The sequence below is a fragment of the Amycolatopsis sp. NPDC003676 genome (assembly GCF_053587275.1).
The window spans coordinates 30,295-71,343 of record NZ_JBSFNS010000040.1 but is presented as its reverse complement, the minus strand read 5'-3'; the positions used below and the strand labels follow the sequence as shown (position 1 = coordinate 71,343).

Here is a 41,049-nt window from a genome sequence, read left to right as displayed (position 1 = left end):
CCCGCCGACCAGTTCGACCACGACGTCGACGTCGTCCCGCGCCACCAGCGCGGCGGCGTCGTCAGTGAGCAGTTCGGCGGGCAGCTCCGGGTGCTCTAACCGGCATCGCCACTCACGACCGCCTCCACCCGAAACACCGCGATCCTCGCCGCAGCCGCCGCCACCCCGTCCGGCGTCGGCGACTCCGCCAACCCCGTCGTGACGTAACGCTTCCCCACACTCGCCGGCCCGCCAGCCACCACCTCGCGCAACACCGGCCCCCGCTCCGCGACCGGCAGTTCCGCGAACCGCACCCGCCGCGACCGTCGCCCGCGAGACAGCGTGCCCGCCCCGGCCGCGCGCACGTTCGCCACCCAGGCCGCCTTCGGGAACGCCTGGATCAGGTACTCCTCCCCCTGAACTTTCAATACTGCCAACGGAAACGTCCGAGGCTCGCCGCTGCGCCGCCCGGGGACGGTGAGCAGCTCCATCGGCCCGAACGCGAGCCCCGCGCGCTGCAGGGCGGTGATGAACCGGTTGATCGTGTTGACCTTGCGCCGGTATCCGGCCGCCTTGGTGTCCATGGCTCCGAGCGTACGCCATCTTGTATGAGTTTCATACTTTCTGGTACTCGTATATATACCTTCCGGTTATGCCCGGGGTACCGGAAAGGCAGTGGCGGGGCACCGGCCGGACCAAGTTGACTGGTTGACAAACATCCGAGGAGGGCTGGAGTGCACTACGACGTCGTCGTAGTCGGAGGCGGTGCTGGGGGTATCGCCTCCGCGGCCGGGGCGGCGCGGACCGGGGCGCGGGTGCTGCTGGTCGAGCAGTACCCGTACCTTGGCGGCGCGGCGACGATCAGCTCCGTGCTGACCCTGTGCGGTTTCTTCGACCAGACCGGCGAGCAGGTCGTCGCGGGCGTCGGCGACGAGGTGCTGCGGCGGCTGCGCCAGCGCGGCGCCTACGAAGAAAAGACGATGGGCTGGACCGGCAACAAGATCGTCCTGCTCGATCTCGAAACCACCAAACTCGTCTATGACCAGCTGGCCGCCGACGCCGGCGTGGACGTCCTCCTGCACACCAAACTCGTCGGCGCGAAACGGACGCACGGAGTCGTCACCGAGGTCGAACTGCACCATCGCGGCGGCCGGGAACAGGTCACCGCCGGCGCGTTCATCGACGCCAGCGGCGACGGCGCGCTCCTGGCCGACGCCGGAGCCGCCGTCCGCGTCTCGCCGCCCGGCGACCGGCAAACCAGCACGCTCGTCTGCCGATTCTCCGGCGTCCCAGAAGACGCTGACCTCTCGCGCGAGGGCCTGCGGGCCGCAGTCGCGGCGTACCAACGGGAAACCGGCGTCCAGCTGGCCCGCGACTACGGCATCGCCGTGCATCTTCCCTTGACCCGCAACGTAATCGCGCTCTTGGTGGACGAACAAACCGACGTCCTGAACGCCGCCGCGCTAAGCCGCGACGAAGCCAACGCGCGCCGGCAGGCGTGGCAATACCTCGACGCCCTGCGCAAACACCTGCCTGGTTGGTCCTCCGCCCGCCTAGAGGAAACCGGCCCACAGCTAGGCATCCGCGAAGGACGGCACCTGGTCGGCCGCGAACAACTCACCGGCCGCGACGTCCTGACCGCGCGCAAGCGCCCCGACGCGTCCATCGGCCGCTGCGGCTGGCCGATCGAAGACCACGCAGGCCCAGGCGTCACCCGCTACGAACCGATCGCCGACCGGGGCTGGTACGACCTGCCTTACGGCGCGATCTGCTCCGCCGACACCGCGAACCTCTGGGCCGTCGGCCGCCTGACCAGCTCCGACGACGACGCGTACGCATCAGTCAGAGTCATGGGCACCGCTTTCGCGACCGGCCACGCCGCGGGGGTCGCCGCCGCACAGTACGTCGACGGCCGCGCCCACGACGTCCGCGCGATCCGCGCCGAGTTACACCGCCAAGACGCACTGGCTTGACCCGCCGCGCCCGGTGACGGGAACCTTCCCTGATCATCCTCAGGCCGAAGGAGCCCTCATGCCGAGCCGCTATCGCTGGGTCGTCCTGCTGCTCTGCTGGGCAGTGTTCACGATGACCTCAGTCGACCGGTCGACGTGGGGCCCGGCGTCGTCGGCGGTCAGCGATTCACTCGGCGTCCCACTGGCCGCGCTCGGGATCTTCGCCACCTGCTACTACATCGGCTACGTCATCTCCAACACCGCGGGCGGTTTCCTCTCGGATTGGTTGGGCAGCCGCGCCGTCCTAGGCATCAGCTCCCTGGTCGCAGGCGTCCTGATGGTGGGGTTCGGCTCCACGACCTCCATCGCCTGGGGCCTGGTCCTGCAAGCCCTGCTCGGCCTATTCGCCGGAGTCGACTTCTCCGCCGGGCTCAAGCTCATCACCACGTGGTTCCGCCCGGAGGAGCACGGCCTGGCGAGCGGCATCTTCATGACCGCGACGTCGCTAGGAACCGTCGTAGCCAACGCCGTCGTCCCGACCCTGGTGAAGAACAGCGGCTGGCCAGTGTCGTACCACCTCTTCGGCGGAGTCACCGTCGTACTCGGCCTGCTGTGCCTGATCTTCATCCGCAACGGCACCCCCTCAGCTGGCCCCCGCACCCTGCCGAACCCGCGCCCGCTCTTCCGCAACCGCGACCTGCTGCTGCTCGGCCTGGCCGGTTTCGGCGGCCTATGGGGCACTTACGGTTTCGTCACGTGGTCCAACACCCTGATGATCCGAGGCGAACACATCGACCCCGTGCGCGCGGGCGTGGTCCTGGTGATCTTCTCCGGGACCGCAGTCGTCATCAAACCGCTGATCGGCTGGCTCACCGACAAAATCGGCCTGGGCAGGCGAATCCCCATCATCGCCGTCCTCATCCTCTTCGGCGCGGCGCTACTGGTCTTCGGTTCCTTGAACAGCTACAGCGCTTTCCTAGTAGTAGCCCCAATTCTCGGCATCGGCGCCTACGCCTACAGCCCACTGACCGCCGCCATGATCCCCGCCCTGACCGGCCCCCGCCTAGCCGGTTCCGCCGCCGGTGCCGTGAACGCCTTCTGGCAGCTGGGCAGCGTAATCGTGCCTGCCGTGGTCGGCCCGGTCTTCCACGCGAGCGGCTCGTTCTACGCGGCTTTCCTCACCTTGGCCGCCGGACCGCTCGTGGGAGCGGCGGTTCTGCTTTTCATGCGCGACGACCGTCCAGCGAGGGTTTCCCCGCAAGCGGCGACGATGTGAGAACGGCCTCCTGATTAGTCCGGGACAGTCTTCCTCACCTGCGGCCGAAGATCAGCGTTGGCCGAATACCGGGAAGACCTTCTCGATCGAGGACAGGCCGTCGAGGATCGCCGGAAGGTGGGTCTGGTCAAGCTCGCCGATGCGGAAGGACAGCTTGTTCCCCGTCCCGTGTCCGTCGATGGCCACGCCCTCGACCTCGACCGCGCCGGATTTAGCCACGGTGACCGTCAGGTCGAGCCACTTCTCCATCGACGTCAGCTGGGCGACTCCGCCGAAGCCGTCATAGGCCTTCGCCAGCTGCTCCCGGAAGCTTTGCAGTTCGTCGGCCCGCAACCCCGCGGGCACCCGGGCGGTGAACCCGCCGGCGACGAGGTCAACCGGACTGAAAAGCCAGTTGCCGTCCCAGGAATCAGTCGCACCGGCGTGCATCCGCCCCAGGACAGTGATCACCAACCGATCACCAGCCTTCGCGCCGATGGTCACCGAAGGGTTGTCTTCGCTTTCACCGAGATCGCTCAACGCATGATCACCGTCATCCCGTCGGCCGAGTCCTCGAGAAGCACCTTAATGCGACCGGCCTGGCGATCGCGGTCTCCACGCGAAATCAATTTCCGCGCAGCCCGTCGCTCAGGGAGACTGAGCGGCATGCAGATCCGCCAGTCGACCTCCGACGACGCACCCGCGATCCACGCCGTGCACACCGCCGCCTTCCGCGCCCACAACAAGGACGTCACCGGCGAAATGCCCGAAGCGAAGCTAGTCACCGAACTAACCGCGGACGGCGATCTGCTCCCCGCCCTGTCGTTCGTCGCCCACCGCGACGGCGAACTGATCGGCCACGCCTGCTCCAGCCCAGGCCACCTAGGCGACGACTCAGAATCCGCCATCGGTTTCGGCCCGCTAGGCGTCCTCCCCGAACACCAACGCAGCGGCGCGGGCTCGGCCTTGGTCCACGCGACGATCGGTGCCGCCAACGCCCTTGGTTACGGCCTGATCATCCTGCTGGGCGACCCGGGCTATTACTCCCGGTTCGGCTTCGTGCTGGCCGAAACGCTTGGCATCACGCCGCCGGTGCCGGAATGGGGCCCGCACTTCCAGGCCCTCCGGTTGGCTGCGTATGCACCGGAAAACCGGGGAGCGTTCCGCTACGCTGCGGCCTTTGACCGGCTTTGAGCAATGACCGAGGAAGAATACCTCGGACACCTCGAAGACGGACGCCGTCGCTTCGCCTGGGTCATGCAGCACCACGGCGACCTGACCCCAGCCGAAGCCGAAGCAGCCGCCTTAAAGCAATACCCCCACCAACCGCCCGAAGCCCCGTATCGCTGGCTGATCTTCCACGACCATGCCTGGGGCATTGGGCGATGCTGCAGATCCACGGCGAGCTCTACTGGACCAAGCACCCAGAGCTACTCAGCCCACCACCCGAATACACTGCGCTCGGCTAAGACTTCAACCCATTCCGCTGCAAAAACTCCTCAGCAACATCCTTGGCATTCCGCTTCTCATCCGTGTACTGCACATTCAGCTCAGTCAACTGCTCAGTAGTCAACGCCGCGGAAACCCGATTCAACGCAGCCGTCTCGGCATCGTTCAGCGTCCCCCGCGCCACCAACGGCACGATGTTCTGCGCCGGGAACATGTGCTTGTCATCCTCCAACGGCACGAACCCGTTCGACGCGATAGTCGCTGACGTACTGAACAGGTCCGCCACCTGCACTTCACCAGACTTCAGAGCCGCCACCGTCACTGGGCCGCCGGTGTCCGTGGTGCGGATTTCCTTGAATTCGCATCCGTACAGCTGCTTGATCCGGTCCTTCCACCGACTGCTCCACTGACCTGGCCCGCCCATTACCAGGTCCTTGCAACGTGGTCCGAGATCGGAGAACGTCTTGACCCCGGTGGCCGCAAGTTCCTTGCCCACCACGAGCAGATCCTTGTCCTGCGCGGGCGACTGAGCGAGAACTTCAAACCCAGCCGGGATTTTCTGCTTCAGCTGCGCATAGACATCTTCCGAAGTGGTCGCCGGGGTGTTCTTGTCGAAGTATCGCAGCAAGTTCCCTGAGTAATCCGGCACCACGGACAAAGACTTGTCCTGCAACGCTTTCACGACAACCTCGCGACTGCCGACCGGCGGCCGGACTGTCACGTTGTGCGCGCCGACATTGCGCAGAGCCCCGGCATAAATCTGGGCCAGCAAAGAGCTTTCCCCGACATCGGAAGCACCGATGATGATATCGCCGGTGCTGCCGCCCTCACCGCCGCCGGACAGCGGATTTCCGCACGCTGAAGCCACCAGCGCCAGCCCGGCAACCAGGATCCCCCACCGTTTCACGCTGCTCCTCCCGCAGCCACTGCCCGGCCGGACGCCGCTTGTGCGGCCAGCCGGACCCCCTTGGGCACCAAAGCCCGCTGCGCGGCGGCGAGCAGCAGGTCGACCACGATCGCCAGCAGGGCGGTGAGAATCGCGCCCGCGACGACCTCGGTGTAGTCCAAAATGGCCAGTCCGTCGAGCAGGAACCGGCCCAGGCCGCCGAGGCCGACATACGCGGCCACGGCGGCGGTCGCGATCAGCTGCAGCACGGCGTTGCGGATTCCGCCCAGTACCAGGGGAAGCGCGATCGGCACCTCCACCTGCCACAGCCGCTGCCAGCCGGTCATTCCGATGCCCTGCGCGGCGTCGACGACATCGTGTTCGGCCGCCTGCAGGCCGGCGTACGTTCCGGCCAGCACCGGCGGGATTGCCAGCACCACGAGGCCGATGATCGTCGCCGTCGTGCTTTCGGTGAAGAGCAGGAACAGGAACGTGACGAGCCCGAGCGTCGGCAGTGCGCGGATCGCGTTGCCGACGCCGACCAGCACGACGCCGCCGCGGCCGGTGTGGCCTACGAACAGTCCGATCGGGATCGCGATCACCAACGCGATGACCAGCGCCAATGCGATGTAGCCGACGTGCTGGGCCAGCCTGGCGAGAATGCCGCCCGAGCCCTGCCAGTTCGCGGCGGTGGTGAACCAGGTGAAAACGTCGCCGATCATCCCGCCACCTCCGCGGCCGGCGCGCGACCCGCTCTCTCCCAAGGCGTCAACAGATTGCGCAGCACCACCAGCAGCAGGTCGACGATCAGCGCGAGCAGCATCGTCAGCACGATTCCGACCACGATCGGCGAGAAGTATTCCCGCTGGAATCCGTCGGTGAACAGCACGCCCAGCGCGCCGGTTCCGATCAGCGCACCGACGCTGACCAGGCTGATATTGCTCACCGACGCCACCCGGACCCCAGCGGCGAGCACCGGCACCGAGAGCGGCAGTTCGACGCTGAAGAACCGGCGCGGCTCGCGATACCCGATCGCCGTGGCGGCCGCGACGATGTGCGGCGGGACGGCTTCCAGCGCGTCGAGCACCGGACGCACCAGCAGCGCGGTGGTGTAGATCGTCAGCGCGACGATCACGTTGACGCTGTCGAGAATCTTCGTGCCGATAATGCCGGGGATCACTACGAAAAGCGCCAATGATGGAATCGTGTACAGCAGATTCCCCACCACCAGCAGCACACTGCGCGCGGGCCGCCAGCGATGCCCGAGCCAGCCGAGCAGGATCGCCAGCACGATGCCCGCGACCAGCGGCACCAGCGCGAGATAGATGTTCTCGAGGAGGTTGGAGAGGATTTCGTCGCGGTTGTTGGCGCTCGAAAGGTACCGGCCGAGTTCGCCGAAGAAGTCGCCCATCAGGACGCCTGTGGGGAGGCCTCGATTACATCCAAGACCTGGTGCGCGACCACCGTCCCGAGCACGCGGTTCTCCTCGTCCACGACCACGCCGAGGCTGGCGGGCGACGACAGGGCCGCGTCGAGCGCCCCGCGGATCGGCGTGCCCTGCACGTACAGCGATCCGCCTGCCACGAGGTCGGTTTCGGCCAACGGACCGTCCACTGTGGATCCTGGCGGCAGCCATCCGCGCGGCTGCTTCTCATCGTTCACCGCGAGCAGCCAGCCCTCCGACGGACCGTCGACCTTGCTACCGAGATCGATCGTCCGGGCCGGCGACACCTCGACGCCGCTCGCCGGAAGGAACGAAAGCCCGCGATATCCACGATCGCGGCCGACGAACGAGGCGACGAAGTCGTCCACCGGATGCCGCAGCACCTCGGCCGGAGTGCCGTACTGCGCGAGCTTCCCGCCGACACGCATCACCGCGACCTTGTCGCCGAGCCGCACGGCCTCGTCGATGTCGTGCGTGACGAACACGATTGTCTTGCCCAGCTGGGATTGCAGCCGCAGCAGCTCGTCCTGCAGCCCTTCGCGGACCACCGGGTCGACCGCCGAAAACGGCTCGTCCATCAACAACACCGGCGAATCGGCCGCGAGCGCCCGAGCCACGCCGACGCGCTGCTGCTGCCCGCCGGACAGCTGCGCCGGATACCGCTTCCCGAGTTCCGTCGGGAGCCCGACTGTCTCCAGCAGTTCGGCCGCACGGGCGCGCGCCTTGCGTTTGTCCCATCCGGACAGCAGCGGCACGGTAGCGATGTTGTCGAGCACTGTCCGGTGTGGAAAGAGACCGGCGTGCTGGATCACGTAACCGATGCCGCGGCGCAGCACCGCCGGGTCGCCTTCGCTGACGTCCTTGCCGTCCAGCAGCACCGCGCCCGAGGTCGGCTCGACCATCCGGTTGATCATCCGCAGCGAGGTGGTCTTGCCGCAGCCGGACGGGCCGACGAACACCGTGATCGTGCCGTCTTCCACGGTCAGCGAGAGGCCGTCGACCGCGACCGTGCCGTCCGGATAGCGTTTGACGACGTCTCGGAATTCGATGGTCACAGACTTCTCCCCACGTCCGGTGCAGAGTCCGACGGTAGCCCACTCGCGCGGCCTTGGCAGCCCGTCCCGGAGGGTGGCCGACTAGTCTGGGACCCCGTGACCGCCCTAGACGACGTCCTCGCCGCACACGGTGCCGCCGTCCGCCCGCTCTACGAGGTACTAGGCCTGCTGCGCAGCGGCTCCTACGAACTGCCCGACCTAGTGCGGCTCACCGCGGCCCCGCGCCGAAGCGTCGAAGACCTTCTCGCGGCGCTGGAACCGGACCTGGAACGCTCTCCCGCTGGCGTCCGAATCGCCCCTGACTCGCGCCCCGCCTACGCCGCTTACTCCCTGCCTCCTCTGCCCGATCCCCTCGACGCCGCAGTCGCAGACCAGCCCGCCCTGCTCACCATGCTGGCCGAACGCATCGCCGCCGTCCCGCCGCCGCTGGCCGCCCTGGACCACGTGCAAGCCACGCCGGAGACGGTGCTGCGCCGCGCATTGTGGCTGAACTCTCGCTACGACCTCCGCCGCAGCAAGGTCCTCTTCCTAGGCGACCACGACCTGACTTCGCTTGCTGTGCGCGCAGTGTGCCCGGAGGCCGAACTGTCCGTAGTGGACCTGGACGAACGCGTCCTGTCCTACCTGGACACCACCGGCGAACGCAGCATCTTCACCGCCCACGCCGATTTGCGCGTCGGCCTGCCTCCCGCGCTGACTGGCAAAGCAGACCTGGTCTTCAGCGATCCGCCCTACACGCCCGAAGGCATGGGCCTCTTCGCCGCCCGCGCAGTGCAAGCTTTGCGCGAACCCACCGAAGGCCGAATCCTCCTGGCTTACGGCTACAGCCCGCGCCACCCCGCCCTAGGCGCACAGGTACAGCGTTCGCTAGCCACCCTGGGCCTCACCTTCGAGGCAATCCTCCCCGACTTCAACCGCTACACCGGCGCACAAGCCATCGGCAGCGCAGCGGACCTTTACGTCTGCCAGCCAACCGCGAAGGCCAAGAAATCGTTCGCCCGCAAGGGAAGCTCCGCGATCTACACGCACGGCCCGCAATCAGTGGAAGCGGCCGCCACCAAACCGGGACTGCTGGCCGCCGCCCGGGAAATCGCCTCCGAAGGCGGCCTAGCCCTGGAAACCCGCCCCGTCGGCTGGGCCACGTCCGGCCCCGAGGGCGACGCCGTCGCCATGGACCTCTCGGCCGATCCAGGCCCATGGCTCCTGCGCACCCTGCTGGGCACCAACGCCCGCCGCCTGGCGCTGCTGGTGCCGAACAACCACCCCGACCTCGCGGACGCCGCCGCACAAGCAGCCCTGACCTCGCTGGTAGCGGACAAGTATCGGCTGCGCCTGCTCCGCAGCACCCCGGACAACCGCCACGCCATCGTCGCGGCAGACGTAGTGGACCACCCGTCCGACCTGCTGACCCGCGCCCACGCGAGGCTGGCGAACGCCGCACTGAACGTCCCTGCGGACCTTGCGGACCTACGACTGGTGGATGTCCCCCGACACCGCTTGGCGGAGCTGCTCCCCGGCTAACCCTCGCGCGTCGCTGAGCGGCCAGATTGAAGCGGGCAGAGCGGCTGGATTGAAGATCCAGCCGCGGCCAGATTGCAGGCACCCTAGCGGCCAGATTGCGGAGCCCTCCACGCCAGCGCACTCACCTTCGCCGGGGCTCGCGCACGCGGCCCATCTCTGCCCGCCCGAAAGCTGCCGTGAGGGGAACCCTGAGGGAATCTGATTCCCTCAGGGTTCCCCTCACGACCCTCGACGGTCCACCGCCGCGATGCGCCCAACGAAACCAGGCACCCACAACCACCCCCGCACCCCGATACGAAACCAGAAATGCAGTCTGCGGGGGCTTGTCAAGACATCTTTCCCGCCTTGACAAGCCCCCGCAGACTGTCATCACAATCAGCTTCGGGGTGCCCCGCGCAACCAAGGCAGCAATGTCGCCGCCAGGCGACGAGCCACCCCTAAAACAACCCTTCAGCCAACTCCCGATAAACCCCCAGCACCTCGTCGTCATAAACCTGCAACCGCACCCCAGGCAACCCCGGATGCATCTGGTACTTCTCCGTAATCACCTGCACCACAACATGATCCGCCCCCGCCGCCCGATGCTCCCCCAGCCGCCGAGCAACCGACGAAACATCCCCCACCGCCACGAGATCGTCAATCAACCGATCAGACCCAGCCACATCCTCTTCCGAATACCCCAACCGCCGCAAATTGCTCACATAATTAACCAACCCCAAATAAGGATGCTCCACCCGAGGCCGAGCCACCCCTCGACCCCGAACCGCATCCGAATCCACCACGACCTTCTGCTCAGGAGCCACGAACCCGGAAGACCCCACCGCCTCCCGAGCCATCCGCGTATGCGCGGGCGGAACCAAATACGGCACCACCCCGCCAGCCCGCTCAGCAGCCAACTCCAACATCCTCGGCCCTAACGCGGCGAGCACCCGCCCAGAAACCGGCACCCCACCCTCGTCCAGCACATCGAGAAACCGCCGAACCGCGTCCATCGGGCGCTCGTACCCCGCCGACTGCTCCCGATGCCCAACCCCGACCCCGAGCACAAACCGCCCAGGAAACCGCTCGCTGACCCGGTGATACGAGGCCGCCAACACAGCCGGATCCCCCGACCAGACATTGACGATGCTCGACCCCACCACCAACGACTCGGTAGCCGCCAGCAGCTCGTCGATCCCGGCCAGATCCACCCCAGGACCACCGAGCCACAACGCCGAATACCCCAGCTGCTCGATCTCGGAAGCCATCGCCGGAGTCGTCAACGCCCCGGCCTGCCAAACGCCGTACCCGCGCAATCCGATCTTCATGAGACCCACCGTGCCGACCAAAAAATGGACCAGCAAGTCCAAAATGACGGCAAAAAGAAAGACCCCCGGCAACCAGCACCAGAGGGCCTTCCCACAAGAAGATCAGCCAGTCACGCCGTCCTGCTCAGCAGCCTTGGCCACCGCAGCAGCGACCTCCGGCGCAACCCGCGGATCCAACGGACTAGGCACAATCCGATCCCGCCCGAGATCATCCGAAGCCACGGCCACGATCGCGTCCGCGGCAGCCAGCTTCATGTTCTCCGTAATCGCCCGCGCCCCAGCGTCCAGCGCCCCGCGGAACACCCCAGGGAACGCCAGCACGTTGTTGATCTGGTTCGGGAAATCGCTGCGCCCAGTGGCAACAATCGCCGCGTGCTGCGCGGCGACCGCCGGGTGCACCTCCGGGTCCGGATTGGACAGCGCGAACACGATCGAGTCGTCCGCCATCGTCGACAGCAGTGAAGGATCGATAGTCGCCCCGGACAAGCCGAGGAACACGTCGGCCCCGCGCAGCGCCTCGGCGAGACCGCCGGTCAGCCCGGCCTTGTTCGTGGTCTCCACCAGCTGCCGCTTGATCGGGTTCAGGTCCTCGCGTCCCGCGTGCACGATGCCGCGCGAGTCGAGCACCGTCACGTCCGCGACGCCGGCCGCGAGCAGGATCTTCGCGCAGGCCACCCCAGCCGCGCCCGCCCCGGACACCACGACGCGCTCGCCGGCGATGTCGCGGTCGAGCACCAGGTTCGCGCCGCGCAGGGCGGCGAGGGTGACGATCGCGGTGCCGTGCTGGTCGTCGTGCATGACCGGGCAGTCCAGCGCTTCCTTGAGCTTGTCCTCCAGCTCGAAGCAGCGCGGCGCGGAGATGTCCTCGAGGTTGACCGCGCCGAACGACGGGCGCAGCCGGACCAGGGTCTCGACGATCTCGTCGACGTCGGTGGTGTCGAGCACCAGCGGGATCGAGTCCAGCCCGCCGAAGGTCTTGAAGAGGACCGACTTGCCCTCCATGACCGGCAGCGACGCGCTCGCGCCGATGTCCCCGAGGCCGAGCACCGCGGTGCCGTCGCTGACCACTGCCACAAGCCGGTCCGCCCAGGTGTACCGCTTCGCCTTGGCCGCGTCCTCGGCGATCGCGCGGCTCACCTTCGCCACGCCGGGCGTGTAGGCGATCGAGAGGTCGCGCGGGTCGGAGATCGGCCGGGTCGCCGCCACGGAGAGCTTGCCGCCCTCGTGCCCGGTGAAGATCTCGGCGTCGGTCACGGCCGCGACGGTGCTGGCCTGGTCGGTCATCGGGGTTCCTGTCGTGGGAATGACGGAAGCGGGCGGATGGGTCTGGGTCATCGAACGTACTCCTGGGACTGCGAGCGGGGGACCACCTGGTCGACGGGCGAACACGCCCGTCGCGTGTGGGAACTCGTCCTCCGGACGGCAGCCCAGCGCGGTAGCGCCGGCCTGTCGGCGAGGCGTCTGCACGGCCATCCGATCCGTGGGGTGTGGCGATGGCCGCCGACGCTGCGGTTCGTCAATCATGACAGGCCCCCGGTCGGACCCGACCCCTCGGTGCGGCTCATGTCACAGATTCGCGATTCCCAAGACGTCCGTCCGGTTTCGGAAGCAGTTCCGTTCCGGTGCCGGAAATCGCACTCGATATGGTGACGGCCATGGAGTTCCGCCCGCTCAAGGTCCCCGACGCTTTCGAGTTCGTCCCGCGCGTGTTCCCCGACGAGCGCGGGTTGTTCGCCGCGCCGCTCCAGGAGGAAGCGATCGTTCGCGCGACCGGGCACCCGCTGCGCGTCGCGCAGACGAACCACAGCGTTTCCCGCGCGGGCTCGATCCGCGGCGTGCACTTCGCCGACACCCCGCCGGGACAGGCGAAGTACGTCTACTGCCCGGTCGGTTCGCTGCTGGACGTGGTGGTGGACCTGCGCGTCGGCTCGCCGACGTTCGGCGAATGGGATTCGGTGCGGCTCGATTCGTCCGAATTCCACGCCGTGTACGTGGCCGAAGGGATCGGGCACGCCTTCATCGCGCTGGAAGACAACACCGCGATGTCGTATCTCTGCTCGGAGCCGTACAACCCGGCGGGCGAGCATGGGATCAACCCGCTCGACCCGGCGCTGGACCTGCCGTGGCCCGCCGAACTGGCGCCTATTGTGTCCGAAAAGGACAAAGCAGCGCCGACCCTGGCCGAAGCGCTCGACCAGGGCCTGCTGCCGTCGTATGCGGATTGCGTGGCGTACTACGAAAAGCTGCGCTCAGCGCACCGCTAGGCGCGCACGCCGTCCTCGGCGATGACCCGTTCGATATTGCGCTCGGCCAGCGCGGTGATCGTCACGAACGGGTTCACGCCGGTGCTGCCCGGAATCAGCGAACCGTCCGTCACATACAGGTTCCGGTAGCCCTTCACGCGCCCGTAGTTGTCGGTCGCGTCGCCGAGCACCAATCCGCCGAGCGGGTGGTAGGTGAAGCGGTTCTCGAACGCCCGAGTGTCGCCGAAGAGGTCGTAGCGGTAGATCGTGGAGTTCGCCTTGTTGATCCGGTCGAACAACGATTTCGCCGCGTCGATCGACGGCTGCCCCTGGTCCGGCGTCCACTGCAGTTTCACCGAATCGCTGGCGGAGTCGTAGGTGAAGTGGCCGCGCTCGGGGTTCTTGGTGATCGCCAGGTACAGGCTCGCCCACGTCTCGAGCCCGGCGGGCACCGGCGCGATCTCGGCGAACACCGGATGCGTCGGGTTGTCCCAGTCGTCGATGCCGAGCGCGGGCATCCCGGCTTCCAGGCTGCCGGTCGTGTCCCACACGTGGTTGGCGCGGCCGAGCATCACGTTGCCGTTGGTACCCCAGCCCTGCCCGACGGCCTCGGACAGCCGCGGCAGCCGACCGGTGTCGCGGGCGCGCACCAGCAGTTCGGTCGAGCCGAGGCTGCCCGCGCCGAGGAACAGGTACTTCGTGGACAGGTGCTTGGTGGAGAGCACGTTGCCGAGCGCGTCGGATTCGCGCACGACGAGCGTGTACGTGCCGTCCTGCTGCTGAATGATCTCGCGGACCTCGCTCAGCGTCTGGATCGTCACGTGCCCGGTGCCGAGCGCGGCGGCGAGATACGTCTTGTCCAGCGAGCGTTTGCCGTGGTTGTTGCCGTAGATGACCTCGGACGCGAGCGCCGAACGCTCGACAGTGCCAGCCTCTTCCTGCTTCATGTAGTCGAAGTCGTAGACGCTCGGCACGAACGTGGTCTTCAAGCCGGTTTTCTGCGCGGCTTTCCGGGAAACGCGTGCGAACTGGTACGACTTGCAGGTCTCGAACCAGTCCTCGTCGATGTGGTTCACGCCGAGTCCTGCGTTGGCGCGCGGGTAGTACTTGCCGTACATCTCGTCGGCGTCCACCTGCGGCAGGATTTCCTCGAAGTACGAACGCTTCGGCTGCACCGCCATCGCGCCGTTCACCAGCGATCCGCCGCCGACGCCGCGCCCGACGTACACCGACATCCCGCCGTAGTTCACCCGGTCCAGCACCCCGGCGTACGGATCGATGTCGTGGTTCGCGATGTCCAGCCACAGGAACGACGCGAGCGGCGCTTCAGTGCGCTTCTTGAACCACATCGACCGCCGGTCCGGCTTCAGCATGTCGCAGAAGACCTTGCCGTCCGGGCCCGCTTCGTTCCACAGCTGGCCCATTTCGAGCATCACCGTGGGCACGCCCGCCTCGCCGAGCCTCAGCGCGGTGACCGCCGCGCCGTACCCGGTGCCGATCACCACCGCGGGCGAGTAGTCCGGCAGCGGCGCGACGGTGGCCGCGCGCGCGGTCGTCGCCGAAATGCTGGTCAGTCCGAGGGCCGCGGCGGAGTTCAGCGCGGCGAGGCCGAGGAATCGGCGACGGTTGAGGGAGGCCATGCCCGGCATGCTGACGTGGCGCGGAGCACCCTGGCAAGGCTAAAACGAACGCTATTCGCATTTGCCCAGTAAACGGTGTTAAGTTTCACTCGGCCGGGGTAACGGGACGTACAGGTTTCGCCGGTCAGGCGGCTTTCCGGGGCGTGACCCACACGGTGATCGTCGCGGTGACCACCTCGGTGCCGCGCGAGTCCACGATCCGCACCGGAACCGGAAGATCGAATCCCTCGGAGCCGAACTCGGGGATCTCCGGCAATTCAGCGATCGCGCGCAGCCCCGTTTCGGCTTTCGCGACGTAACTCACTTCCATGCCCTTGGGCAGCCACCGGTGCGTGGCCGGGACGGTGGCCTCGGCCAGCATGCCCATCGCGATCTCGGCGAGGTTGCAGGCGGCGATCGCGTGGAACGTCCGGATGTGGTTGTGCACACCCCACCACTTCGGCGCGGTCACCGAACAGTGCCCGGGACGGATCTCGCGGATGGTCGGCAAGACGGTGCCGAAGTAGGGCACGCGCAGGCACATCGCGGCGGAAAACAGCTGCTTGCCACCAGGTTTGGCGGCCAGCTTGCGCCACAGCCCGTACGTCGACGGCGAACCCATCAGCACCTCCCAGGTGAAGTTACTCACCAGTAGCCTCGCACACGACGAACCTGCCGGGCAAACCCGCCCCGGCTATATTCGGCCGCGTGGCACATCGGCTCTTTCTTCTCCGGCACGGCCAGACCGAATGGTCGTCGAACGGCAAGCACACCGGGCGCACCGACATCCCGCTGACCCCGGCGGGCGAGGACCAGGCACGCGCGGCGGGCGGTACCCTGCGAACCTTGCTCGGCGGACCGGGGCTGGTGCTTTCCAGCCCGCGCGGCCGCGCGCTGCGCACGGCGGAACTCGCCGGCCTGCGCGTGGACGAGGTCACCGAGGACCTGGCCGAGTGGGACTACGGCGACTACGAAGGCGTCACCACGCCGGAGATCCGCGAGACGGTTCCGGACTGGACCGTCTGGACGCGCCCGATCCCCGGCGGCGAAAGCGCGGAGGACGTACAGGCGCGCGCGGACAAGGTGCTCGACCGGGCCCGGCGCGAAATCGAGAACGGCGACGTGGTCCTGGTCGGACACGGGCACTTCAGCCGCGTGCTCGTCGCGCGCTGGCTCGGCCTGCCCGGCACCGCGGGTGTCCACTTCGGACTGGACCCGGCCGGTCTCGCGGTGCTCGGCGACGAGCGCGGCGAACCGCAGATCGAGCACCTGAACCTGCTGCCCGCACTGGAGGGATGAAGTGACCGACCCCCGCGTACGGCGGATCCGGCCGGAAGACGTCGACGCCGTCGTGGAGCTCGTCTACGCGCTGGCCGAGTACGAACGCGCCCCGCAGGAATGCCATCTCACTTCCGAGCAACTGCACGGCGCGCTGTTCGGCGAGGCCCCGGCGCTGTTCGGCCACGTGGCCGAAGTGGACGGCGAGATCGCCGGATTCACCTTGTGGTTCTTGAACTTCTCCACCTGGCGCGGCACGCATGGGATCTACCTGGAAGACCTGTACGTACGCGAGGAACAGCGCGGTTCGGGCCTCGGCAAGGTACTTCTGGCGACATTGGCCGCGGAGTGCGTGGACAAGGGCTACCACCGGCTGGAGTGGTCGGTGCTCAACTGGAATCCGGCGGTCGGGTTCTACCGGGCGCTGGGCGCGTTGCCGCAGGATGAGTGGTCGGTGTATCGGCTGACGGACGAGCCGTTGAAGGTGCTCGCCAAAGAAGCGTGAGACTCGTGAGTGCCTACGCCGGTTCTAACCGGCATAGGCACTCACGACCTTCTACGGCGTGGGCAACGGCAGCCCGGGCAGGCTTTGATCCGCCGGGACGACACCGTCGACCAGATAGTCGTCGACCACCTTGTCAACGGCCTTGTTGCCGCCAATCCCGTAAATCCCGTGATCGCCTTCCCCGGCAACGGTCAGCAGCCGCGAGTTCTGGAACTCAGCGTGCGCCTTCCGCGCGCCTTCGATCGGCGTGGCCGGGTCGTGTTCGGACTGCACGATCACCACCGGCGGCACGCCCTTGCCGTCCAGCACCGGCATCGGCCGCGGCTGGCCCGGCCAGAAGGCGCAGACCTGGAGCCCCATCCACAGCGAACTGTGCAGCGTCACGCCCTGGTCGAGGTATTTCTGCGACCGGTGGATCATCGACTGGCGGTTGCCCGTCCACGGCCCGTCATTGCACAAGGTGGTGATCAGCGTCGCCGCCATGGCGTCATCGGAACCGGCCGTCGTGTCCAGCGGACCGGCGTTCTTCTTCTCCGACAATGTCTTGCCGAGCGCCGCGCGGGCGTCGTCCTTGGCTTGCGCGGAGGACCGCGCGTCGGTCAGCGTCTTGACCTTGACCAGCGTCGCGGCGATCAGCGGGAACTGGCTCTTGGCCTTGAGCGCGCCGACGAGGAACGAGTCCAGCGCGACCGCGCCGATCTTCTTGCCGTTCGGCTCGACCGGCTCGCGGGTCAGCGCGTACCGGACGCTCTCGTAGGTTTGCCGGGCCGCCTCTCCGGTCGTGCCGAAGTGGTACTTGGCGTCGTAGCGGGCCAGCCACGGCAGGAAGTCCTGCCGCCAGCGGCGTTCGTAGCCCGCCGGCTGGAAGTCGAACGACTGCTGCCAGGTTCCGGTGAACTGGGTCGAGGAGTCCAGCACGAACCGGCCGGTGTGCTGCGGGAACTGCTGGGCGTAATGCGCGCCGAGCCAGGTGCCCGCCGAGTACCCGATCCAGTTGATCTTGTCCCGGCCGAGCAGGGTCCGCAGCAGGTCGAGGTCCCGCACGTTCTGGAAAGTGCTGATCAGCTCCCCCAGCTCGCCCGCGGCCTGGTGGCAAGCGATCGCCGTGTACCGGGTCGCGTCGACGATCTGGTTCAGGTTGCGCGGATCCCGGTTACGCGGGTCGAGATCGGCGCCGGTGCCGAACGCACCGCCGCAGGTGACGTTGGTGCTGCGGCCGGTGCCCCGGGTGTCGATGCCGATGATCTCCTGGTGCTGCCGCAGCTTTTCCTGGCCGCGCAGCGTGACCGGGAACCAGCGCCCGGCGCCGCCGGGGCCGCCCGGGTTGGTGAGCACCGACGCCGTGGTGGTGCCGGTGGACTTGAGCCTGCTGATCGCGATGGTCAGCTCCTGCCCGTCGTCCGGACGGTCCCAGTCCCGGGGCGTGCGGTAGCTGGAGCATTCGAGCCCCGAGATGTCGGTGCCCGGTGGCAGATCGGCCAGCTCGCCCGGGGCGCAGGCGTGCCAGTCCAGCGTTTGAGCGGCGTAGCGGGCCGGGCTCTCGGCGGTGTCCGCCGCTGCCGGTATCGCTCCGGCGAGCAGCCCGCACAGGGCCGCGGTGCTGGTCACGACGAGACGCAGTCTCCTCATGGGTTCCCCTCTTCGGAATTCGGATGAATTCGGTTGCGCAGTACCGATTCCATCGCCAGAGAGGGGTCACGACCAGTGTCGCCGCGTCACCTGCCCGCTATGACGTGACGTCACGGTCGCTCAATCCTGTTCGCGGCGCTCCCGCTCGGCCCGCCGTCCCGCGAGCCCGCCGCGTTCGGCCGCCTCTTCCTCGGTCTCGTCGTCGTGCATTCCGAGCGCCCACGCCCGCGACGGACGGCGGAACAGCAGCACCAGCGCCGCCAGCCCGAACAGCCCGATCGGCACGCCCCACAGCGGCTGTCCGGACGGCCCGAGCAGGTACCAGCCGACCCCGATCACCAGCAGCGCCACGACGACGCCGGGCGAACGCGCCCACGTCTGCCCGAGCAGCAGCCCGACCGACGCGGCGAGGAAGATCAGCGCGAGCACCGCGTAGGTGCCGAATTCGGCCCACACGTTGTTGCCCGGGATCGGCGGGTTCTGCAGCCCGTGCACCAGCAGCACCACGCCGAAGACCAGCAGGCCCAGCCCGGGCAGCCCGGTCAGGACGCCGGCGAGGCGGACCTCGAGCGGGGTGGGCGGCGGGTTCTCGGGATGCGACACGGGCGCGGCCCTTTCAGCTGCTGTGCGGAACTTCGCGGGGACTTCCGGGCGGGGGCACAGCCACCCGACCAGCGCGAGTCACCGTGCGTGAGCACTACCGATCGTATGCCACCCGGTCGGCCGTTTTCCGGGGCGGCGGTCGAAGAGAAAATCAAGGCAGTCGTCGATGAGCGGGCGGTCGGCCCGGGTGCACTTGTCACGACGCGCGGAGTTTCGCCGTCTGCAGAGGAGGACCGCCCGCCACAGGGTCGCCAAGGTCACCGAGCCGGGACGGCGCGCGCGAGCGGCTGAGCTTCGCGTCACCATGTGGCGCTGGAGGTACGTCCGCCGGGCGGAAAGCACTTACCCTGCGGTAGTGCGCGCCATCCTCGTCGTGAACCCCCAGGCCACCTCGACCACCGCGGGTGGCCGGGACGTGCTGGCGCACGCGCTGGCCAGCCAGGTGAAGCTGGACGTCGTCGAAACCGACTACCGCGGGCACGCGCTCGCGGTGGCCCGTTCGGCGGCCCGCGACGGCTACGACCTGGTGGTGGCGCACGGCGGCGACGGCACGGTCAACGAGGTCGTCAACGGCCTGCTCGCCGATTCCGCGGGTGCTCCCGGACGCTCCGGGTCCGTCCCGATGCTCGGCGTCGTGCCCGGCGGCTCGGCCAACGTTTTCGCGCGCGCGGCCGGACTGCCCGCCGATCCGGTCGAGGCGACCCACCAGTTGCTCACCGCGCTGGAAACCGAACGGACCCGGCGGATCGGCCTCGGACTGGCCGACGGGCACTGGTTCACCTTCAACGCGGGGCTCGGCTGGGACGCCGACGTCGTGGGCCGCGTCGCGAAACGGCGCGGCAAGCAAACCAGCGCGAGCCTCTATCTGCGGGCCGCCGTCCGCTCCTACTTCCGGCCTCCGCTCGGACGGCCGGCCCTGACCGTCCGGATCCCGGGCGAGGAACCGGCCGAGGCGGTGACGGCGTTCGTGTCGAACACCGATCCGTGGACTTACCTCGGGGAACGCCCGGTCCACCTCAACTCCGGCTGCTCGTTCGAGACCGGATTGGGTCTGTTCGCGTTGAACGGTCTGCGATTGCCCACCGTGTTCACGCATGTACGGCAAGCTCTCCTCACGGAGAGCGATCAGCACGGCCGCCGTCTGCTCCGCCGCGACGATGTGCCTCTCATCCGCATCGACGCAGCTGAACCGGTCAACTTCCAGGTCGACGGGGACCTCGTCGGGCAACGCACCCGGGTCGAGTTCCAGAGCGTTCCGGATGCACTCACCGTAGTCGGATAGCCGAGTGACCACTGATCGCCCGCGGCAAAGTGCGCCTTGCCGCTCGGCGACGCAAACCCTCCGTTCACCGCACCGGCCTTCCGGCGAGCGGACCTTTTCAGAACGAAACCGCAGGTCAGAGGCATAGCTCGGCCGGGTGAGCTGACTCACCGATCTTGGCGAAACCCTTGTCGAACGCGGTGCTTCGTGAAAGCATTCACAAGCACCCAAAAACACGACCGCCACTACTGTGGCGCGGCCCTCCCGCGTCACTGTGAAGGAGCTCACGAACATGGACTGGCGCCACGACGCGGCCTGCCGAGACGAGGACCCCGAGCTGTTCTTCCCGGTGGGAACCAGCGGTCCGGCTCTGTTGCAGGTCTCCGAGGCGAAGGCCGTGTGCCACCGCTGCCCCGCAGCTTCCGACTGTCTGGCCTGGGCTTTGGCCAGCGGCCAGGACGCCGGCGTCTGGGGCGGAATGAGCGAAGACGAGCGACGCGCGCTCAAGCGCCGCCGTACGCACATCGGCACGCGTACCACCGCCTGAGTCTTACGACTCAGCTGCAGCACCCAGAATCGCAAGCACCACCACTTCGGACCGGACTTTCGCCCGGCGGGCATTCGCGTGCCCGTGCCGCACATGGCGACACATACCCGGTTCGAGCGTAACAACCGAGGACGGCCACCCCGCATCCGGGTGCCGCCTCACCCAGGACTATCCAAGTCCTCCCGCGGAACGTTGAACGGGCCGGTACCGCCGAGCTTCACGGGTACCGGCCCTTCAACGCGTCTGGGGTCCGATGTGGACACTTCACGCCTCGAGAGCCCAGCGCACATAACGCATCTTGGGCGTGAACCCGGCGCGCGCGAAAACTCCGGGAGCCCCGGCCTCGCTCGCTGAATCGACGACGAGGCTGGCTTGGTCGTACCCGTGCTCGGCGGCGGCCCGCAGCGCACACCCGATCGCCGCCGTGGCGAGCCCGCGGTTCCGGTAACCGGGAACCGTGCCGATCACCATGAGATGCGCGTCGCGAATGCCGGTCGTCTCGGTGTCGGCCGCCCAGGACAGGGTCAGCACGAGGCTCACCGGAGCGCCGGTTGCCTTGTCCCGCAGCAGAAAACTGATCTCGGGCTGGAGGGTGTGGCTGGCGAATTTGTTCTGCCACGCGTCCGCGGGCAGCGGCGGCGCGTTCCAATGATCCACAAAGGACTCGTTGCGGACGAGCCGGAACTCGTCGGCGTTCTCCGCCGACCACCGCTCGGCCTGAAACTCGCCGGGCACCGGCGCGACCGCGCCGCCCAGCGGATGTTCCATCCGCTGGAAATACCGGACCGGCGCGAACCCTTGCGAGCGAAGGAGTTCCGGCACGCCCTCGATGTGTTCGGCTTTGTGGACGTCCACAAAGAGCCTCAGCTCCGGGTGGTGCGCCGCGTGCACCGTTCTCGCCGCTTCGATTCCGGCTTTCACGAGCGTGGTGCCGATTCCGCGACGGCGGCAGGCCGGATGCACCCCGCCGTCGAGAAACACCCGGTCGACCTCGTCCGCGAACTGCTTGTAGCGGATTTTCAGGTAGCCGACCATGCGCTCGCCGTCGAACGCGGCGAGGCTCGCGCGTTCGAGATCGGCGTACGGATCAATCAGCTCCTGGAGAGTGTCCTCCGCGGTGTAGTACTCGCCGATCCGGTCGACCGCCTCGATGGCGTTGAGCAGATCGGCCGAGGACTGGGCGTCCGCTTTCGTGAGCGGCCGCCACGTGAGGTCAGACATGCGCCCGGACAGTAATCCGGCGCGACCAGGCTGTCGCCGGGTTTTCTAGAGCCGCCGCGACAACGGAATCCGCAGCGCCGCTTCCGTGCCCGGTACCCGGTTGCCCGCCTCGTCGGTCCGGACCTGGCGCAGCGAAAGCGACCCGCGCAGTTCCGATTCGACCAGCGTCCGCACGATCTGCAGGCCGAGGCCGTCGCTGCGCTCCAGCGAGAACCCGGACGGCAGGCCGCGGCCGTTGTCGCGGATCAGGATGTCCAGCCAGCGCGCCGACCGCTCCACGATCAGCTCGACCTTGCCGGGCCGGCCCTGCGGGAACGCGTGCTCGATCGCGTTCTGAACCAGTTCGGCCAGCACCATCACCAGCGGCGTCGCGATCTCGGCCACGACCACGCCGAACGAGCCCTTGCGGGTCATGCCGACCTGCGATTCCGCGGTGGCGACCTCGCCGACCATCGGCAGCACGTTGTCGAGCAGCTTGTCCAGGTCCACGCGCTCGTCGACGGAGATCGACAGCGCCTCGTGCACCATCGCGATCGACGACACCCGCCGCACCGATTCGCCCAGCGCCAGCCGGGCCTCCTCGCTCGTGGTGCGCCGCGACTGCAGCCGCAGCAGCGCGGCGACGGTCTGCAGGTTGTTCTTCACGCGGTGGTGGATCTCGCGGATCGTGGCGTCCTTCGACATCAGCGCGCGATCCCGGCGCTTGACCTCGGTGACGTCGCGGACCAGCACCAACGCGCCCGCGGGCTGCCCGGCCGGGCGCAGCGGCAGCGCACGGAACAGCACGACCGCGCCGCGCTTCGAGTCGGCCTCGGTGCGGGTGGACGGCTTGCCGTCGAGGGCCTCGATGATCCGGTGCGAGACCTCGGTGGCGTCGAACGGATCGCGGATCAGCGACCGGGTGAGCGGGGCCAGCCGCTGCCCGACGAGGTCCGATTCGTGGCCCATCCGGTGGTAGGCGGACAGGCCGTTGGGGCTGGCGAACACGACGGTGCCGGCCTGGTCGAGCCGGACGAGACCGTCGCCGACGCGCGGGCTGGTGTGCGTGTCGGTCTGGTTGCCGCCGGCGGGCGGGAAGGTGCCGTCCACGATCATCTGGCACAGGTCGCCCGCGCTGCCGAGGTAGGCGATCTCCAGCGGGCTCGGCACGCGCGGCGCGGCGAGGTTGGTCTCGCGGCTCAGCACGGCGATCACCTCGCCGCCGAAGCTCACCGGCACCGCTTCGCGGCGCATCGGCAGGTCGCGGTACCAGTGCGGGTCTTCCTCGCGGCAGATCTTGACCTCGCGCATGGCCTTGGCCAGCTGCGGATGCTCGTCCACGGTGAACCGCGTGCCGACGACGTCCTCGGGATGCGCGGTGGGCGCGGTGGTCGGCCGGGCGTGCGCGACGCACACGAAATCGCCGCCGTCGGGCTGGTGCTCGGCGGAAACCGGAACCCAGAGCAGGAAGTCGGCGAACGAAAGGTCGGCCAGCAGCTGCCACTCCGCGACGACGGTCTGCAGGTGGTCGGCCGCTTCGCCGGGCAGGCCGGTGTTCTCGGCGAGCAGGTCGGAAAGGGTCGACACGGCTACCGGCCGCCCTCGGATGCGGTGAGTTCGTTCATGCCTGCGCACCTCCTGAGTCCATCCAACCAGAGCGTACGACGGGTGCCGCCGAGGTGTCTCCGAGCCGCATGCCACACTTGAACGGTTGACCCGTGCCCGGCCGGTGTGTCGAACCCCGCCCCGGGACACTCAGCGCACACCGAGGAGAGAACATGTCGAAGCGCGCCCGCAAGCGTCGCGACCGCAAGAAGAACGGCGCCAACCACGGCAAGAAGCCCAACTCCTGAGTCCTCGCCGGACGTGACACGGCCCCCGCACCGGATCCGGTACGGGGGCCGTTGTCGTGCTGCGGTCAGTCGCGGCTGGTGCGCTGCTCCACGCTGATCTCGGTGCGCTCCACGGTGACGCCGCCCTGCGTGGCGACGGTCTGCCGGATGGAGGCGCGCAGCCTGCTCTTCAGCTCCGCCGGGGCGAGGTCGCCGCCGCATTTGCGGGCGAGCAGATGCTTGAGCTGCTCGTCGATGCCGTACTCCTCGAGGCACGGCGGGCAGTCCTCGATGTGCCTGCGCAGTTCCGCGTCCCGCTCCGGACTGCATTCGCGGTCCAGCAGCAGGTAGATCTCCGCGAGCGCGTCCTCGCAGGGCATCTTCTCCGCGGGCACGTCTTCCGAGCTCATCGTTTCGCCACCTCCTCGCGGTTCCCCCGGATGAAGCCGCGCTCGCGCGCGACGTCGGCCAGCAGGTCGCGCAGCTGCGCGCGGCCGCGGTGCAGCCTGGACATCACGGTGCCGATCGGAGTGTCCATGATCTCGGCGATCTCCTTGTACGCGAAGCCCTCGACGTCGGCGAGGTAGACCGCGAGCCGGAACTCCTCGGGCAGCTTCTGCAGCGCCGCCTTCACGTCGGTGTCCGGGAGGTTGTCCATCGCCTCGACCTCGGCCGAGCGAAGGCCGCTCGAGGTGTGGCTTTCCGCCCGGGCGATCTGCCAGTCGCTGATCTCGTCCGTGGGCTGCTGCACCGGCTGCCGCTGACGTTTGCGGTAGCCGTTGATGTAGGTGTTGGTGAGGATGCGGTACATCCACGCCTTGAGGTTCGTGCCTGCCTTGAAGGACGCGAACGCCGCGTACGCCTTCAGGTAGGTCTCCTGGACCAGGTCCTCGGCGTCGGACGGGTTGCGGGTCATCCGCATAGCGGCCGCATACAGCTGGTCGAGCAGGGGCATCGCGTCGCGCTCGAAGCGCTCGGCGAGCTCCAGCTCGTCGGCCGCCGTCTCCGGCGCGGAGTTGGGGGTGCTCGGCAAACCGTTCCCTTCCCGTTCGGCGTCGATGCGCGTCTGCGCATACGGCAGCACCGAGTTTACGCGGGGGTTCGGGAAGCCGGTCCCGGGACGGCTCCTCGCGGGACGGGGGATGGCGAGCGTGGTGGTCACGATCGGTGTAACAGAACGCGCCCACCGGGCATTCCCGGCCGCTTTCGTAGACTCCCCCGCATGGCGGGCAAGGGCACTCCGGCGACGGCACTGCTGCAGAAGCAGAAGGTGACGCACACCGTGCACACCTACGACCACGATCCCCGGGCGGAGTCGTTCGGCCTGGAGGCGGTGGAAGCGCTGGGCCTGGAGCCAGGGCGGGTGTTCAAAACGCTGGTCGCGGACGTGGACGGGAAACTCGTCGTCGGCGTGGTGCCCGTCACCGGCCAGCTTGATCTGAAGGCTCTCGCCGCCGCGGCCGGGGGCAAGAAGGCGAAAATGGCCGACCCCGCCGCCGCGCAGCGGGCCACCGGGTACGTCCTCGGCGGAATTTCGCCGCTCGGCCACCGGAGCCGCCTGCCGGTGGTCCTGGACGGCTCAGCGCTGAACTACCCGACGATGTTCTGCTCCGGCGGCCGGCGAGGTCTTGAGGTGGAGCTGGACCCGGCCGAATTGGTGCGGCTGACTGGCGCGGTGGTGGCCGAGATCGCGGCGGGCTAAACGGCTTCCAGAACGAAGAACAGGAAGCACAGGAAGGCTTCCTTGCCTTGCATTTCGTCAGGGAACTTCTCGCGCGCGCCTTCTGCCGGATACGGCTCGCTGACCACTGACGTGCGGAACCCGGCCTTGGTGAATTCGTCGGTCATCGCGTGCAGCGGACGGTGCCAGTACTCGAGCACGCCCTTTTGGCCGTTGAAGGTGTACTCCTCGGACCAGCGTTCGGTGGCGAAGTAGTTGCCCTCGGGGTGGATGAATTTGTAGAGGATCGGGTGGTTGACGGCCAGGATCAGCCGCCCGCCGGGCCGGATGATCCGCCGCAATTCCGCCAGCGGCGCGGTCCAGTCCTCCAGGTAGTGCAGGACCAAGGCCGCGATGACGTCGTCGAACTGCTGGTCGGCGTAAGGCAACGGCTGGCTGAGGTCGGCGACCCGGAGGTCCGCGTCCTCGCCGAGTCGCTGCCTCGTCAGGCGGACCATGGTGGCACTGAAATCGAAGCCGCTCACGTGCGCGCCTCGGTCTCTCAACGAGGCGAACAACGGTCCGGCGCCGCAGCCCGCGTCGAGGATCTTGCGGCCGGTCACGTCGCCAGCGAGGTCGAGAATCGCGGGGCGGGTGTAGTAGGCGTTGATGAGACTGTGCTCGGTTTCGATCGCGTAGTCCTCGCCGAAGGTGTCGTAGTCGTTGGCGAGGGATTCGTCGGAAGCGTTGGCAGTCATGAAATCCACCCTGGCACGGGTGGCCTTTCTCGCGCCGATGTCGCAGTCCGGGGCGGAAGCCAGCGAGCGCACCCCCGCCCTCCACCGGGGGGGCTGCCCTTGCCCAGTCTATCCGCCACCCCTGACTGAAAACCGGGTTCTCCGTCAGTTGCCCACAGACCAGCCAAGCTGTGGATAACCCAGTCGAACAGGCACTGACCTGCAGATACGCCGAGTCGAACTATCCACAGCCCGCCTGGTGGAGCCGCTAGAACGGCGCGGTGAGAAGAACTCGACCAAACCGGGCACAGCCCGATGAGTCAGCAAAACCGACCACACGCGATCCGCAGCAACCGAAACCCGCGAGCAAGGACCTGACGAAAGTGCCGCAGCCCGGCCGGTCACAAACGCGGACACACGACCATCACAGGAGTCGAACCCGCGCCCCCCTGCGGAAACACCGACAGCTGGCCGGTCACAGAAACACGCGAACCACAACAACCAACCCACCGCAGCCAAAACGAGAACCAGCCCCGTCACAGATGCGGCCGGACAACCCGCCCCAACCACTCCGCCGCGGCCCGCGCCACCGCGTCCAGATCGCTCGCCAGCGTATGGTCCCCAGCCACCACCACGATCTCATGGTGCGGCGCGGCCGAAGGCCTCCCGAACGGATCCCGCTCCCCCTGGATCACCAGCGCGGGCACCTCGACCGCGTCCAGTTCCGCCTGCCGCGATTTCTCTGGTTTCCCCGGCGGATGCTCCGGAAAAGCCAAGCACAACACCGCGACCGCCTGCCCCGCCGAAGCCGTCCGGCAGGCGACCCGCGCCCCGGAAGAACGACCGCCGAACACCAGCGGCAAATCGTCGAACCGAGCGGAAACCTCGTCCGCCACGGTCAGCCAAGCCGTATCCAGTTGCTTGGCCGGAGCCGGAGCACGCCGGCCAGCCACCCGGTAAGGCTGTTCCACCAGCGCCACATGCATCCCGGCCGCCTTGGCTGCCTGGGCTACCGCCACGAGGTCCTTCGCTCCGATGCCGCCGCCAGCGCCGTGGCCGAGGAGCAGGACCGCGTCGCCGTCGGGTGCGCAGTGCAGTTCGACCCGGGCGGGCCCGTGTTCGGTGTCGATCTCGAGGGTGGTCATGACAGGTCGAACAGCGAGTCGACGGACTGCTCGGTTTCCGTGCGCCGCAACAATTCCGGACCGTTGTTGCGGACGTTGTTCACCAGGCTCGACACCGGCCGCAGCTCCAGCGATTCCACGAGCGCGGGCGGGGTCGGCACCATCAGTTCGTCCACTTCGGACCGGTCCGGGTCGAGCCAGCCCGCCCAATGGTCACGCGGCACGATCAGCGGCATCCGGTGATGCACGTCGGTGAGCTGGCCTTCGGCGTCCGTCGTGATGATCGAGAAGGTGATCAGCGGCTCGGCGTCCTTGTCGTCCTTGGGACGCCAGCTTTCCCAGATTCCGCCGAAGGCGAGCGAATTCCCGGAGGGATCCGTCATGTAGAACGGCTCCTTCTCCTTGCCCGTGCGCCGCCACTCGAACCAGCCGTCGGCGGGAACCAGGCACCGCCGCGACGCCAGTGCGCGCTTGAACGCGGGCTTTTCCTTCGCGGTTTCCGCGCGGGTGTTGATCATCCGCGAACCCGCCGAAGGATCCTTGGCCCAGAACGGGACCAGGCCCCAGCGCATGATCCGCAGCGAACGCTCCGCCGGTTCGTCTTCCAGGACGAGCCCGTCGGCGTCGCGCGGATGCCGCTGCACCACGGTCACGACGTTCTTGGTCGGCGCGACGTTGTGGTCCGCTCGCGCCCGGCCCTCGGTCAGGTCGACCGCGGCGAACTCCTCGACCAGCTTCGCCGGGTCTTTCGTCGCGGCGTAACGGCCGCACATGCCAACCTCCTCGGGGGTCCCTCGGGCGCCATCGTCGCACGCAAACCGGGCCCGGCGCGACCGGCATGGGATCATTCGACCAGGCAAAGGGCGACCGGGAGGACGTGGGCGGCTTGGGGCGAGGCGACTGGAGGCGGCTGGACGAATCCGACGTGCGGGTGCGTCCCGGCAAGGGCACCAGGCCACGCAGCAAGCGCAGGCCCGAGCACGCCGACGCGGTCACCGCGATGGTGATCGGCAAGGACCGCGGCCGCTGGACGTGCGCGGTCGACGCCGATCCGGACCGCGTCGTGATGGCCATGCGGGCCCGGGAGATGGGCCGCGTTTCGGTGGTCGTCGGGGATATGGTCGCGCTGGTCGGCGACGTCTCCGGACGCCCGGACACGCTCGCCCGGATCGTCCGCGTCGACGAGCGCTCCAGCGTCTTGCGCCGCACCGCCGACGACACCGACCCGTACGAGCGCGTGGTCGTCGCGAACGCCGCACAACTGCTGATCGTCACGTCGCTGGCCGATCCCCTCCCCCGGCCCGGATTCATCGACCGCTGCCTCGTCGCGTGCTACGCGGGCGGCCTGGAACCCGTGCTGTGCCTGACGAAAGCCGACCTCGCCAGCCCGGATTCGCTGCTCGCCGGCTACGCGGGCCTGGACGTCCCGGCCATCGTCACCCGGCACGACGAGGAACCCGAAGGCCTGCGCGAACGCCTCGGCGGCCGGATCACCGCCCTCGTCGGGCACTCCGGAGTCGGCAAGTCGACATTGGTCAACCGGCTCGTGCCCGCCGCCGAACTGGCGACCGGCGACGTCAGCTCGGTCGGCAAGGGGCGGCACACCTCGGTGGCCGCGGTCGCGTTGCCGCTGGCCGGCGGAGGCTGGGTGGTCGACACCCCCGGCGTCCGTTCGTTCGGGCTCGCGCACGTGACCGCGGACGACATCGTCGACGCCTTCGAGGAGTTCGCCGAGGCCGCCGAGGAATGCCCGCCGAACTGCGGCCACCTGGGCCCGCCCGAGGACCCGGACTGCGCGCTGGACGCCGTGGTCGCCGACGGCAGCGCGGGGGCGGACCGGCTGGCGTCGCTGCGCAGGCTGCTGGTGTCGCGAGCGGGCGGCGGCGGGGACCTCCGCACCGAATCGTGACCTGGAGACGGTAACCTCGCGCGGCCGTCACCGATATGCGGGTGGATGCCCGGCAGGGGACGAACCGGGGGAAAATTCCTCCGTCCGGAGGGAACCTTTTCCCGCCGGACGGCGTCACAGAAGCAACCTCGCGGAGTCACCCCGGCAGTGGCCCGCGCGCCGGACCGCAAGGACGCGGCCCTCAAAGCCGACCGGCGACAACGCAGGTGAAAGACCGATTCCTTCCTAGGGGGAGAACCATGCGCAAGACCACGACGTTCGCCGTCGCCGCCGGTGCGGCGCTGGCGCTGGTGCTGACGGGCTGCGGCTCGAGCGCCGAGAACGGCACCGCGGCCCCGGCCGGGCAGTCCAAGGACGGCGGGTCCGGCCTGGCGTCGCCGTTCAGCGACGCGCTGAAGCTGGCCGACGCGGCCAAGCAGGGCACTGAGAAGGCCAAGTCGGCGAAGATGTCGATGGACATGTCCATGGGCGGCCAGTCCATCAAGGCCGAAGGCGCGATGCGCTTCGACGGCGAGAACTCCGCCATGTCGATGACGATGAACACCCCGCAGGGCGCCACCGAGATGCGCTACGTCGACAAGACCCTGTACATGAAGGTCCCGGCCGAGCAGTCCAAGCAGTTCGGCACCGACAAGCCGTGGCTGAAGATCTCGCCGGACGCCAAGGACCCGATGTCGCAGTCGTTCAGCAAGGCGATGGCGCAGTCGACCCAGCAGAGCGACCCGACGCAGATCCTCGACCAGGTCTCCAAGACCGGCCAGATCACCGGGGCCGACCAGGTCGAGCTGAACGGCGAGAAGGTCAACCACTACAAGGTGGTGCTGGACGTCAGCAAGTCCATCGAGACCTACGCGAAGGGCCAGCCCGCCGAGGTCCAGGAGCAGATGAAGAAGATGCTCGCGGGCAAGAACATCAAGATCCCGGCCGAGATCTGGATCGACAAGGACCAGCTTCCGCTGCAGGTCACGATGGACCAGTCCGAGATGATGAAGCAGCTCGGCGCCCCGAGCTCCGCGGGCGGCGGCAAGGTCACCGTCAAGTACACCGACTGGGGCCAGCCGGTCGACGTGGCCGCGCCGGCCGCCGACCAGGTCACCGACTTCGGCGAGATCATGAAGAAGATGGGGCGCTGATCCCCTCCGCTTTTCGCGGGCCCCGAGCCACTCCGGCTCGGGGCCCGTTTTTTGTGCGCTACTGCCGGTAGCACGCGTTCCCCCGAACGGGTCGGCCCCGCGCGCTGTGCTTGGCTTGAGGCACTTAACGGCCGGTCAGAGAGGGTTTTTCGGATGCGCAGGACGGCCGTCGCGGGTGTCGCCGCGCTGCTGGCGATCGCCTCGGCGGGATGTTCCAGCACTCCGGAGCCGCAGCGCTTCACCGACGCCCGCACGCTCGCGGACGCCGCCTCCGCCGCGACCCTGGCCGGCCACACCGCGAAGTTCACCGCTGACGTCACCACCGGCACCCTCGTGTCTCACGGGAAGGGCCAGGCGAGATTCGACCGCGCCGGAACGGCTCTGGCGATGACGACGGACTACGTCGGCGAACCGCTCGAACTGCGCCTGGTCGACAAGACGCTGTACGCGAAGGTCCCGGAAAGCGCGCGGGACCAGGTCAGCGACCACAAAGCGTGGGTGAAGGTGTCGCCGGACGGCGCTGATCCGCTTTCGCAGGTGTTGGGCGGCAGCTTGGCGCAGCTGGCCGAGCAGAACGACCCGGCGCGCACCCTGGCGCAGGTCCGCACGGCCGGGACAGTGGCCTCCAGCGAGGAAACCACCCTCGACGGAGCCTCGGCCGAGCACTATCACCTGACCGTCGACCTGGCGAAACTCGGCTCCGAACTGCCCGGCGGCCTCCCCGCCGAAGCGCTGGCCCGCCTCGGCGACCGCGCCAAGACGGTCCCGTTCGACCTCTGGCTGGACACACAGCACCGGCCGATGCAGCTGGTCCTGGACCTGACGCCGGTCATGCAGGCCACCGGCCAGACCGGCGTCGCCACGGTCAAAGCGCGCTACACGGACTGGAACTCGCCGGTCACGATCGCCGCCCCCGCCCCGGCTGACATCGGCGTCCTGACCGGCGGCTAGGTCGGCGTCAGCTGAAGTGCCGTGAAGGACGGCTAGAGCAGTTCGAGCAGGAAGGGCAGTTCCTGCAGCGCGTACCAGGCCAGCTCGTGGTCTTCGGCGTCGCCGAGGGTGAATTCGGCGTCCTCGTCGCCGAGATCGGCCGCGTCGATCACCGCCGCGGCGGCGGTCACCGCTTCCTCCGCCTCGGCCGAGTCCACGTGGATCGCCGCGATCTGCGCCTTCGGCACCGGACCCGCGAGACGCACGACAGCGGCGTCCAGGTCCGGGCGCAGCGTCGCGTCTTCGACGTCCACCGAGACGACCGCCCGCCGCGGTTCGCCCTTTTCCTCAGCGGCGATCAGGCGCAGCGAAGCCCGGGCCGCGTCCAGCAAAGCCGCGTATTCCAGTTCCTCGTCGGAACCGCTCGCGTACGCCTCGCGCAGGGCGGGCGTCAGCGCGAAACCGGTGCCGCTGCGAGCGCGGAATTCGCCGTTGGCCTCCAGGTCTCGCAGCATCGCGATCGTCGCGGGCAGATAAACCCTCACCAGTGCGCACCCTTCAGCTCTTCAAGCGCTTCTTCGATCATCCCGCCGAGCAGCCCGACGTCGAACGCGGCCTTGCGGTCGCCGTTGAGTCCGAAGTAGACACCGCCGTGGTAGGAGGTGACCCCGATCGCCAGCGCCTGCGTGCGCATCAGCGGCATCACCGGGAACATCTCCACCAGTCTCGCCTCTCCCGCGTACATCGGCACCTGCGGCCCCGGCGAATTCGTGATCATCAGGTTGAAAATCCGCCCGGACAGCGATCCGCCGGCCCTGGCGCCGAGCGAATGCAGCGTCGCCGGCGCGAACCCGCTCACCTTCAGCAACCCGCGCGCGGCCACCGATCTTCCCGAATTCAGGTGTTCGGCCATCGCGTGGCCGATGTGCTGCAGCCGCAGCACCGCGCTCGGCTCGCCGACCGGCAGGTCGATCAGGTACGCCGCGACCTGGTTGCCGACCAGCGCGGGCGTGGCGAACTCGGCGGTTTCGGCGTCAGTGACCGCCATCGGCACGAGCGCACGCACGGTCTCGGTCGGCGTGAGGTTTTCCCCGCGGGAGAGCAGCCATTCGCGCAGCGCACCGGTGATCGCGGCCAGGACGACGTCGTTGACCGTGCCGCCGTGGTTCGCGCGGATCTTGCGGAAATCCTCCAGCCGCGTGCGCACGACCGAGAACACGCGGCCGCCGGACACCCGGACGTTCAATGGCCCAGGCGGAGCGGGCCGCGTGATCGTCGCCGCGACGCCACCGAGCGTCTCCACGGCTTTGCTCACCGTGGTCACCGCGTCGCCCGCGATCGAGCGCACGTTTTCGATCAGCTCGCCGGGGCGCTGCACGGTCTCGCTCATCGCGTCGAGGACCAGTTGCGTGCGGCTCGGCTCGCGCCGCGGCGTCCACATGTCCTCGAACGGCTCGGGCGGTTCGGGGGTCTCGTCGAGGATCAACTGGCCAAGGTCGATCGTGCCGACACCGTCCACAACGGACTGGTGCGTTTTCGTCACCATCGCGACCCTGTCGCCGGCCAACCCCTCGACGAAATAGGCCTCCCACAACGGGCGTTCCGGCGCGAGCCTGCGCGACATCAGCCGCGCGACCAGGTCGAACAGCTGGTCGTCGGTGCCCGGCTGGGGCAGCGCGGAGCGGCGGACGTGGTAGTTCAGGTCGAAGTCGACGTCGTCCACCCACACCGGGCGCGCGAGGTGCCCCGGCACGGAGAGCACGCGCTGGCGGTAGCGGGGCAGGAACGCCAGCCGCGCGCCGACGAGGTCGAGCACCTGCTCGTAGGTGAATCCGGACGACGGCCGTTCGAAGATCGCCACGCCCCCGACGTGCATCGGCGTCGTCTGGTCCTCGACGTACAGGAACGAGGCGTCCAGCGCGGACAGGCGGTCGGGCATGAGCCGATCCTTACACAATGCGAGACTGGCCGGTGTGGGTGATGAGCTGGCTGGTTCGCCGAAAGACCGCTTCCTGACCGTTTACGGGCGCAAGCCCGTGCTGGAGGCGCTGGGCGATCCGGACCTGCGCGTGGACAAGGTGATCCTCGCAGACACCGCGCGCGGCCCCGCCGCCGCGGAGATCCAGCGCGCCGCGAAGGCCGCTGGGGTGCAGGTGCAGCGAGCGAGCGCGCACCGAGTGAAAGTGCTGGCCGGCAACGGAAAACAGGACCAGGGCGTACTGGCCGACGTCGTCGCGCCGCGCATGCGCGCCCTCGCCGCGGCCCTCGACGACCGCCGCCCGCCCGCGCGGCTGTTGCTCTTGGACGGCATCACCACGCCGGCCAACGTCGGAATGATCCTGCGCACCGCGACGGCCGCTGGGTTATCCGGCGTGATCGTGCCGCGCCGAGGCGTCGCCGCACTGGACCCGATGGTGGTGAAATCCTCGGCGGGCGTTGCCTTCCGGGCACCGGTGCTGCGCTGCGGCTCGGCCCGCGAAGCGGCGGAAATGCTGGTGGAGGCCGGTTACAGCCTGTTCGCACTGGGCGCCTCGGCGGAGACGTCAGTGTTCGACGTGGAGCTGCCGCAACGCTCGGCGTTCGTGCTGGGCGGTGAAACCGAAGGTGTCGGCGAGGCGGTCGCGGAACTGGTGACGGAGTGGGTGTCGATCCCGATGCCCGGCGACGTCGAGTCACTGAACGTCTCCGCGGCTGCCGCCGTGCTGTCGTTCGAACTCGTGCGGCGCGGGATCAACTGAACCTCACCGCCCCAACCGCCGCGCAGTCCTCCTAACCCGTGCGGCCCGGGGTCAACTGAACGTCTCCGCCGCAGCCGCCGTGCTGTCGTTCGAACCCTCCAGCGCGGGGTCAGCTGAACAACGTCGCGAGTTCGTCGAGGGTGTCGGCGATCGTCCGATGGTGCACGCCCACCATGCCCGCGGCGACGGCCCCGCGCACATTCCGCTCGGCGTCGTCCACGAAAACGCACCTGGGTGCCGCCAGCCCGATCCGCTCGGCCGCGACAAGGTAAATCTCCCGGCCTGGCTTGGCCACGCCGACCTCGCCGGAGAAGACGAGCGCGTCAAAGTATTGCGCCAGCTCGGTTTTCACCCCCGGCGCGGCTCCCGGCGCGTTCGAGACGAGCGCGGTGCGGGTGCCGTTCGCGCGGGCGTCGCGGAGGTATTCGTAAAGAAGCGCGGCGTCCGGGTCGGTAAGCACTCCGGCGTAGTCGACTAGCAAGCCCTTCAGCACTTCGCCAGCCTATCCGCCCTTTCGGCCGCGCGAGGCCTAAGCGCATCAGGCAGATCCCGTCTGCGTCGTTCTGCCCTTTTCGCCGGATCAGGCACTCTCCGTCCCATCGCGCGGTGGCCGGGCGCACTCATACGCGGGTGGACGTCCATGTTTCGGGAGGGAACTTCAATGACGAACCACAGTCTCCGGCCGCTGTCCGCTGTTCCGGAGACCAAGGGCCGACGAACGCATCGCCGCACCGCGTGGCCGTCTCCGTACGATTTGCCACCAGCTGGGCATCGGTTGCTGCGGCTGACCGATCCGCCTACCGGGCGGCGGCTCGGCCAGCGGCTGAACGCCATTCTCGAAGTCCTCGCCGGGCGGCGGGCGGCCGGGCAGATCCGTCCGCTCGTGAACGAGGCACTGTTTTCCCGGCTCAGCAGCCAGGCGCTGATGCCGGGCATCCGCCACCACGTCGCCGGAGACCTGCGCGTTTGCCGTCCGACCGAGACCGCGTTGGAGACCAGCACGATCATTCATTCCGGACCTCGCGTGCTGGCATTGGCGGCGCGGTTCGAGCGCACGCGGACGGGATGGGTGTGCACGCGGTTTCATGTGCTCGCGCCGCGGAGCGAGGGGGCACCGGCCGGGCGGCCGTCAGTCGCCTGAGTGGGACGCGTGTCCTGATCGGCGGGACAACTGTCCTGTGTTCGCGAAAACCACGAGGGTCTCGGGCATTCCAGCGGGTCACTGCCGCCCAACCCGCTTGACCGGCGATCACAAGTCCACTGTGGACCAAGACGACAGAACGGCAGCACGAGCGATCTCGTGCTGCCGTTCTGCGGTCATACCGTCCACAGTGGACGGGTCAGGGACGCGTCAGCGACGCGGTCCCTTCTTGCCCTTCTTGGACTGCGCCCGCTCGGCGGCCCGGCGTTCCCGCCGGGTGCCGCCGCCCGCGCCGCCCGCTTCCGCGTCGTTCGCGCTGTCCGAATGGGACTCGACGCCGCCGCCCTCGGAGGGGCCGGACATCGTCAGTCCTGATTGGACACCGCCGCCGAGTCCCTTGCCGCGCAAGGCGGACGGGACCGAATCGGAGTCGGTGGCCGGCGGCTGGGGCGGGGCCGGGCGGGCGTGCTTGCCCTCGTCCTCGGCCTGGTTGCCGAAGGAACCCGCCGCGGCGGCGGTCGCGGACGTGACGCCGCCCGGGAGCGCCGACGGTTCCGGCTGCTGCGCGGTTTCCGGCTCGGCGCGCTCGACCTGGAGGTTGAACAGGAAGCCGACGGCCTCCTCCTTCAGCGAGTCGAGCATCGCGCGGAACATGTCGAAGCCCTCGCGCTGGTACTCGATCAGCGGGTCGCGCTGCGCGAGCGCCCGCATCCCGATGCCCTCCTTGAGATAGTCCATCTCGTAGAGGTGCTCGCGCCACTTGCGGTCCAGGACGGTGAGCATGACCTGGCGCTCGAGGCGGCGCATCGAGCCTTCCTCGCCGACCAGTTCGTCGATCTCGGCCTCGCGCTTGGCGTACGCGGCGAGCGCGTCGTCGACCAGTGCCTGAGTGAGGCCTTCAGCGTCGAGGTCGCCGTCCTCGACCAGGTCGTCCCAGTCGAGGCTCACCGGGTACAGCGTCTTCAACGCGGTCCACAGCTGCTCGTGGTCCCAGTCCTCGGCGTAGCCCTGGGACGTCGCGCCCGCGGCGTACGCCTTCACCACGTCGATGATCATGTGCTCGATCTGCTCGCGCAGGTCCTCGCCGCCGAGCACGCGCAGCCGCTCGGCGTAGATCACCTTGCGCTGCTCGTTCATGACCTCGTCGTACTTGAGGACGTTCTTGCGGGTCTCCATGTTGAGCTGCTCGACCTGGGTCTGAGCGCTCTTGATCGCCTTGGAGACCATCTTGTGCTCGATCGGCACGTCGTCCGGCAGCCGCATCGTGGTCATGATGCGTTCGACCAGCACCGCGTTGAACCGGCGCATCAAGTCGTCGCCCAGCGACAGGTAGAAGCGCGATTCGCCGGGGTCGCCCTGTCGTCCGGAACGACCGCGCAGCTGGTTGTCGATGCGCCGCGACTCGTGCCGCTCGGTGCCGAGCACGTAGAGCCCGCCCGCCTCGCGGACGTGGTCGGCTTCGACCCGCGCCTCTTCCTTGATCTCCTCGAGCACCTTCGGCCACGCGGCCTCGTACTCCTCGGAGTGCTCGACCGGGTCGAGGCCGCGCTCGCGCAGCACCTCGTCGGCCATGATGTCCGGGTTGCCGCCGAGCACGATGTCGGTACCGCGGCCCGCCATGTTCGTGGCGACGGTGACCGCGCCCTTGCGGCCGGCGCGCGCGACGATCAGCGCTTCCTTGTTGTGGTACTTCGCGTTCAGCACCTCGTGCGGCACGCCCAGCTTGAGCAGCAGCTTCGACAGGTGCTCGGACTTCTCGACGCTCGTGGTGCCGACCAGCACCGGCTGGCCCTTTTCGTGCCGCTCGGCGATGTCCTCGGCGACGGCCTCGAACTTGGCCTGCTCGTTCTTGTAGATCAGGTCGGCGCGGTCCGCGCGGACCATCGGCCGGTTCGTCGGGATCGGCACCACGCCGAGCTTGTAGGTCTGGTGGAACTCGGCCGCCTCGGTCTCGGCGGTACCGGTCATGCCGGACAGCTTCTTGTAGAGCCGGAAGTAGTTCTGCAGCGTGATCGTGGCGAGCGTCTGGTTCTCCGCCTTGATCTCGACGCCTTCCTTGGCCTCGATCGCCTGGTGCATGCCCTCGTTGTACCGGCGGCCGACGAGGATGCGCCCGGTGAACTCGTCGACGATCATGACCTCGCCGTCGCGGACGATGTAGTCCTTGTCCTTGTGGTAGAGCTCCTTGACCTTGAGCGCGTTGTTCAAGTAGCCGACCAGCGGGGTGTTCGCCGCCTCGTAGAGGTTCTCGATGCCGAGCTGGTCCTCGACGAACCGGACGCCCTTCTCGGTGACCGCGACGGTGCGCTTCCGGACATCGGTCTCGTAGTGGTACTTCGAGTTGATCAGGTTGGCTTTTTCGACCCGCTCGCGCGTGCCCATGGTGGTGGTGTCGATGCCCTGCATCAGCGGCGCGAGCCGGGCGAACTCGACGTACCACCGCGACGACTGGTCCGCCGGGCCGGAGATGATCAGCGGGGTGCGCGCCTCGTCGATGAGGATCGAGTCGACCTCGTCGACGATCGCGAAGTTGTGCCCGCGCTGCACGCACTCGTCGAGCGACCACGTCATGTTGTCGCGCAGGTAGTCGAAGCCGAACTCGTTGTTCGTGCCGTAGGTGACGTCGGCGTTGTAGTGCTTGCGCCGTTCCTGCGGGTCCTGCTCGGCGATGATGACGCCGACCTCGAGACCGAGGAAGCGATGGATGCGGCCCATCCACTCGGCGTCGCGCTTGGCGAGGTAGTCGTTGGTGGTGACGACGTGCACGCCGTCACCGGGGATGGCGTTCAGATACGCCGCGAGGACACAGGTCAGCGTCTTGCCCTCGCCGGTCTTCATCTCGGCGACCTGGCCGAGGTGCAATGCGGCCCCGCCCATGAGCTGGACGTCGTACGGCCGCTGGCCGAGCACCCGGTGCGCCGCTTCCCTGGCGACGGCGAACGCCTCCGGCAGCAGCTCGTCCAGGGATTCGCCCTTGCCGTACCGCTCGCGGAACTCGTCGGTCTTGGCCCGCAGTTCGGCGTCCGACAGGTCCTTCACGTCGTCTTCGAGGGTGTTGATGTGATCGGCGATGTTGCGCAGCCGCTTCACCATCTTGCCCTCGCCCGCGCGGAGCAGGCGGTTCAGCACCATCCGGTCGACCTCACTAGCTGATCATGATCGAGCCCAGGCCGTTCCCGGGCAGTACTCGCCACGGCTGGCGCCCGTGTGCGCCGCCGCCGTCTCCCCCATCGTAGGGAACGCGGACTGGTCCGCGCACGCACGTCATCGCAGAAGGTCACGAGAGGTTTGCACAGGTCCCGACGAAGGTCGTGCCCCGGGCCGCGCTCCGGGCACGCGGACGGCCCGCACGCGTTCGCGTGCGGGCCGCCGTCGAGGTTGTTCCAGGTGGGGTCAGCCCAGCCGGATCACGCCGTAGTCGAAGCCCTTTCGCCGGTAGACGACACTCGGCCGGCCGGCCTCGGAGTCGTTGAACAAGTAGAAGTCGTGGCCGACCAGCTCCATCTCGTAGAGAGCCTGGTCCACCGTCATGGGGTCCGCGTCGTGTTGCTTCTCGCGGACGACGCGGCCGGGCTGATGGCCCAGGTCCTCGTCTTCCCAGCGCCCCTGCCGGGGAATGTCGCCCGCACTCGTCGCCGCGAAACCGTTCGCCATGGATTCGGTCGCGTCGGGTGCGTCCAGGACGGCCGTGCCCATGGCGGGCCCGGCGACGGCATCGGATCCGCCGGCCATCGACGTCGCCTCGGCGACGGATTCAGGACGGCTGCGTCCGTAATGCACGCGCCTGCGGTCGTGTGTCCGCCGGAGCCGGTTTTCCAGCTTGGTGACGGCGGAGTCGAGCGCTGCGTAGAAGTCGGCCGCGCTCGCTTCGGAGCGAACAGCCGGACCGCGGCCCTTCCCGGTGATCTCGACGCGCTGGCAGCTCTTGGCCTGCCTGCGGTTGGGTTCGTGGAAGAGTTCCACTTCGTAGCGGATGACCTTCTTGTCGTAGCGCTCAAGGCGGGCCAGCTTTTCGCTGACAAGCGCCCGGTAATGCTCGGGCACCTCCACGTTGCGGCCCTTAACGACGATGTCCATACACGACCTCCCTCGCTGAGGAAACTGCGAGCTGTTGTGTTCTCACGGCACCGGTACTACAGCGGCTACTACACGGGTTCGGCGGGCTGATAAAGAATTCGCGACCGGATCACGACGTCTCGTGGCGGTAGCGCGAACGCGGACTCAGCGGGCCGCCGGCGCCAGGGACATGGGCTGCACACCTCCCTGCCTGCGGGTTTTGCTGATAGCGGTGCACGTTAGCTTCATCACGCCGTCCGCAACAGCCCCCGAGCCGGGGGATGTCACGATCCGGGAACTCGTCACGGGGCGCAGTGAATCATGCGTGCGCAGCCCGAAACCGCCGCCCGGAAGGCCGAGCGCGCGTGCCCAAGTTTCACGCGGACGGCTCAACCTGACGGCACCTCGGACGCCGAGGGTGACCGGCCCGCCCAGCACAGCCGCCACCTTGGCGAACTGCCCCGTTGCGGGAGTGATTCCGGCCTTGATCCTCATGCCCGGACAACGGGCGACGGCCGTGGGAGGTTCCCTCTTGACATCACTCGTGTAGGTGACACCTGGCAGTAGTGGGCGTTCGAGCGCGAGTTGCCTCCTTGGCGAGAAAGCGGGGAAAGTTTTTCGGGCGGGTGGTTTTTGGAATCGTTCCGTTTTGGCCGCGGCTGGCGCGGGCTGACCGGTTTCCGCGCAACCGGATTTCGGTTTCGGATGGCGCCGGTCTCGGCACTCGGCGGATTCTCGACTGACTGGGCCAGGGCGCGTTCAGGTTTCGGACGGCACCGGGTCTCGTCGCCCGGCGGAATCTCGACGGACAGGGACCAGCACGCGTTCGGGTTCCGGACGGCACCGGACTCGCCGCCCAGCGGAATCTCGACGGACAGGGACCAGCACGCGTTCGGGTTCCGGACGGCACCGGACTCGCCGCCCAGCGGAATCTCGACGGACAGGGCCAGGGCACGTTCGGCGTTCGGACGGCACCGACCCCAGCACTCGGCGGACTGGGCCAGGGCACGTTCGGGTTTCGGACGGCTCCGGGCTCGGCACTCGGCGGGCTCTCGGCGGACAGGGCCAGGACGCGTTCGGGTTTCGGACGTGGAGACAGGCTGCCTTTCAGAGTGGAACCGGCTCCCTTTCAGACTGTCGCCAGCAGGGCGAGCACCGCCACCACTGGCACGCCCGCGTTTTTCAACGCCGTGACGCATGCGGCGGACGTGGCTCCTGTGGTGATCACGTCGTCCACCACCACGACCCGCGCGCCCGGCGGCGGACGGGCGGCCGCGGCGAAGCGGAGCCGTCCTTCCAGGTTGGCCGCTCGTTCCGCCCGGCTCAAGCCGACCGCGTCCCTCCCGCCCGTCAACGCCAGGGCAGGCGCGACATAGCCACCCGTCAGCCGAGCGGCTTCCGAAGCGATCCGCAGGACGTGCGGGCCTCCGCGAACCCGCGAAGCGGTGCGTCGGCTCGGGGCGGGAACCAGGCACCACGGACTGGCGCGAGAACCGCCCGGCGGCAACGTCGTCAGGCCAGCGGCCAGCACTCGGCCCAGAAACGGGGCGACGTCTCGGCGGCGGCGCTCTTTGTAGGCGATCAAGGTCCGCTTGGCGACGCCCGCGTAGCGAGCCAAGGCGTAGGCCGGAGCCAGCGCCGTCAGCGGCGCGCGAAACACCTCAGTGGGGGACCCCCACGCCGTGGAGCATCCGGTGCACACGGCCGCGCCGCGGGTTTCACAGCCGGCGCAGAAGGTCGGCAGGAGCAGGTTCAGCAGAAGTCTCAGCAACATGACCAAGAGTGTGCACCCGACCACCGACAGTTTCGGGCCGTGCGAGCGCCGGAGCCCGAAATCCGCGCCAAGAAACCCGGGAGATCGCCCCGGCGCGCCACGAAAATCCAGGGATCAACCCGGCCCGCCAAGAAAATCCAGGGATCACCCAGGCGCGCCACGAAAGCCCAGGGATCACCCAGGCGCACCACGAAAGCCCAGGGATCACCCAGGCGCACCACGAAAGCCCAGGGATCACCCAGGCGCACCACGAAAGCCCAGGGATCACCCAGGCGCACCACG

The 41,049-nt window shown here is 68.4% G+C and carries 40 protein-coding genes and 1 pseudogene; 16 read left to right on the top strand and 25 right to left on the bottom strand.

Annotated elements, in window-relative coordinates:
- Window positions 1-95: 95 nt before the first annotated feature.
- On the bottom strand, window positions 96-563 hold the full coding sequence (locus tag ACWDNU_RS23525; RefSeq protein WP_449670467.1) for a nitroreductase family deazaflavin-dependent oxidoreductase: 468 nt from the start codon (window positions 561-563) through the stop codon (window positions 96-98).
- A gap of 150 nt (window positions 564-713) precedes the next feature.
- Here ACWDNU_RS23525 and ACWDNU_RS23520 point away from each other — a divergent pair, with 150 nt between their 5' ends.
- Together ACWDNU_RS23520 and ACWDNU_RS23515 are read left to right on the top strand one after the other, a co-directional pair.
- Window positions 714-1,952: an FAD-dependent oxidoreductase gene (locus tag ACWDNU_RS23520; protein WP_449670466.1), complete on the top strand. Its 1,239-nt coding sequence runs from the start codon at window positions 714-716 to the stop codon at window positions 1,950-1,952.
- A gap of 58 nt (window positions 1,953-2,010) precedes the next feature.
- Window positions 2,011-3,207, top strand: a complete 1,197-nt coding sequence (locus ACWDNU_RS23515; RefSeq protein ID WP_449670465.1) for an MFS transporter — start codon at window positions 2,011-2,013, stop codon at window positions 3,205-3,207.
- Between the two features lie 51 nt (window positions 3,208-3,258).
- Here ACWDNU_RS23515 and ACWDNU_RS23510 read toward each other — a convergent pair whose 3' ends face one another.
- The gene (locus ACWDNU_RS23510) at window positions 3,259-3,726 is read right to left on the bottom strand and encodes a WapI family immunity protein (RefSeq protein ID WP_449670464.1); all 468 of its coding nucleotides are present in this window, start codon (window positions 3,724-3,726) and stop codon (window positions 3,259-3,261) included.
- 126 nt (window positions 3,727-3,852) lie between these two features.
- On the opposite strand from ACWDNU_RS23510, the gene ACWDNU_RS23505 reads away from it, so the two are divergent.
- A complete protein-coding gene (locus tag ACWDNU_RS23505) occupies window positions 3,853-4,380 on the top strand; it encodes a GNAT family N-acetyltransferase (protein WP_449670463.1) in 528 nt (175 codons plus the stop codon).
- A 271-nt stretch (window positions 4,381-4,651) separates the two neighbouring features.
- Here ACWDNU_RS23505 and ACWDNU_RS23500 read toward each other — a convergent pair whose 3' ends face one another.
- The 4 genes from ACWDNU_RS23500 to ACWDNU_RS23485 are packed head-to-tail and all read right to left on the bottom strand — an operon-like array spanning window position 4,652 to window position 8,020.
- Window positions 4,652-5,542 (bottom strand): ABC transporter substrate-binding protein, encoded by an 891-nt coding sequence (locus ACWDNU_RS23500; RefSeq protein WP_370934335.1) that lies wholly within the window; start codon window positions 5,540-5,542, stop codon window positions 4,652-4,654.
- Window positions 5,539-6,243 (bottom strand): ABC transporter permease, encoded by a 705-nt coding sequence (locus ACWDNU_RS23495; RefSeq protein ID WP_344270867.1) that lies wholly within the window; start codon window positions 6,241-6,243, stop codon window positions 5,539-5,541. Before ACWDNU_RS23495 ends, ACWDNU_RS23500 begins: the two co-directional genes overlap by 4 nt.
- Complete coding sequence (locus ACWDNU_RS23490; RefSeq protein WP_344270864.1) at window positions 6,240-6,932, bottom strand: ABC transporter permease; 693 nt, start codon at window positions 6,930-6,932, stop codon at window positions 6,240-6,242. The genes ACWDNU_RS23495 and ACWDNU_RS23490 overlap by 4 nt, the downstream gene beginning before the upstream one ends.
- Entirely contained in the window at window positions 6,932-8,020 is a 1,089-nt protein-coding gene (locus tag ACWDNU_RS23485; protein WP_370934334.1) for an ABC transporter ATP-binding protein, read from the bottom strand. Before ACWDNU_RS23485 ends, ACWDNU_RS23490 begins: the two co-directional genes overlap by 1 nt.
- A 96-nt stretch (window positions 8,021-8,116) precedes the next feature.
- Between ACWDNU_RS23485 and ACWDNU_RS23480 the strand changes: the two genes are divergently transcribed.
- Window positions 8,117-9,541, top strand: coding sequence for a bis-aminopropyl spermidine synthase family protein (locus ACWDNU_RS23480; protein ID WP_370934333.1), 1,425 nt, complete (start codon window positions 8,117-8,119; stop codon window positions 9,539-9,541).
- Window positions 9,542-9,978: 437 nt separating this feature from the next.
- Here ACWDNU_RS23480 and ACWDNU_RS23475 read toward each other — a convergent pair whose 3' ends face one another.
- A complete protein-coding gene (locus tag ACWDNU_RS23475; protein WP_449670462.1) occupies window positions 9,979-10,920 on the bottom strand; it encodes a TIGR03620 family F420-dependent LLM class oxidoreductase in 942 nt (313 codons plus the stop codon).
- Between the two features lie 30 nt (window positions 10,921-10,950).
- A complete protein-coding gene (locus tag ACWDNU_RS23470) occupies window positions 10,951-12,132 on the bottom strand; it encodes an NAD(P)-dependent malic enzyme (protein WP_354750378.1) in 1,182 nt (393 codons plus the stop codon).
- Between the two features lie 371 nt (window positions 12,133-12,503).
- On the opposite strand from ACWDNU_RS23470, the gene ACWDNU_RS23465 reads away from it, so the two are divergent.
- Window positions 12,504-13,112, top strand: a complete 609-nt coding sequence (locus ACWDNU_RS23465) for a dTDP-4-dehydrorhamnose 3,5-epimerase family protein (protein ID WP_370934331.1) — start codon at window positions 12,504-12,506, stop codon at window positions 13,110-13,112.
- Here ACWDNU_RS23465 and ACWDNU_RS23460 read toward each other — a convergent pair.
- Together ACWDNU_RS23460 and ACWDNU_RS23455 are read right to left on the bottom strand one after the other, a co-directional pair.
- Window positions 13,109-14,731: a GMC oxidoreductase gene (locus tag ACWDNU_RS23460; protein WP_449670461.1), complete on the bottom strand. Its 1,623-nt coding sequence runs from the start codon at window positions 14,729-14,731 to the stop codon at window positions 13,109-13,111. The two genes, ACWDNU_RS23465 and ACWDNU_RS23460, sit on opposite strands and share 4 nt — an antisense overlap.
- Before the next feature lie 124 nt (window positions 14,732-14,855).
- Complete coding sequence (locus ACWDNU_RS23455) at window positions 14,856-15,332, bottom strand: hotdog fold domain-containing protein (protein WP_449670469.1); 477 nt, start codon at window positions 15,330-15,332, stop codon at window positions 14,856-14,858.
- Window positions 15,333-15,418: 86 nt separating this feature from the next.
- Here ACWDNU_RS23455 and ACWDNU_RS23450 point away from each other — a divergent pair, with 86 nt between their 5' ends.
- Window positions 15,419-16,009, top strand: a complete 591-nt coding sequence (locus ACWDNU_RS23450; protein ID WP_449670460.1) for an acid phosphatase — start codon at window positions 15,419-15,421, stop codon at window positions 16,007-16,009.
- Between the two features lies 1 nt (window position 16,010).
- Window positions 16,011-16,493, top strand: a complete 483-nt coding sequence (locus ACWDNU_RS23445; protein WP_009082938.1) for a GNAT family N-acetyltransferase — start codon at window positions 16,011-16,013, stop codon at window positions 16,491-16,493.
- A 51-nt stretch (window positions 16,494-16,544) separates the two neighbouring features.
- On the opposite strand, the gene ACWDNU_RS23440 is transcribed toward ACWDNU_RS23445, so the two are convergent.
- Both ACWDNU_RS23440 and ACWDNU_RS23435 read right to left on the bottom strand, forming a co-directional pair.
- Window positions 16,545-18,122, bottom strand: a complete 1,578-nt coding sequence (locus ACWDNU_RS23440) for an alpha/beta hydrolase (RefSeq protein WP_449670459.1) — start codon at window positions 18,120-18,122, stop codon at window positions 16,545-16,547.
- Window positions 18,123-18,242: 120 nt separating this feature from the next.
- Window positions 18,243-18,725, bottom strand: a complete 483-nt coding sequence (locus tag ACWDNU_RS23435) for a hypothetical protein (protein ID WP_370934327.1) — start codon at window positions 18,723-18,725, stop codon at window positions 18,243-18,245.
- A 355-nt stretch (window positions 18,726-19,080) separates the two neighbouring features.
- On the opposite strand from ACWDNU_RS23435, the gene ACWDNU_RS23430 reads away from it, so the two are divergent.
- Both ACWDNU_RS23430 and ACWDNU_RS23425 read left to right on the top strand, forming a co-directional pair.
- Window positions 19,081-20,007, top strand: a complete 927-nt coding sequence (locus ACWDNU_RS23430; RefSeq protein ID WP_116202565.1) for a diacylglycerol/lipid kinase family protein — start codon at window positions 19,081-19,083, stop codon at window positions 20,005-20,007.
- Window positions 20,008-20,278: 271 nt separating this feature from the next.
- Complete coding sequence (locus ACWDNU_RS23425; RefSeq protein WP_009082948.1) at window positions 20,279-20,533, top strand: WhiB family transcriptional regulator; 255 nt, start codon at window positions 20,279-20,281, stop codon at window positions 20,531-20,533.
- Window positions 20,534-20,797: 264 nt separating this feature from the next.
- Here ACWDNU_RS23425 and ACWDNU_RS23420 read toward each other — a convergent pair whose 3' ends face one another.
- Window positions 20,798-21,754: a GNAT family N-acetyltransferase gene (locus ACWDNU_RS23420; protein WP_449670458.1), complete on the bottom strand. Its 957-nt coding sequence runs from the start codon at window positions 21,752-21,754 to the stop codon at window positions 20,798-20,800.
- 45 nt (window positions 21,755-21,799) lie between these two features.
- Entirely contained in the window at window positions 21,800-23,320 is a 1,521-nt protein-coding gene (locus ACWDNU_RS23415) for a sensor histidine kinase (RefSeq protein ID WP_344270812.1), read from the bottom strand.
- A gap of 191 nt (window positions 23,321-23,511) precedes the next feature.
- Here ACWDNU_RS23415 and ACWDNU_RS23410 point away from each other — a divergent pair, with 191 nt between their 5' ends.
- A complete protein-coding gene (locus ACWDNU_RS23410; protein ID WP_369299112.1) occupies window positions 23,512-23,586 on the top strand; it encodes a 50S ribosomal protein bL37 in 75 nt (24 codons plus the stop codon).
- 65 nt (window positions 23,587-23,651) lie between these two features.
- Here the strand turns inward: ACWDNU_RS23410 and rsrA are convergent, their stop codons facing one another.
- Window positions 23,652-23,975, bottom strand: a complete 324-nt coding sequence (gene rsrA / locus ACWDNU_RS23405; RefSeq protein ID WP_370934325.1) for a mycothiol system anti-sigma-R factor — start codon at window positions 23,973-23,975, stop codon at window positions 23,652-23,654.
- On the bottom strand, window positions 23,972-24,598 hold the full coding sequence (locus ACWDNU_RS23400; RefSeq protein ID WP_037355674.1) for a sigma-70 family RNA polymerase sigma factor: 627 nt from the start codon (window positions 24,596-24,598) through the stop codon (window positions 23,972-23,974). The genes rsrA and ACWDNU_RS23400 overlap by 4 nt, the downstream gene beginning before the upstream one ends.
- Window positions 24,599-24,787: 189 nt before the next feature.
- Here ACWDNU_RS23400 and ybaK point away from each other — a divergent pair, with 189 nt between their 5' ends.
- A complete protein-coding gene (ybaK, locus tag ACWDNU_RS23395; RefSeq protein ID WP_370934324.1) occupies window positions 24,788-25,267 on the top strand; it encodes a Cys-tRNA(Pro) deacylase in 480 nt (159 codons plus the stop codon).
- Here ybaK and ACWDNU_RS23390 read toward each other — a convergent pair.
- From ACWDNU_RS23390 to ACWDNU_RS23380, 3 genes are all read right to left on the bottom strand, one after another.
- Window positions 25,264-25,983 (bottom strand): class I SAM-dependent methyltransferase, encoded by a 720-nt coding sequence (locus tag ACWDNU_RS23390; protein WP_449670457.1) that lies wholly within the window; start codon window positions 25,981-25,983, stop codon window positions 25,264-25,266. The genes ybaK and ACWDNU_RS23390 overlap by 4 nt on opposite strands.
- Before the next feature lie 515 nt (window positions 25,984-26,498).
- On the bottom strand, window positions 26,499-27,107 hold the full coding sequence (locus ACWDNU_RS23385) for an alpha/beta hydrolase family protein (protein WP_354750353.1): 609 nt from the start codon (window positions 27,105-27,107) through the stop codon (window positions 26,499-26,501).
- Window positions 27,104-27,859: an SOS response-associated peptidase gene (locus ACWDNU_RS23380; protein WP_449670456.1), complete on the bottom strand. Its 756-nt coding sequence runs from the start codon at window positions 27,857-27,859 to the stop codon at window positions 27,104-27,106. The genes ACWDNU_RS23385 and ACWDNU_RS23380 overlap by 4 nt, the downstream gene beginning before the upstream one ends.
- A gap of 65 nt (window positions 27,860-27,924) precedes the next feature.
- Here ACWDNU_RS23380 and rsgA point away from each other — a divergent pair, with 65 nt between their 5' ends.
- The 3 genes from rsgA (at window position 27,925) to ACWDNU_RS23365 (ending at window position 31,079) form a co-directional block, all read left to right on the top strand.
- Window positions 27,925-28,995 carry a ribosome small subunit-dependent GTPase A gene (gene rsgA / locus ACWDNU_RS23375; RefSeq protein ID WP_370934321.1) on the top strand — a complete coding sequence of 357 codons (1,071 nt, stop codon included), beginning with the start codon at window positions 27,925-27,927 and terminating at the stop codon, window positions 28,993-28,995.
- A gap of 239 nt (window positions 28,996-29,234) precedes the next feature.
- Window positions 29,235-30,128 carry a LolA-like protein gene (locus ACWDNU_RS23370; protein ID WP_370934320.1) on the top strand — a complete coding sequence of 298 codons (894 nt, stop codon included), beginning with the start codon at window positions 29,235-29,237 and terminating at the stop codon, window positions 30,126-30,128.
- 153 nt (window positions 30,129-30,281) lie between these two features.
- Complete coding sequence (locus tag ACWDNU_RS23365) at window positions 30,282-31,079, top strand: hypothetical protein (RefSeq protein ID WP_449670455.1); 798 nt, start codon at window positions 30,282-30,284, stop codon at window positions 31,077-31,079.
- A gap of 32 nt (window positions 31,080-31,111) precedes the next feature.
- Here the strand turns inward: ACWDNU_RS23365 and ACWDNU_RS23360 are convergent, their stop codons facing one another.
- Both ACWDNU_RS23360 and ACWDNU_RS23355 read right to left on the bottom strand, forming a co-directional pair.
- A complete protein-coding gene (locus ACWDNU_RS23360) occupies window positions 31,112-31,603 on the bottom strand; it encodes a DUF6912 family protein (RefSeq protein WP_370934318.1) in 492 nt (163 codons plus the stop codon).
- Window positions 31,600-32,997 (bottom strand): WS/DGAT/MGAT family O-acyltransferase, encoded by a 1,398-nt coding sequence (locus ACWDNU_RS23355; RefSeq protein ID WP_449670454.1) that lies wholly within the window; start codon window positions 32,995-32,997, stop codon window positions 31,600-31,602. Before ACWDNU_RS23355 ends, ACWDNU_RS23360 begins: the two co-directional genes overlap by 4 nt.
- Window positions 32,998-33,031: 34 nt before the next feature.
- Between ACWDNU_RS23355 and ACWDNU_RS23350 the strand changes: the two genes are divergently transcribed.
- Window positions 33,032-33,796, top strand: a complete 765-nt coding sequence (locus ACWDNU_RS23350) for a TrmH family RNA methyltransferase (protein WP_449670453.1) — start codon at window positions 33,032-33,034, stop codon at window positions 33,794-33,796.
- Between the two features lie 109 nt (window positions 33,797-33,905).
- Here ACWDNU_RS23350 and ACWDNU_RS23345 read toward each other — a convergent pair whose 3' ends face one another.
- Window positions 33,906-34,289 carry an HAD-IA family hydrolase gene (locus tag ACWDNU_RS23345; RefSeq protein WP_449670452.1) on the bottom strand — a complete coding sequence of 128 codons (384 nt, stop codon included), beginning with the start codon at window positions 34,287-34,289 and terminating at the stop codon, window positions 33,906-33,908.
- A gap of 168 nt (window positions 34,290-34,457) precedes the next feature.
- On the opposite strand from ACWDNU_RS23345, the gene ACWDNU_RS23340 reads away from it, so the two are divergent.
- Complete coding sequence (locus ACWDNU_RS23340; RefSeq protein WP_449670451.1) at window positions 34,458-34,937, top strand: Rv3235 family protein; 480 nt, start codon at window positions 34,458-34,460, stop codon at window positions 34,935-34,937.
- Between the two features lie 563 nt (window positions 34,938-35,500).
- On the opposite strand, the pseudogene secA reads toward ACWDNU_RS23340, so the two are convergent.
- From secA to ACWDNU_RS23325, 3 genes and pseudogenes are all read right to left on the bottom strand, one after another.
- A pseudogene (secA, locus tag ACWDNU_RS23335) lies at window positions 35,501-38,069 on the bottom strand (preprotein translocase subunit SecA); the annotation flags it as partial.
- A 261-nt stretch (window positions 38,070-38,330) separates the two neighbouring features.
- Window positions 38,331-39,014: a ribosome hibernation-promoting factor, HPF/YfiA family gene (hpf, locus tag ACWDNU_RS23330; RefSeq protein WP_370934312.1), complete on the bottom strand. Its 684-nt coding sequence runs from the start codon at window positions 39,012-39,014 to the stop codon at window positions 38,331-38,333.
- Between the two features lie 1,108 nt (window positions 39,015-40,122).
- Window positions 40,123-40,767 carry a ComF family protein gene (locus ACWDNU_RS23325; RefSeq protein WP_449670450.1) on the bottom strand — a complete coding sequence of 215 codons (645 nt, stop codon included), beginning with the start codon at window positions 40,765-40,767 and terminating at the stop codon, window positions 40,123-40,125.
- Between the last annotated feature and the right edge of the window lie 282 nt (window positions 40,768-41,049).

Coding starts and splice junctions, on each gene's coding strand:
- ACWDNU_RS23525 (WP_449670467.1), bottom strand. CDS start 563: ATGGACACCAAGGCGGCCGGATACCGGCGCAAGGTCAACACGATCAAC.
- ACWDNU_RS23515 (WP_449670465.1), top strand. CDS start 2,011: ATGCCGAGCCGCTATCGCTGGGTCGTCCTGCTGCTCTGCTGGGCAGTG.
- ACWDNU_RS23505 (WP_449670463.1), top strand. CDS start 3,853: ATGCAGATCCGCCAGTCGACCTCCGACGACGCACCCGCGATCCACGCC.
- ACWDNU_RS23495 (WP_344270867.1), bottom strand. CDS start 6,243: ATGATCGGCGACGTTTTCACCTGGTTCACCACCGCCGCGAACTGGCAG.
- ACWDNU_RS23490 (WP_344270864.1), bottom strand. CDS start 6,932: ATGGGCGACTTCTTCGGCGAACTCGGCCGGTACCTTTCGAGCGCCAAC.
- ACWDNU_RS23470 (WP_354750378.1), bottom strand. CDS start 12,132: ATGACCGACCAGGCCAGCACCGTCGCGGCCGTGACCGACGCCGAGATC.
- ACWDNU_RS23465 (WP_370934331.1), top strand. CDS start 12,504: ATGGAGTTCCGCCCGCTCAAGGTCCCCGACGCTTTCGAGTTCGTCCCG.
- ACWDNU_RS23460 (WP_449670461.1), bottom strand. CDS start 14,731: ATGGCCTCCCTCAACCGTCGCCGATTCCTCGGCCTCGCCGCGCTGAAC.
- ACWDNU_RS23455 (WP_449670469.1), bottom strand. CDS start 15,332: ATGGGTTCGCCGTCGACGTACGGGCTGTGGCGCAAGCTGGCCGCCAAA.
- ACWDNU_RS23440 (WP_449670459.1), bottom strand. CDS start 18,122: ATGAGGAGACTGCGTCTCGTCGTGACCAGCACCGCGGCCCTGTGCGGG.
- ACWDNU_RS23425 (WP_009082948.1), top strand. CDS start 20,279: ATGGACTGGCGCCACGACGCGGCCTGCCGAGACGAGGACCCCGAGCTG.
- ACWDNU_RS23420 (WP_449670458.1), bottom strand. CDS start 21,754: ATGTCTGACCTCACGTGGCGGCCGCTCACGAAAGCGGACGCCCAGTCC.
- rsrA (WP_370934325.1), bottom strand. CDS start 23,975: ATGAGCTCGGAAGACGTGCCCGCGGAGAAGATGCCCTGCGAGGACGCG.
- ybaK (WP_370934324.1), top strand. CDS start 24,788: ATGGCGGGCAAGGGCACTCCGGCGACGGCACTGCTGCAGAAGCAGAAG.
- ACWDNU_RS23390 (WP_449670457.1), bottom strand. CDS start 25,983: ATGACTGCCAACGCTTCCGACGAATCCCTCGCCAACGACTACGACACC.
- ACWDNU_RS23385 (WP_354750353.1), bottom strand. CDS start 27,107: ATGACCACCCTCGAGATCGACACCGAACACGGGCCCGCCCGGGTCGAA.
- ACWDNU_RS23380 (WP_449670456.1), bottom strand. CDS start 27,859: ATGTGCGGCCGTTACGCCGCGACGAAAGACCCGGCGAAGCTGGTCGAG.
- rsgA (WP_370934321.1), top strand. CDS start 27,925: ATGGGATCATTCGACCAGGCAAAGGGCGACCGGGAGGACGTGGGCGGC.
- ACWDNU_RS23370 (WP_370934320.1), top strand. CDS start 29,235: ATGCGCAAGACCACGACGTTCGCCGTCGCCGCCGGTGCGGCGCTGGCG.
- ACWDNU_RS23365 (WP_449670455.1), top strand. CDS start 30,282: ATGCGCAGGACGGCCGTCGCGGGTGTCGCCGCGCTGCTGGCGATCGCC.
- ACWDNU_RS23355 (WP_449670454.1), bottom strand. CDS start 32,997: ATGCCCGACCGCCTGTCCGCGCTGGACGCCTCGTTCCTGTACGTCGAG.
- ACWDNU_RS23340 (WP_449670451.1), top strand. CDS start 34,458: ATGACGAACCACAGTCTCCGGCCGCTGTCCGCTGTTCCGGAGACCAAG.
- hpf (WP_370934312.1), bottom strand. CDS start 39,014: ATGGACATCGTCGTTAAGGGCCGCAACGTGGAGGTGCCCGAGCATTAC.
- ACWDNU_RS23325 (WP_449670450.1), bottom strand. CDS start 40,767: ATGTTGCTGAGACTTCTGCTGAACCTGCTCCTGCCGACCTTCTGCGCC.